The organism is Streptomyces sp. NPDC058880, assembly GCF_042742535.1.
Lineage (GTDB): Bacteria > Actinomycetota > Actinomycetes > Streptomycetales > Streptomycetaceae > Streptomyces.
The window spans coordinates 1-55,897 of the sequence record NZ_JBHYMC010000025.1 but is presented as its reverse complement, the minus strand read 5'-3'; the positions used below and the strand labels follow the sequence as shown (position 1 = coordinate 55,897).

General features: G+C 70.9%; 55 protein-coding genes and 3 pseudogenes (1 of these 58 cut by a window edge). 21 read left to right on the top strand and 37 right to left on the bottom strand.

What is annotated here, in order from left to right:
• The 15 genes and pseudogenes from ACFW2G_RS16920 to ACFW2G_RS16850 all read right to left on the bottom strand — a co-directional run.
• A protein-coding gene (locus ACFW2G_RS16920) for a DUF2690 domain-containing protein (protein ID WP_384454336.1) crosses the window boundary here: on the bottom strand, positions 1-675 show its 5' portion. 294 nt of this gene lie to the left of the window's left edge; 675 of the gene's 969 nt are visible here — the first part of the coding sequence; its start codon is at positions 673-675; the stop codon falls past the left edge of the window.
• Positions 676-811: 136 nt separating this feature from the next.
• Positions 812-1,477, bottom strand: coding sequence for a peptidoglycan-binding protein (locus tag ACFW2G_RS16915; RefSeq protein ID WP_384583052.1), 666 nt, complete (start codon positions 1,475-1,477; stop codon positions 812-814).
• Positions 1,451-1,714: pseudogene (locus ACFW2G_RS16910) on the bottom strand (peptidoglycan-binding protein); the annotation flags it as partial. The gene ACFW2G_RS16915 and the pseudogene ACFW2G_RS16910, both read right to left, overlap by 27 nt.
• Positions 1,715-1,827: 113 nt before the next feature.
• Positions 1,828-2,838, bottom strand: coding sequence for a penicillin-insensitive murein endopeptidase (locus ACFW2G_RS16905; RefSeq protein ID WP_384454330.1), 1,011 nt, complete (start codon positions 2,836-2,838; stop codon positions 1,828-1,830).
• Between the two features lie 52 nt (positions 2,839-2,890).
• Entirely contained in the window at positions 2,891-3,964 is a 1,074-nt protein-coding gene (locus ACFW2G_RS16900) for an N-acetylmuramoyl-L-alanine amidase (protein WP_384583016.1), read from the bottom strand.
• Between the two features lie 17 nt (positions 3,965-3,981).
• Positions 3,982-4,395, bottom strand: a complete 414-nt coding sequence (locus ACFW2G_RS16895; RefSeq protein WP_384454324.1) for a DUF2690 domain-containing protein — start codon at positions 4,393-4,395, stop codon at positions 3,982-3,984.
• Between the two features lie 3 nt (positions 4,396-4,398).
• A complete protein-coding gene (locus ACFW2G_RS16890) occupies positions 4,399-4,824 on the bottom strand; it encodes a DUF2690 domain-containing protein (RefSeq protein ID WP_384454321.1) in 426 nt (141 codons plus the stop codon).
• Between the two features lie 87 nt (positions 4,825-4,911).
• Positions 4,912-5,331 carry a DUF2690 domain-containing protein gene (locus ACFW2G_RS16885; RefSeq protein ID WP_384454318.1) on the bottom strand — a complete coding sequence of 140 codons (420 nt, stop codon included), beginning with the start codon at positions 5,329-5,331 and terminating at the stop codon, positions 4,912-4,914.
• Positions 5,332-5,671: 340 nt separating this feature from the next.
• Positions 5,672-6,724 carry an ABC transporter ATP-binding protein gene (locus ACFW2G_RS16880; protein WP_037919501.1) on the bottom strand — a complete coding sequence of 351 codons (1,053 nt, stop codon included), beginning with the start codon at positions 6,722-6,724 and terminating at the stop codon, positions 5,672-5,674.
• Complete coding sequence (locus ACFW2G_RS16875; RefSeq protein WP_078556152.1) at positions 6,717-7,808, bottom strand: ABC transporter ATP-binding protein; 1,092 nt, start codon at positions 7,806-7,808, stop codon at positions 6,717-6,719. Before ACFW2G_RS16875 ends, ACFW2G_RS16880 begins: the two co-directional genes overlap by 8 nt.
• Before the next feature lie 9 nt (positions 7,809-7,817).
• Positions 7,818-8,741: an ABC transporter permease gene (locus tag ACFW2G_RS16870; RefSeq protein WP_384452955.1), complete on the bottom strand. Its 924-nt coding sequence runs from the start codon at positions 8,739-8,741 to the stop codon at positions 7,818-7,820.
• Between the two features lie 23 nt (positions 8,742-8,764).
• Positions 8,765-9,691, bottom strand: coding sequence for an ABC transporter permease (locus tag ACFW2G_RS16865; protein WP_037919497.1), 927 nt, complete (start codon positions 9,689-9,691; stop codon positions 8,765-8,767).
• A 198-nt stretch (positions 9,692-9,889) separates the two neighbouring features.
• On the bottom strand, positions 9,890-11,545 hold the full coding sequence (locus ACFW2G_RS16860; protein WP_384583013.1) for an ABC transporter substrate-binding protein: 1,656 nt from the start codon (positions 11,543-11,545) through the stop codon (positions 9,890-9,892).
• 473 nt (positions 11,546-12,018) lie between these two features.
• The gene (gene typA / locus ACFW2G_RS16855) at positions 12,019-13,923 is read right to left on the bottom strand and encodes a translational GTPase TypA (RefSeq protein ID WP_037919495.1); all 1,905 of its coding nucleotides are present in this window, start codon (positions 13,921-13,923) and stop codon (positions 12,019-12,021) included.
• A gap of 334 nt (positions 13,924-14,257) precedes the next feature.
• Positions 14,258-16,549 (bottom strand): ABC transporter family substrate-binding protein, encoded by a 2,292-nt coding sequence (locus ACFW2G_RS16850; RefSeq protein ID WP_384583010.1) that lies wholly within the window; start codon positions 16,547-16,549, stop codon positions 14,258-14,260.
• A gap of 349 nt (positions 16,550-16,898) precedes the next feature.
• Between ACFW2G_RS16850 and ACFW2G_RS16845 the strand changes: the two genes are divergently transcribed.
• The 4 genes from ACFW2G_RS16845 to ACFW2G_RS16830 all read left to right on the top strand — a co-directional run bounded on the left by ACFW2G_RS16845 (position 16,899) and on the right by ACFW2G_RS16830 (position 20,727).
• Positions 16,899-17,123 (top strand): hypothetical protein, encoded by a 225-nt coding sequence (locus tag ACFW2G_RS16845; RefSeq protein WP_037919491.1) that lies wholly within the window; start codon positions 16,899-16,901, stop codon positions 17,121-17,123.
• Positions 17,124-17,234: 111 nt separating this feature from the next.
• Entirely contained in the window at positions 17,235-18,059 is an 825-nt protein-coding gene (locus ACFW2G_RS16840; RefSeq protein ID WP_384583007.1) for a hypothetical protein, read from the top strand.
• On the top strand, positions 18,059-19,960 hold the full coding sequence (locus tag ACFW2G_RS16835; RefSeq protein WP_037919487.1) for a fumarate reductase/succinate dehydrogenase flavoprotein subunit: 1,902 nt from the start codon (positions 18,059-18,061) through the stop codon (positions 19,958-19,960). Before ACFW2G_RS16840 ends, ACFW2G_RS16835 begins: the two co-directional genes overlap by 1 nt.
• Entirely contained in the window at positions 19,957-20,727 is a 771-nt protein-coding gene (locus ACFW2G_RS16830) for a succinate dehydrogenase/fumarate reductase iron-sulfur subunit (RefSeq protein ID WP_384583004.1), read from the top strand. Before ACFW2G_RS16835 ends, ACFW2G_RS16830 begins: the two co-directional genes overlap by 4 nt.
• Positions 20,728-20,772: 45 nt before the next feature.
• Here the strand turns inward: ACFW2G_RS16830 and ACFW2G_RS16825 are convergent, their stop codons facing one another.
• Entirely contained in the window at positions 20,773-21,012 is a 240-nt protein-coding gene (locus ACFW2G_RS16825) for a hypothetical protein (protein ID WP_384453039.1), read from the bottom strand.
• Between the two features lie 84 nt (positions 21,013-21,096).
• Between ACFW2G_RS16825 and ACFW2G_RS16820 the strand changes: the two genes are divergently transcribed.
• Both ACFW2G_RS16820 and ACFW2G_RS16815 read left to right on the top strand, forming a co-directional pair.
• The gene (locus ACFW2G_RS16820; RefSeq protein WP_384583001.1) at positions 21,097-23,208 is read left to right on the top strand and encodes a TPM domain-containing protein; all 2,112 of its coding nucleotides are present in this window, start codon (positions 21,097-21,099) and stop codon (positions 23,206-23,208) included.
• A 58-nt stretch (positions 23,209-23,266) separates the two neighbouring features.
• The gene (locus ACFW2G_RS16815) at positions 23,267-23,983 is read left to right on the top strand and encodes a PspA/IM30 family protein (RefSeq protein ID WP_384582998.1); all 717 of its coding nucleotides are present in this window, start codon (positions 23,267-23,269) and stop codon (positions 23,981-23,983) included.
• A gap of 69 nt (positions 23,984-24,052) precedes the next feature.
• Here ACFW2G_RS16815 and ACFW2G_RS16810 read toward each other — a convergent pair whose 3' ends face one another.
• The 7 genes from ACFW2G_RS16810 to ACFW2G_RS16780 form a co-directional block, all read right to left on the bottom strand.
• The gene (locus tag ACFW2G_RS16810; protein WP_370466474.1) at positions 24,053-26,683 is read right to left on the bottom strand and encodes a SpoIIE family protein phosphatase; all 2,631 of its coding nucleotides are present in this window, start codon (positions 26,681-26,683) and stop codon (positions 24,053-24,055) included.
• A gap of 196 nt (positions 26,684-26,879) precedes the next feature.
• On the bottom strand, positions 26,880-27,320 hold the full coding sequence (locus ACFW2G_RS16805) for an ATP-binding protein (protein WP_384452973.1): 441 nt from the start codon (positions 27,318-27,320) through the stop codon (positions 26,880-26,882).
• A 153-nt stretch (positions 27,321-27,473) separates the two neighbouring features.
• A complete protein-coding gene (locus tag ACFW2G_RS16800; protein WP_037919477.1) occupies positions 27,474-27,896 on the bottom strand; it encodes a (deoxy)nucleoside triphosphate pyrophosphohydrolase in 423 nt (140 codons plus the stop codon).
• Between the two features lie 39 nt (positions 27,897-27,935).
• Positions 27,936-28,121: an SPOR domain-containing protein gene (locus tag ACFW2G_RS16795; protein WP_384452977.1), complete on the bottom strand. Its 186-nt coding sequence runs from the start codon at positions 28,119-28,121 to the stop codon at positions 27,936-27,938.
• Positions 28,122-28,806: 685 nt separating this feature from the next.
• Positions 28,807-29,559, bottom strand: coding sequence for a GntR family transcriptional regulator (locus tag ACFW2G_RS16790; protein ID WP_037919476.1), 753 nt, complete (start codon positions 29,557-29,559; stop codon positions 28,807-28,809).
• 136 nt (positions 29,560-29,695) lie between these two features.
• Positions 29,696-30,871 (bottom strand): DUF4190 domain-containing protein, encoded by a 1,176-nt coding sequence (locus ACFW2G_RS16785; RefSeq protein ID WP_384452980.1) that lies wholly within the window; start codon positions 30,869-30,871, stop codon positions 29,696-29,698.
• Positions 30,872-31,029: 158 nt separating this feature from the next.
• On the bottom strand, positions 31,030-32,592 hold the full coding sequence (locus ACFW2G_RS16780; protein ID WP_037919472.1) for a S8 family peptidase: 1,563 nt from the start codon (positions 32,590-32,592) through the stop codon (positions 31,030-31,032).
• Between the two features lie 197 nt (positions 32,593-32,789).
• Here ACFW2G_RS16780 and ACFW2G_RS16775 point away from each other — a divergent pair, with 197 nt between their 5' ends.
• The gene (locus tag ACFW2G_RS16775; protein ID WP_037919471.1) at positions 32,790-33,902 is read left to right on the top strand and encodes a threonine synthase; all 1,113 of its coding nucleotides are present in this window, start codon (positions 32,790-32,792) and stop codon (positions 33,900-33,902) included.
• Between the two features lie 195 nt (positions 33,903-34,097).
• On the top strand, positions 34,098-34,916 hold the full coding sequence (locus ACFW2G_RS16770; RefSeq protein WP_384452986.1) for an isocitrate lyase/phosphoenolpyruvate mutase family protein: 819 nt from the start codon (positions 34,098-34,100) through the stop codon (positions 34,914-34,916).
• A 55-nt stretch (positions 34,917-34,971) separates the two neighbouring features.
• On the opposite strand, the gene ACFW2G_RS16765 is transcribed toward ACFW2G_RS16770, so the two are convergent.
• From ACFW2G_RS16765 to ACFW2G_RS16750, 4 genes are all read right to left on the bottom strand, one after another.
• On the bottom strand, positions 34,972-35,766 hold the full coding sequence (locus ACFW2G_RS16765) for a trypsin-like serine peptidase (protein ID WP_384582995.1): 795 nt from the start codon (positions 35,764-35,766) through the stop codon (positions 34,972-34,974).
• Complete coding sequence (locus tag ACFW2G_RS16760; protein WP_384452989.1) at positions 35,763-36,842, bottom strand: alpha/beta hydrolase; 1,080 nt, start codon at positions 36,840-36,842, stop codon at positions 35,763-35,765. Before ACFW2G_RS16760 ends, ACFW2G_RS16765 begins: the two co-directional genes overlap by 4 nt.
• A 377-nt stretch (positions 36,843-37,219) precedes the next feature.
• Complete coding sequence (locus ACFW2G_RS16755; RefSeq protein WP_384582992.1) at positions 37,220-38,404, bottom strand: alpha/beta hydrolase; 1,185 nt, start codon at positions 38,402-38,404, stop codon at positions 37,220-37,222.
• A 135-nt stretch (positions 38,405-38,539) separates the two neighbouring features.
• The gene (locus tag ACFW2G_RS16750; protein WP_172671286.1) at positions 38,540-38,977 is read right to left on the bottom strand and encodes a MarR family winged helix-turn-helix transcriptional regulator; all 438 of its coding nucleotides are present in this window, start codon (positions 38,975-38,977) and stop codon (positions 38,540-38,542) included.
• Between the two features lie 104 nt (positions 38,978-39,081).
• On the opposite strand from ACFW2G_RS16750, the gene ACFW2G_RS16745 reads away from it, so the two are divergent.
• Positions 39,082-40,152, top strand: a complete 1,071-nt coding sequence (locus ACFW2G_RS16745) for an SMP-30/gluconolactonase/LRE family protein (protein WP_384680955.1) — start codon at positions 39,082-39,084, stop codon at positions 40,150-40,152.
• 64 nt (positions 40,153-40,216) lie between these two features.
• Here ACFW2G_RS16745 and ACFW2G_RS16740 read toward each other — a convergent pair whose 3' ends face one another.
• The 3 genes from ACFW2G_RS16740 to ACFW2G_RS16730 form a co-directional block, all read right to left on the bottom strand.
• On the bottom strand, positions 40,217-40,780 hold the full coding sequence (locus ACFW2G_RS16740; RefSeq protein WP_384582986.1) for a hypothetical protein: 564 nt from the start codon (positions 40,778-40,780) through the stop codon (positions 40,217-40,219).
• Entirely contained in the window at positions 40,777-41,157 is a 381-nt protein-coding gene (locus tag ACFW2G_RS16735) for a PadR family transcriptional regulator (RefSeq protein WP_037919463.1), read from the bottom strand. The genes ACFW2G_RS16740 and ACFW2G_RS16735 overlap by 4 nt, the downstream gene beginning before the upstream one ends.
• Before the next feature lie 101 nt (positions 41,158-41,258).
• Complete coding sequence (locus tag ACFW2G_RS16730; protein ID WP_037919461.1) at positions 41,259-41,867, bottom strand: HdeD family acid-resistance protein; 609 nt, start codon at positions 41,865-41,867, stop codon at positions 41,259-41,261.
• 636 nt (positions 41,868-42,503) lie between these two features.
• On the opposite strand from ACFW2G_RS16730, the gene ACFW2G_RS16725 reads away from it, so the two are divergent.
• Complete coding sequence (locus tag ACFW2G_RS16725) at positions 42,504-42,803, top strand: hypothetical protein (RefSeq protein ID WP_384582983.1); 300 nt, start codon at positions 42,504-42,506, stop codon at positions 42,801-42,803.
• A 79-nt stretch (positions 42,804-42,882) separates the two neighbouring features.
• The gene (locus tag ACFW2G_RS16720) at positions 42,883-43,512 is read left to right on the top strand and encodes a DUF6000 family protein (RefSeq protein ID WP_384453005.1); all 630 of its coding nucleotides are present in this window, start codon (positions 42,883-42,885) and stop codon (positions 43,510-43,512) included.
• Positions 43,513-43,741: 229 nt separating this feature from the next.
• On the opposite strand, the pseudogene ACFW2G_RS16715 reads toward ACFW2G_RS16720, so the two are convergent.
• Positions 43,742-44,436: pseudogene (locus ACFW2G_RS16715) on the bottom strand (ATP-dependent helicase); the annotation flags it as partial.
• 195 nt (positions 44,437-44,631) lie between these two features.
• Here ACFW2G_RS16715 and ACFW2G_RS16710 point away from each other — a divergent pair.
• The 5 genes and pseudogenes from ACFW2G_RS16710 to ACFW2G_RS16690 all read left to right on the top strand — a co-directional run.
• The gene (locus ACFW2G_RS16710) at positions 44,632-44,898 is read left to right on the top strand and encodes a hypothetical protein (protein ID WP_384453008.1); all 267 of its coding nucleotides are present in this window, start codon (positions 44,632-44,634) and stop codon (positions 44,896-44,898) included.
• Entirely contained in the window at positions 44,895-45,287 is a 393-nt protein-coding gene (locus ACFW2G_RS16705; protein ID WP_384582980.1) for a twitching motility protein PilT, read from the top strand. Before ACFW2G_RS16710 ends, ACFW2G_RS16705 begins: the two co-directional genes overlap by 4 nt.
• Positions 45,288-46,121: 834 nt before the next feature.
• Positions 46,122-46,391, top strand: coding sequence for a type II toxin-antitoxin system Phd/YefM family antitoxin (locus ACFW2G_RS16700; protein WP_030774626.1), 270 nt, complete (start codon positions 46,122-46,124; stop codon positions 46,389-46,391).
• Positions 46,384-46,647 carry a type II toxin-antitoxin system RelE/ParE family toxin gene (locus tag ACFW2G_RS16695; RefSeq protein WP_030207783.1) on the top strand — a complete coding sequence of 88 codons (264 nt, stop codon included), beginning with the start codon at positions 46,384-46,386 and terminating at the stop codon, positions 46,645-46,647. The genes ACFW2G_RS16700 and ACFW2G_RS16695 overlap by 8 nt, the downstream gene beginning before the upstream one ends.
• A 254-nt stretch (positions 46,648-46,901) precedes the next feature.
• A pseudogene (locus tag ACFW2G_RS16690) lies at positions 46,902-47,042 on the top strand (CPCC family cysteine-rich protein); the annotation flags it as partial.
• Between the two features lie 103 nt (positions 47,043-47,145).
• Here ACFW2G_RS16690 and ACFW2G_RS16685 read toward each other — a convergent pair.
• The 4 genes from ACFW2G_RS16685 to ychF form a co-directional block, all read right to left on the bottom strand.
• Positions 47,146-47,562 (bottom strand): hypothetical protein, encoded by a 417-nt coding sequence (locus tag ACFW2G_RS16685; protein WP_384583058.1) that lies wholly within the window; start codon positions 47,560-47,562, stop codon positions 47,146-47,148.
• A gap of 188 nt (positions 47,563-47,750) precedes the next feature.
• The gene (locus ACFW2G_RS16680; protein ID WP_384453016.1) at positions 47,751-48,005 is read right to left on the bottom strand and encodes a Txe/YoeB family addiction module toxin; all 255 of its coding nucleotides are present in this window, start codon (positions 48,003-48,005) and stop codon (positions 47,751-47,753) included.
• The gene (locus ACFW2G_RS16675; protein ID WP_037919441.1) at positions 48,002-48,283 is read right to left on the bottom strand and encodes a type II toxin-antitoxin system Phd/YefM family antitoxin; all 282 of its coding nucleotides are present in this window, start codon (positions 48,281-48,283) and stop codon (positions 48,002-48,004) included. Before ACFW2G_RS16675 ends, ACFW2G_RS16680 begins: the two co-directional genes overlap by 4 nt.
• Before the next feature lie 198 nt (positions 48,284-48,481).
• Positions 48,482-49,570 (bottom strand): redox-regulated ATPase YchF, encoded by a 1,089-nt coding sequence (gene ychF, locus ACFW2G_RS16670; RefSeq protein WP_037919440.1) that lies wholly within the window; start codon positions 49,568-49,570, stop codon positions 48,482-48,484.
• Between the two features lie 135 nt (positions 49,571-49,705).
• Between ychF and ACFW2G_RS16665 the strand changes: the two genes are divergently transcribed.
• The gene (locus ACFW2G_RS16665; RefSeq protein ID WP_037919439.1) at positions 49,706-50,221 is read left to right on the top strand and encodes a DUF6542 domain-containing protein; all 516 of its coding nucleotides are present in this window, start codon (positions 49,706-49,708) and stop codon (positions 50,219-50,221) included.
• A gap of 60 nt (positions 50,222-50,281) precedes the next feature.
• Here the strand turns inward: ACFW2G_RS16665 and ppgK are convergent, their stop codons facing one another.
• A complete protein-coding gene (gene ppgK, locus ACFW2G_RS16660; protein ID WP_384582977.1) occupies positions 50,282-51,037 on the bottom strand; it encodes a polyphosphate--glucose phosphotransferase in 756 nt (251 codons plus the stop codon).
• Between the two features lie 21 nt (positions 51,038-51,058).
• Complete coding sequence (locus ACFW2G_RS16655; protein ID WP_037919436.1) at positions 51,059-52,063, bottom strand: 4-hydroxy-3-methylbut-2-enyl diphosphate reductase; 1,005 nt, start codon at positions 52,061-52,063, stop codon at positions 51,059-51,061.
• A 97-nt stretch (positions 52,064-52,160) separates the two neighbouring features.
• On the opposite strand from ACFW2G_RS16655, the gene ACFW2G_RS16650 reads away from it, so the two are divergent.
• The 4 genes from ACFW2G_RS16650 (at position 52,161) to ACFW2G_RS16635 (ending at position 55,842) form a co-directional block, all read left to right on the top strand.
• A complete protein-coding gene (locus tag ACFW2G_RS16650) occupies positions 52,161-53,552 on the top strand; it encodes an APC family permease (RefSeq protein WP_384582974.1) in 1,392 nt (463 codons plus the stop codon).
• A gap of 33 nt (positions 53,553-53,585) precedes the next feature.
• Positions 53,586-54,848, top strand: a complete 1,263-nt coding sequence (gene xseA, locus ACFW2G_RS16645; RefSeq protein WP_384453032.1) for an exodeoxyribonuclease VII large subunit — start codon at positions 53,586-53,588, stop codon at positions 54,846-54,848.
• An 86-nt stretch (positions 54,849-54,934) separates the two neighbouring features.
• A complete protein-coding gene (locus tag ACFW2G_RS16640; protein ID WP_037919431.1) occupies positions 54,935-55,153 on the top strand; it encodes an exodeoxyribonuclease VII small subunit in 219 nt (72 codons plus the stop codon).
• Positions 55,154-55,251: 98 nt separating this feature from the next.
• Positions 55,252-55,842, top strand: coding sequence for a malonic semialdehyde reductase (locus ACFW2G_RS16635; protein ID WP_384453036.1), 591 nt, complete (start codon positions 55,252-55,254; stop codon positions 55,840-55,842).
• The last annotated feature ends 55 nt before the right edge of the window (positions 55,843-55,897 follow it).

Sequence of the window (55,897 nt, the reverse complement as noted above, 5' to 3'; positions counted from 1 at the left end):
CCAGTGGCAGTCCATCGCCTGGGGCTCGCGCCGCAGACAGGTGTCCGCGGAGCAGGCAGGAGGCCTCGGCGACGACGCCTGTGCTCCGGCCGCGGATCCGGAGGGCTGGGCGCCGGCCCGGCTGGAGTCGGCGGCCGCGCCGCCGCCGGGACCACCGCCGATGACAACGGTGGCGATGCTGCCCACCAGGGCCCCGGCGACGACGAGCGCCGCCGTCCGGGCATGGCTCCTCCACTCCCGTAGCCGCGGGGGGCGGGCCGAGGAGGCCTGCGGCGCCTGGGCGGTCGCGGGCACGTTCGCCGGCCCGGTCGTGGTCGCCGGCACCGAGGACCTGGGCGTGGACGCGGGCCGCGCGGCGTGTTCCGGCGCCGGGTGCGGGGCCGCCGCCTGCTGCTGCCGGGCCGCGCGGAACTCCTCGTACGCGGTGGCCTTCGCCAGCAGCGCGAGCAGGACGTCGGCGTCGGCTCCCGTGGCGGCCGCGAACTCCTCGACGGCGACCGTGGTCGGCAGCTGTTTGCCGTTGAGGAACCTCTCCCAGGAGGAACGGCTGTAGTGGGTCTTTTCGGCCAGCTTGCCGTAACTGAACCTGGCTTCCTCCTTCATCCCGCGCATTGCCTCCGCGAGCTGGTCTCTGAACGGCGGCGAGCCGCCGTCGCCCCCCTTGTCGACCACCATCTGGCGTACCTCGGTCCCCTGCTGATCCAATACTGCGTACTGAACGGGGAGGGTACATCGCCTCTGGAAACGACGGCCGGGGCACCCGAGTCGGACTCGGATGCCCCATAAATCCGTGCACTATTCAGCCAGTTGCTCAGTTGAGGAAGGTCACGTCCCAGTGGCTGCTCTCGCGGGCGTAGATGTTGCCCGAGGGCGCCGTGTAGAGCGCCGCGCCGTCCCCGCGGGTGCCGGTGCGCGGGAAGGTGGCGGTGATGTAGTTGCTCAGGCAGCCGGTGGGGCTGAAGTCGAGCTTGTAACCGTTCCAGTGGCTGTACGTGCCACCCGCGTGGCCGGTCTCCGAGCCGCCGGTGATGGTCAGCGCGCAGTTGGAGGCACGGCGCAGGGCGACCGCACCGTCGGCCGAGGCGCGGCGCAGACCGTCGAAGGAGGTGCAGCTGGTGCTGTTGCGGTTGGAGCAGTTGCCCGACGAGGTCCAGCCGATGCCCGCACCGTTGAAGATCGCGGCAGCCTGGGAGTGGGTCAGCACGGTGCTGGTACCACCGCCGCTGCTGCCGGAGGAGCCGGTGACCAGAGCCTGCCAGGTATCGGGGCCGATGATGCCGTCGGCGTCCAGGCCCTTGGAGGACTGGAAGCTCTTCACCTTGGCGTCGGTGCCGTCACCGAAGGCGCCGTCCACGGCCAGTCCGTATCCATAGCGGTTGAGCTGGACCTGGGCCGCCTTGACGGCCGGGCCGTTCGCTCCCTTGCCGACCGTGACGATCAGCCTGGACCAGGTGTCGCCACCGACGATGCCGTCCACCGGCGACAGGCCGTTCGCGCTCTGGAACGCCTTCACCTTGGCCTCGGTGCCGTCGCCGAAGTCACCGTCGGCGCCGGTGCTGTGGCCGCGGGCGGTCAGCAGGTGCTGGATCGTCGTGACCTGGGCACCGGTGGCGCCCTTGCGGACCAGGGGCCAGTCGGCGGCCTGCGCGACGGGGGCGGTGAGCAGGCCTGCCACGAGGGCGGCCAGCAGGGTGGCGAATAGTGCGGCTGCCATGCCCGGGAGTCTTCTCATTGCGTGTTCCTCTTCCTCTTCCTCTGCTTCTGCTTCTGCTTCTGCTTCTGCTTCTGCTTCTGCTTCTGCTTCTGTGGGGATCTCGGACTGCGGCTTCAGCACTGGTAGTTGCTGTTCGGGTGGACCGGTTCGCAGTAGCGGATGTGCACGTGGTTGTCGTGGTTCGGGTACTGGACCGTCAGTCCCTCGGCGATCAGCTGGGGGTCGTTGAAGTAGACGAACTTGACGTGTCCGGGGGCGGCCGCACGCAGCGCCTTGACCAGCTCGCGCGTCGCGGCGCGGTCGTAGGAGGCGGACTCCCAGGTGATGCGGGAACCGGTGCACTGCGCCGAGTCCGTACGGGCCGGCCAGAGGTCGGCGTCGAGGCCCACCTGGTGGCTGGCGTGACCGTTGATGGACCCGCCGTGCTCGAAGGCGATGTCACCGACCGGCAGCTTCCCGTTGCCGGTGGCTGCGAACGTCCGGGCCGCTGCTTCGAGCTGGGCTACGGCGGCGGCCGTGCCCCAATCAGCGGAGGTGTTGCCGTCGGGGCTCTGGTTGCACAGGGTGCCCGCGGTGTAGTCGGCGTACTCGTAATGCCAGAGCAGGTTGGTCCACGTGCCCTGACCGACGATGCCGTCGGCGCCGAGGCCGGCGTGGCCCTGGAAGGTGCGGACGGCCGCGGCGGTGCCGGGGCCGAAGGCGCCGTCGACCGTCAGGCCGGCGCCGCGCTTGGCGTTGAGCAGGTACTGGACGGCCTTGACCGCCTCCCCGCTGTCGCCCTCGCGAACGGTGACGGCCAGGGCCTGCCAGGTGCTGGGGCCGACGACGCCGTCGACGTCCAGGCCTTTCGCCCTCTGGAACTCCCGTACGGCGGTGTCGGTGCCGACACCGAACACCCCGTCCGCCGTGAGGTTCTTGCCCTGCGCGCCCAGGAGGTACTGGAGAGCGACGACGTCCGAGCCGCGATTGCCCTTGCTCTGTGTCGGGACGAAGGCGCCGGGCAGCGCGTGGGCGGGTGCCCCCAGGCCGATCAGCAGCGATACGACGGCGGCGAGGAGGACCGCCCAGCGGGTGGCGGGCGTCCGGGAGCGTGGGGAGGCCGGTGGCCGGGTGGTCGACGGCATGACGGTGCACTTCTCCTGTCGGTGGGGGGTGAGGGGGCCGGGCTTACGGGGGTCAGCCGAGCAGCCGGCTGAAGGTGCGGGCGTCCGCGACGCCGTCCGCGGGAAGGCCGGCGGTGTTCTGGAAGACGGTCACCGCTGCCCCCGTCCCGGGCCCGAAGGCGCCGTCGACGCCGGTCGGGACGCCGCGCGCGGTGAGGAGGAGCTGTACGGCCTTCACCGCCTCGCCTCCGTCGCCCCGGCGGACGGGGGCGACGAGCTGGTGCCAGGTCTGGTTGCCCGCGTACCCGTCGGCGGTCGCGGTCACAAGGGTCTGGAAGTCGCGCACGGCCTTCTCGGTGGCCGGCCCGAACGCCCCGTCAGGGGTGATCGCCGCGCCCCGACCGACGAGCAGGTGCTGCAGCGCCCGCACCCGGTCGCCCGACTCGCCGATCCGCAGCAGCGGCCACACGGGGGCGGTGGCGTCGCCTCCGATGCGGGCTGCGACGTCGCGGCGCAGCCTGGGCAGCATCGCGTACAGCCGGTCCCCCGGGCAGGCGGTGGCGTTGAAGTCCCGGTGCCCGTAGATCTGGTAGGCCCGCAGTCCGTACTGGCGGCAGATGTGCGCGCACAGTTCGACCAGCGCCGCGTACTGGCTGCTGCCGGGCTCGACGGTGGTGTAGGTGCCCTCGTTCTCGATGCCGATGGCCACGGTGTTCTGGCCGGCGCAGTGGGCCGCCTCGACGGTGTGGGCGCCGTCTTGGAGCGCGGCCAGGCTGTTGTGTCGGCCCTCCATGACGTGGGCGCCGCGGCTGATGGTGAAGTGCTGGCCGGTGTCGATCCAGTGGTTCGTGTCCATGGCCCAGTTCTGCATGGACCGGGCGAGGGCGAACGCCTGGGCCTGTCCTGGGTCGGTGACGTTCGGCGTCGCCGTGTGGTGCACGATGATCTTCTGCGGCGGTACGGCGAGGATCTTGACGGGGCCGGCCGACGGGCGGGCGCCCCAGGCGGAACAGCCGGCGATCGCCGGCCCGGCGGCGGCCCGGGCCAGGCCGGCACCGCCGAGGGGGAACGCCGCGGCCGCACCGAGGGCGAGACCGCCCTTGAGCAGGGCACGGCGGTGGGGACGCGGTCCTGCGACCGGGTTCATGTGGAGTTCCTTCGCTGTCAGTACCAGTCGGTGCAGGAGTAGCCGAACGCGCGCTGCTCGCAGGCTTGGGCGGTGATGTCCAGGTCGTCGACCATCCGGGTGAACACCGTGCCGTTGCCGCCGTAGTACGTCGTGTACGAGGCGCCCCGAGAGTTGGCGACCTTGATGTCGGTGTCGAAGGAGGCGCCGGATGTCTTGCGGGCCCAGGCGGCCCTGCAGGAGGGGCTGTAGCGCAGTTCCACGCCCCAGCTCGCGGTCTTCACCGTGCGGGCGTCGTTCTGGCAGGTGGTGGTGGAGGGGTCCTTGCCGGTGCAGGTGCTGCCGAGGCAGGACGTCGCGGCGGACGCCGGGGTCGAGGCCATCAGCAGGCCCGACGCGGCGAGGGCGCATGCGGACGCGGTGGTGGCGAGCCTGCGCAGGAGGGGATTCACGGCCTAGTACCAGGCGGTGTAGGAGTACTGGGAGCCGCCGTTCTTGAAGCCGGCAGCGCGGGCCAGGACATCCTTGTCGTTCACCATGCGGGTGTAGACAGAGGCGCCGGTCGTGGAGACGGAGTAGGTGGCGCCCTGGTTGTTCTCGATCTGGATCTTCAGGGGCTCCGTCGTACCCCCGGCGCCCTGCCAACGGGCCCATGCGGCACGGCAGCTGGGGCTGTAGCGCAGTTCCACGTTGAGCCAGCCGTCCCAGTACACGGTCTTGGCGTCGTTCTGGCAGGTGGTGGTGGCCGGGTCCTTGCCGGTGCAGGTGCTACCGAGGCAGGACGTCGCGGCGGACGCCGGCGTGGAGGCGAACAGCAGACCGGAGGCGGCCAGGGCCAGGACCGAGCCGGTGGTGGCGAGTTTGCGGACGATGATGCTCAAGGAGAACTCCGTGGGCGGGTGTTGGGGTGGGGCGGGCGAGGGCGGGACGCCCTAGGGGGTGTCCGACGGATCAGGGTCGGACAGCCTCTAGTACCAGCTGGAGCAGGCGTAGCCGCCATCGTCGGTGGCGCAGGCGCGGGCGACGATGTCCTTGTCGTTCACCATGCGCGTCCAGACCGCGCCACCGCCGCCGCCGTTGAAGCGGGCACTGTAGGCGTTGCCCTGGGAGTTCTCGACCTTGATGGTGTGCACCCAGTTGGTGCCGCCCGGGTAACGCGCCCACGCGGCCCGGCAGGACGGGCTGTAGCGCAGCTCGGTGCCGAGGATGGAGCTCGCGACGGTCTTGGCGTCGTTCTGGCAGGTGGTGGTGGCCGGGTCCTTGCCGGTGCAGGTGCTACCCAGGCAGGACGTCGCGGCGGACGCCGGGGTCGAGGCCATGAACAGGCCCGACGCGGCCAGCACCAGCGCCGAACCAGCGGTGGCGAATCTGCGGGCGTACGTCTTCAAAGCGGCTCCCGTGTCGAGTGGGGGGGGTGGCGGACGGTGTCCCGCCGTGGCAAACACTCCCAGGCCAGCGGCCCCGTCCCGCCCGTCCCGCCCGCCCCGGGACGGGCCCGCAGCGGCAATGGGACGGGCCGCCGGGACGTGGGACCCCCGCGCCGCACGCGGAAGGCACCCGTCCCGCGAGGTGGGCGCCTTCCCTGCGTACGGCCCGGCCCCCGCCCAGGGACGGGCGGGTGTCCCGCGCCCCGTTCCCCGGGACGGCAGCGCCCCGCGGCGCACGCAAAAGGGCCGACCCCCGGCGCCGTGAGGCGCCGGGGGCCGGCCGTGGGGTCGAGCGGGTGCGTCAGACGGCCAGAATGGCCTTCTCCTCGGCGAAGTGGCACGCGGACTCGTGCGCCGCCAGGCTGTCGACGCCCTTGAAGCGCTCCGGGATCGCCAGCAGCGGCTCCTCGGTGGAGCACTTGTCCTGGGCCTTCCAGCAGCGGGTGCGGAAGCGGCAGCCCGACGGCGGGTTGGCCGGGGACGGGACGTCACCGGTGAGGATGATGCGCTCGCGGGACTCGCGGACCTCCGGGTCCGGGACCGGGACCGCCGACAGCAGCGCCTGGGTGTAGGGGTGCGTCGGGTGGTCGTAGATCTGCGCGTCGGTGCCGATCTCGGCCATCTTGCCGAGGTACATGACGCCGACCCGGTCGGAGATGTGCCGGACGATCGAGAGGTCGTGCGCGATGAAGATGTAGGACAGGTTGAACTCGTCCTGGAGCTTCTCCATCAGGTTGATGACCTGCGCCTGCACCGACACGTCGAGCGCGGACACCGGCTCGTCGCAGATGATGATCTCCGGGTTGAGCGCGAGGCCGCGGGCGATGCCGATGCGCTGGCGCTGACCGCCGGAGAACTGGTGCGGGTACCGGTTGATGTACTCCGGGTTCAGGCCCACGACGTCCAGGAGCTCCTGGACCTTGCGGCGCCGGTCGCCCTTCGGGGCCACCTCCGGGTGGATCTCGAAGGTCTCCCCGATGATGTCGCCGACCGTCATGCGCGGGTTCAGCGAGGTGTACGGGTCCTGGAACACCATCTGGATGTTGCGGCGGACGGCCTTCAGCGCGCGCCCGGACAGCTTGGTGATGTCCTGGCCCTTGTAGAAGACCTCGCCCGCGGTGGCGCGCTCCAGGTTCATCAGGAGCTTGGCGACCGTGGACTTGCCGCAGCCGGACTCGCCCACGATGCCCAGGGTCTCGCCCTGGTACAGGTCGAAGGACACGCCGTCGACGGCCTTGACCGCGCCGACCTGCTTCTTGAACAGGATGCCCTGGGTGAGCGGGAAGTGCTTGACCAGGTTGCGGACCTGGAGGATCGGCTCGCGCTCGGTGTTCGTCTTGCTGAGCTCAGCCATGGATCTGGTCCTTCCAGAAGTGGCACGCGCTCCCGCGGCCGGGCAGTTCGGTGCCGTCCTGCTCGGTGACCGGGTGCAGGACCGGGATCTCCGTACGGCAGATGTCCTGCGCCTTGGGGCACCGGGGGCTGAAGGCACAGCCCGTCGGGATGCGGAGCAGGTTGGGCGGCAGGCCCTTGATCGCGTACAGCTCCTGGCCCTTCTGGTCCAGGCGCGGGATCGAGTCCAGCAGACCCCGGGTGTACGGGTGCGAGGGGCGCTTGTAGATCTCGTGGACCGGAGCGGTCTCGACGATCCGGCCGGCGTACATGACCGCGATCTTGTCCGCGACGTCGGCGACCACGCCGAGGTCGTGGGTGATCAGGATCAGACCCATGTTCATCTCGCGCTGGAGCTCCGCGAGCAGGTCCATGACCTGGGCCTGGACGGTCACGTCGAGAGCCGTGGTGGGCTCGTCGGCGATGATCAGGTCCGGCTCCAGGGCCAGCGCCATGGCGATCATGATGCGCTGGCGCATACCGCCGGAGAACTGGTGCGGGTAGTCGCCCACGCGCGCCTTCGCGGCGGGGATCTTCACGCGGTCCATGAGCTCGATGGCCTTGGCCTTCGAGTCCTTCTTGGACATGCCGCGGTGGACCCGGAACATCTCGCCGAGCTGGTCGCCCACCGAGTAGACCGGGTTCAGGGAGGACAGCGCGTCCTGGAAGATCATCGCCATCTTGTCGCCGCGGAGCTTGCGGCGCTCCTCGTCGGACATCTTGAGGATGTCCCTGCCGTGGAAGCGCACCTCACCGCCCGCGACGCGCCCGGGCGGGCTGTCGAGGATGCCCATGATCGCCTGCGCGGTGACGGACTTGCCGGAGCCCGACTCGCCGAGCACGGCGAGGGTCTCGCCGGCGCTGACGCTGTAGCTCACGCCGTTGACGGCCTTGGCGACCCCGTCACGGGTCTTGAACTCGACCTGGAGGTTGTCCACCTCCAGCAGCGGCGTTGCGGACCCGCCGCCCGTCTCCGCAACGCTGAGAATCTCCGACGTCGTCACGCCGCCACCTTCGTCCTGCTTGCTGATGTTGTCTCGGAGCATCGGGCGGCCCTACCGCAGCTTCGGGTCGAGCGCGTCACGCAGGCCGTCGCCGACGAAGGCGAAGCCGAGCACGGTGACGACGACGAAGAGGCTCGGGTACAGCCACAGGTAGTCGTGGACCCCGATGAAGGCCTGCCCGGCCGCCAGCATGTTGCCCCACTCCGGCACGTCGACCGGGACACCGGCGCCGAGGAACGAGAGCGCCGCGACACCGATGATCGTGGTACCGACGTTGAACGTCGCGTAGACCAGGACCGGGGTCAGCGAGTTGGGCAGGATGTGGGTGCGGACGATCCGGCCGCCGCTGGCGCCGAGCGCCTTGGCCGCGTGGACGTAGTCCATCTCGCGCACCGACAGGATCGAGCTGCGCAGCAGTCGGGAGACGGTCGCCCACGAGAAGACCGCGAGCGAGATGATCACCGGGGTGATGCCGCGACCGGTGACGAGGATGATGACGACGGCGCCGATCATCAGCGGGAACGCGAGGAAGACGTCCGCGACGCGCATGACGAGGGTGTCGGCGAAGCCGGCGAAGTAGCCGGCGATGGCGCCGAGGGTGACACCGATCAGCACGGCGAAGAAGATCGAGGCGAGGCCGACGAACATGGCCACGCGGGTACCGGCGATGAGGCGCGAGAACATGTCGCGGCCCAGGGCGTCGGTGCCCATCCAGTGCGTGCCGTTGGGCGACGCGAGGGTGTTCTCCAGGTCCTGCGCACCGGGGTCGAACGGCGTGAACATGTTGCCGAAGATCGCGGTGATGAACAGCAGGCAGATGATCACGAGACCGACGACGGCCAGCTTGTTCTGGACGAAGCGGTGGCGGATCTCGCCCCACTGGGTGAGCTGCTTGGGGGTTGCTTCGGGGGCGGCCGGGGTGGCCGGCACGGGGCTCTCGTCCCCGATCGCCGGGCTCTTGACGAGCTCAGACATGAGGAAATCCTCCTTGGGGGCGGTCAGCTGAGGCGGATACGCGGGTCGAGGGCCGCGTACAGCAGGTCCACGATGAGGCTGAGGACGACGAAGATGGCGACGCTGTAGGTCACCACACCGATCACGATCGGGTTGTTCTGCTGCTGGATCGCCTGGACCAGTGCCAGACCGACACCGTCCCAGTTGAAGATCGCCTCGGTGATGAGCGCGCCACCGAGAAGTGCGCCGAACGAGATGCCCAGGTAGGTGACGACCGGGATGGAGGAATTGCGGAGCACGTGCTTGAAGAGCACGCGGCGGCGCGGAAGTCCCTTGGCCACGGCGGTCTTCACGTAGTCGGCGCGCAGCACCTCGAGCATCGTGCCGCGGGTGAGGCGGGCGACGAACGCGACGTCGGTGATGGCGAGGGTGATCGCGGGGAGGATCATGCCTTCGAGCTTGTCTCCACCGAGCTGCGGGAACCACTGGAGTTCGACCGCGAACCACTTCATGAGCAGCATGCCGATCACGAACGTGGGGAAGCCCACCGCCATGGTCGTAAAGAATGTCGTGGCCATGTCCAAGATGCTGTATCTATACAGGGCGGCAATGATGCCGACGCCCATACCGAACACCGTCACGAGGGCGATGGCCAGGAAGGCCAGCTTCGCGGTGTTCGCCAGCTTGGGGCCGAGGATCTCGGACACCTCGCGGCGCTGGATGAAGTCCTCGCCGAGGTCTCCGGTCGCGACCTTCGACACGTAGTTCACATACTGCTCGGGCAGCGACTTGTCGAGCCCGTACCGCGCCTTGAGCTCCGCGACCACCGCTGGGTCGCGTGCCTTGTCGCTGCCTGCGATCGAGCCCACGGGGTCACCGGGGAGAACGAACAGACAAGCGAACAGAACCATGGTCGCGCCTATGAGGACCACGACCATCTGCCCGAGGCGACGGGCGACGTACCTTCCCATGTTTGTGCCTCTCTACCTGGCCGCTTCTGGGAGCAGCGGCCTCCGGCCCGGTATACGGGCCGGCTCTCGGCCGGCGGGGATTGCCCGCGGATGTGAGGGGTGCCGAAGTAAAAACGGCCTGCCGAGCGGGGCCGCGGCCCACCGGTCACCCGGGGGCCGCGGCACGTTCGCTCCTGACGGATATACCGTCCGAACCGATTACTTCTTGAGCGAGATCTTCTCGAGGATCGGGTCCTCGTTGAAGTTGATGTCGTCCAGACCGTTGAACTTGTCGGTCGCCATCAGGCGGAACTGGGAACGGTTGAAGGTCGGGATGAGGGCCATGTCGTCCATGGCCATCTTCTCGGCCTGCTTGTACATCGCGATGCGCGCGGCCTCGTCCTTGGTGGCGCGGGCCGTGTCGATCAGCTTGTCGAACTCGGGGTTGTTGTAACGGACGCGGTTGTCACCGGTCACGTTGCCGTCCGCGTCCTTCGACATCGAGGACGAGTGCAGCAGCGGGAACAGGAAGTTCTCCGGGGTCGGGTAGTCCGCGCCCCACGCGAAGCGGTAGACGCCGGTGGCGCCGGAACCCTGCTGCTCCTTGAGCATGCCCGGGAAGTCCTTGCCGTCCAGCTTGACCTTCACGCCGAGGACGTCCTCGAGCTGACGCGCGATGGCCTGGACCCACTCTTCGTGGCCCGCACCGGTGTTGAAGGAGAACTTGATCTCCGTACCCGGCTTCAGGCCGCCCTTCTCGGCGTGCTCCTTGGCCTTGGCCACGTCCTGCTTGAGGCAGGAGGTGCACAGGTCCTTCTGGTACGCCTTCGGGAACGACGGCGGCACGATGGTCGTCGACGGGGTCTGGAAGCCCTGGAAGACACCCTTGGCGATGGCCTGACGGTCGATCGCGTAGGAGATCGCCAGACGGGCGTCCTTGTTGTTGGTCGGGCCGTTGTCACCGATCGGCAGAACGAAGTTCATGCCGCTGGTGTCCTTGGCGAACCACTTGTTCTGCGGCTTGAACTTCGCCTCGGCCGTCTTCAGCATCGGCGTCGGGATGTGCGCGTAGTCGAACGTGCCGGCCTGGAAGCCGTCGTACTCGAGCTGCTGCGCGGTCTTGTCGTTGAGGAGGGTGACCTGGACCTTGTCCAGCTTCGCCTTCTCCAGGCCGTAGTCGTCGTTGCGGACGAGGTTGATGGCCTTGTTGTGCTCCCAGCTGCCGTCCATCTTGAACGGACCGTTGCCGATGGGGGCCTCGCCGAACGCCTTGTCCTCTTCGCCGACCTTGGCGGCCTTCGGGACCGGGCTGTAGGCGGTGTGGGCCGTCTTCAGGACGAACTCACAGTCCGCCTTCTCCAGGTCCACCTTGAGGGTGTGCGGGTCCGGGGTGGTCACACCGGAGAAGGTCTTGGCCGAGCCGTCCTGCAGCTCCGCGTAGCCCTTGATGCCGGCGAAGTGGTACGCCACGTCGGACGCGGCGGCCTTGTGCGCGGAACGCGCCCAACCGCGGGCGAACGCCTCGGCGTCCACGACCTCGCCGTTGGAGAACTTGGTGTCCGGCTTGATCTTGAAGGTCCACGAGGTGCAAGCCTCGTCCGAGGTCGCCGACTCGGCGAGCAGCGGCTCGGCCAGACCGTCGGGGGTGTTCCCGTACAGGCCGGTGAACAGGGCGTTCGACAGCAGGATGCCCGTGGACTCGTGGGCGCGCCCCGGGTCGATGGTGTCCGGCTCCGTGCTGCCCAGGCGGAACGTACCGCCGCCGGTAGCGCTGCCCTTGTCCTTGCTGTCACCGTCACCGCCGCCACAGGCGGTAGCGGCCAGGGCGACGACAACCGCGCCCACGACCCACTTGGCGCTCTTCGCACCGCGCATGGGTTTCCTCCTCATGAGTCCACTGATCGACTTGAGGGGCATGAAAACCTCGCCGACACCCCTGACGGCGAGTGGTTTCCTGCCCATAGTGTGCTCGTGAGTCGGCGCGATCCCCACATCGCGTGACCCATTGACCCGAGCTCAATGGAGCCATCCTCAAGTACGGCCAGGCCGTAAACCACACTTAAGTGGTCTCGTTTTCACAACATCGATCCGCGGCAGAAACCCGAAATCCGGACAAACGGATAGGAGACAGACACGTGCGAAACGGACGGTTGGCTCATCATCCGGAGTGTCACGGTCGGTATGCGGACACGTGAACACAAAAATCCGCTTGACGTAAGCGAACAGCCCCTCCCCTCACGGAGTCCGTGAGAGGAGGGGCTGCTGCTTGTCCCGGCCCTGGCGGCCGGCCGCGGCAGGCGCGGCCGGTGCCCGGGCAAACCCCGGGACCGGCCGCCTGAACGCGGTTGTTACTTGGCGGACTTGGCCCGCGACGCGGTGCGCGAGCGCTCCTTCTGGTCCAGCACGACCTTGCGGATGCGCACGGCCTCCGGGGTCACCTCGACGCACTCGTCGTCGCGGCAGAACTCCAGGGACTGCTCCAGGGAGAGCTTGCGCGGCGGGACGATCGCCTCGAAGGTGTCGGCGGAGGAGGAGCGCATGTTGGTGAGCTTCTTCTCCTTGGTGATGTTCACGTCCATGTCGTCGGAGCGCGAGTTCTCGCCGACGATCATGCCCTCGTACACCTCGGTGCCGGGGTCGGTGAACAGCACGCCGCGCTCCTGGAGGTTGGTCATCGCGAACGCGGTGACCGCACCGGCGCGGTCGGCGACCAGGGAGCCGTTGTTACGGGTGACCAGCTGGCCGAACCACGGCTCGTGACCCTCGTGGATGGAGTGGCCGATGCCGGTGCCGCGGGTCTGCGTCAGGAACTCCGTACGGAAGCCGATGAGGCCACGGGACGGAACGACGAACTCCATGCGGACCCAGCCGGAGCCGTGGTTCGACATGTTGTCCATGCGGCCCTTGCGGACACCCATGAGCTGCGTGACGGCGCCCATGTGCTCCTCGGGCACGTCGATCGTCATGCGCTCGACCGGCTCGTGCACCTTGCCGTCGATCTCGCGGGTGACGACCTGCGGCTTGCCGATGGTCAGCTCGAAGCCCTCGCGGCGCATCTGCTCGACGAGGATCGCCAGCGCGAGCTCACCGCGGCCCTGGACCTCCCAGGCGTCCGGGCGGTCGGTGTCGAGCACGCGCAGCGAGACGTTGCCGATCAGCTCGCGGTCCAGGCGGTCCTTGACCTGGCGGGCGGTGACCTTGCGGTCCTTGACGGCGGACTTGGCGTCCGCGCCCTTGCCCGTGCCGCCGCGGCCGACCAGCGGGGAGGTGTTGGTGCCGATGACCATGGAGATGGCCGGCTCGTCCACCGTGATCAGCGGCAGCGCGATCGGGTTCTCCGGGTCGGCCAGGGTCTCGCCGATCATGATGTCGGGGATACCGGCGACGGCGCAGATGTCACCGGGACCGGCGACCTCGGCCGGCTTGCGGGTCAGCGCCTCGGTCATCATCAGCTCGGTGATGCGGACGTTGGAGATGGTGCCGTCGCGCTTGATCCACGCGACCGTCTGGCCCTTGCGCAGCTCGCCCTGCTCGACGCGCAGCAGCGCGATGCGGCCGAGGAAGTTGTCGGCGTCGAGGTTGGTGACGTGCGCCTGGAGCGGGGCTTCCTCGTCGTACGTCGGGGCCGGGACGTGCTCCAGGATCGTGGAGAAGAACGGCTCCAGGTTCTCGCTGTCGGCGGGGACGGTGCCGTCCTCCGGCTTGGTCAGCGAGGCGATGCCGTCACGGCCGCAGGCGTAGACGATCGGGAACTCGATCTGGTCCTCGTCGGCGTCCAGGTCCAGGAACAGGTCGTAGGTCTCGTTGACGACCTCGTCGATCCGGGAGTCCGGGCGGTCCGTCTTGTTGATGCAGAGGATGACGGGCATCCGGGCCTGGAGGGCCTTGCGCAGGACGAAGCGGGTCTGCGGCAGCGGACCCTCCGAGGCGTCCACCAGGAGGACGACGGCGTCGACCATCGACAGACCGCGCTCGACCTCGCCACCGAAGTCGGCGTGGCCGGGGGTGTCGATGATGTTGATCGTGATCGGGGCCCCGCCGTCCTTGGGGTGATACTTCACCGCCGTGTTCTTGGCGAGGATCGTGATGCCCTTCTCACGCTCCAGGTCGTTCGAGTCCATCATGCGGTCGTCGAGCTGCTGGTGGGCGGCGAAGGCACCGGCCTGCTTGAGCATGGCGTCGACGATGGTCGTCTTGCCATGGTCGACGTGGGCGACGATGGCGACGTTACGGATGTCGTGGCGCGTGGGCACTTCGGCGCTTCTCCCGGGATCGTGGATGGCGTCACGTACGGCCTGGCACGCGCGCCTCGACCGGGCGAAAACCTGCCACGGCCTTACCCCATGGTACGTCGAATGGCGGGAACCGCCTGCCGGGGGGTCTGTCAAGAGGCCGGAGGAATGAGCACGGCCGAGCGCGAGGTGGGGTGCCCGGACCGCCGTTCCTGCCGGAAATCATGCGGGTCAACGGGTATCCACGACCTTGCCCGCCGGAGTTCCGGCGGGCAAGGGACTTGAGTCACATCTGAGGTTGCGCCCCGCGGGTCAACCTGACAGGAACCGCTTTGTCACCACATCTTCGCCAGGGCTACTTCTTCTTGTCCTTGGCGGTCGGCGCCTTCTTCCAGCCGATGTCCTGGTAGCGGGGGGCTCCGAGGCCGAAGGCGCCGGCGTTGACGAGGCCGGGCCTGACGGCCACCAGCTCCGGGCGCTGGAAGAGCGGGATGGATCCGGCCGCCGCCCAGATCCGGGCGTCGGCCTTGCGCACCAGCTCGCGGGACCGCGCCTCGTCCAGCTCCCCGAGAGCCTGGTCGAACAACTGGTCGATGTGGTCGGTGCCGACCCTCGTGTAGTTCTGCTCGACGAGGAGCGAGCCGTCCGCCGCCGGCTCCGGCTTGGCGAAGATCGGCCGGGCGTCGGTGGCGGGGAAGGCCGTGGCCGGCCAGGAGTACAAGGCCAGGTCGTACTGGCCCGATGCGATGTGGTCCTTGAAGAAGCTGTCGTCGGCCACCTTGGTCGTCTCGGTGTTCACCCCGAGCTTGCGGAGCGTCTCGGAGATCCGCTCGCCGACCGTGCGCAGGGACTCCGAGCCGGGGCCGGCCGGGAGGACGAAGCGCAGGGTGAGCGCCTTGCCGTCCTTGGCGAGCATGTTGCCCGAGGTGCGGGTGGCCTGCTTGGCCGGGGCCGGCGAGCCCTTGGCCGGGTCGGCCGCGTCGCCGTCCCGGGCCGGGCTGCGCTTGCCGTCGTCGGCCACGGAGCGGGCGTGGGCCGCCTGGGCCAGGAGGGAGGCCTGCTGCTGGGCGCCGAAGGGGGCGGGGGCCAGCACCGGCGAGACACGGTCCCGGTCGTCTCCGGCCGCGGTGGTGTCGGCGCCGGCGGCCTGCGGCCGGTCTCCGTTGGCCCCGTCGTCCTGGCCCACGATGTAGAGGCCGTCGTTCCCGGTGCCCGGGCCCGCGGGCGTCTTGCCGTCGTCCTGCGGGGCGCTCTCCGGGCCCGCCTTGGCACCGGCCGGCTCGGTGATCTTGCCGCCGCGGCGCCAGCCGGCGTCGGCGAGGAGGGCCTGGGCCGCCTTGGCGTCCTGGCCGCCGAGGGCGGCGCTGTTGTCGGCGTACGCCTGCTGCCCGGCCAGGGCCACGTGGCTGCCGACCGGCTTCGCGGGCAGGCCGAGCGGTCCCAGCACGAGGTCGGCCAGCGCCTGGCGGTCCAGGGCGCGGGCCACCGCCCGGCGCACCCGTTCGTCCGCCAGCGGGCCGGACGCCCCGTTCATCGCCAGCTGCGTGTAGGCCGGCTCCAGGGACTTGCGGACCGTGAAGCCTCGCAGGCCCTTCTGCTCGTCCGCGTACCGCTTCACCGACTCGGCGTGCTTGGCGCGGTTCTCCTGCTCCTGCTCCGCCTTCTCCTCGTCCGTACCGAAGGCGGTCGCCCAGGACAGCGTGGCCTGCGCCGGGGTCATCGCCGCGCCCGGACCGTGCGCCGGGGCCCCGCCCGCACCAGCGCCGCCCTTGCCGGAGGCGTCCCGGTGGGCCAGGGCGATGCGGTCGGCCCCCGAACGGTCGATCTCCGCCAGATCGAGCTTCCCGGCAGCCAGCGCCGCGGGGCGGCCGGCCCGGGGCACCGCCGTCAGGACCAGCGTGTCCAGCTTGGCCTGCTTCCCCCACCAGCGTGGGTTGCGGGTCAGGGCGACGGTCCCGGTCTTCTTGTCGATCGCCCCGAGCCCGAAGGGGCCGGCGGTGGCCTTGAGCGCGCCGCGGGCACCCTCGTTGAAAGCGTCCGGGGTGCCCATGACCTGCTTGGGGTAGAGCGGCGAGAACAGCGAGCGCCAGTCGGCGTACGGCTTGCCGAAGGTGACCCTGACCTCCAGGTCGGTCTTGCCCCTCTCGATCTTCTCGATGCGTTCGTAGCCGGCGTTGCGCGCCGTCCAGTAGGCCGAGTCCTTGCCGTTCAGGGCGCGCCACTGGGCCACGAAGTCGGGTGCGCCGATCTCCCGCCCGTCGCTCCACACGGCCTGCTGGTTCAGCTTGTACAGGACGACCTGCTTGGGCTCCCGCTCGATGACCTCGGCCTTCTCCAGGTAGTCGGGATTGGCCACCGGTCGCCCCTTGGCGTCCAGCACGAAAAGGTGCGGCAGCACGGCACCCGCGATCCTGCTCGTGGCGGCGTCCGCGTCGGCCTGGAAGGCGTTGAGGGTGTCCGGGAGGGCGTCCACCGCCCACCGCAGCACGCCCCCGTCGGCGACCTTGTCGCGGGTGGTCGTCGCGATGTCCTGCCCTGCGGCGGCCGGGCCGCCCTCGTCGTCACCCGCGCCGCAGCCCGTGAGCAGCGGCAGTGCGAGGACTCCCGAGGTCAGGAGCGCCAAGGACCTGCGCCTTCTCTGGGACATGGGTGGTACCTCCGGGGCGGGGCTTGGGGGAAGCGTGATCACGTTCGGCGGTATATGGAGCTGATCACACCGGTTGCCGGAATCCACTGAAATCGACGGCACTGCGCGCCCTCCGCAGCCGCCTCTCGCCACGCCGCGAACCCCACCCGTGCGGACCAATCCCGTCGGCACGGCATGGGGGGCGTTCCCCCGGACGGGGGAAGAGAATGGGTGGCAGGGAGGGGCGCACAGTTCACGCCTGCGCGCCCGCAATCGCTGCACGTCCCTTCACAAGGGGGGACGCGAAGCGCGACACTCGCAGGCGCACATGAGCGTTGCCACCGCACCCTGGCGGAAATGAGGGCAAATCATGTCCCTGCACGACGACCTGACCGCTGTACGACGCAACCTGGACGAGCTGACGCGCAAGGTCGAGCGGCTGGAGCAGCAGGCCGCGGCCGCCCGGCGGAAGCCCGCACCGGCTCCGCCGGAACCGTCCCGGATGGTGACGGTCCCGGACACCCCCTACGACAGCACCCTGTGGACGGACTCCGACGACGAGGGCCTCGGCGCCCGCGACCGCCGCGCGCCCTGACGCCGCCCCGCCGCGTTCCGCACACCGTCCGCCCGCTCCCCTGTCCGGTCCGGCCGCCCCGAGGCGGGACCGGACAGGGGCGTCCCCTCATCACTCGTACCGGAGCCCTCCTTGGCCACAGGCACGGAACGACCCCAGCAGCGGCCCGGCGGCGTCCACGACGCCTCACGGGCCGCGATCACGGCCCGGCACCTGCGGACCGACCGGTGGTGGCTCGCCCCCGCCGGCACCGCGGCCGGGCTGCTCGCCTTCATCGTCTACTCGACCTGGCGGGCCTTCGCCAACACCGACTACTACGCGGCCCCCTACGTCTCCCCCTTCTACTCCCCGTGCCTGGCGGAGAACTGCGTGGAGATGCGCGGCGGCCCCAACTGGGACCTGCTCGGCAGCTGGTGGGGCCTGTCCCCCGCGCTGCTGATCCTGGTCTTCCCGCTCGGCTTCCGGCTGACCTGCTACTACTACCGCAAGGCCTACTACCGGGGCTTCTGGGCCTCCCCGCCCGCCTGCGCCGTGGCCGAGCCGCACACGCGGTACACCGGTGAGACCCGCTTCCCGCTGATCCTCCAGAACGCCCACCGGTACTTCTTCTACGCGGCGGTACCGGTGGCGGGCATCCTCACCTACGACACCGCGCTGACCTTCCGCGACGAGCACTACCAGTGGGGCCACATGGGCCTCGGGACCCTGCTGTTCCTGGTCAACATCGGGCTGATCTGGGCCTACACGCTGTCCTGCCACTCCTGCCGGCACATCATGGGCGGCCGGCTCAGGCACTTCTCGAAGCACCCGGTGCGCTACCGCCTCTGGGGCTGGATCAGCCGGCTCAACTCCCGCCACATGCAGCTGGCCTGGGCCTCCCTGATCAGCGTGGCCCTGTGCGACGTCTACGTGTACCTGCTGGCCAGCGGCGCCTTCACCGACCCGAGGATCTTCTGATGGCTCAAGTGGAACGGCAGCAGTGGGACGTGGTCGTGGTCGGCGCCGGCGGTGCCGGGCTGCGGGCCGCGATCGAGGCCCGCGAGCGCGGCGCCCGGACGGCCGTGATCTGCAAGTCCCTCTTCGGCAAGGCCCACACGGTGATGGCCGAGGGCGGGATCGCCGCCTCGATGGGCAACGTCAACGAGGGCGACAACTGGCAGGTGCACTTCCGCGACACCATGCGCGGGGGCAAGTTCCTCAACCAGTGGCGGATGGCGGAACTGCACGCGAAGGAGGCCCCGGACCGGGTCTGGGAGCTGGAGACCTGGGGCGCGCTCTTCGACCGCACACCCGACGGGAGGATCTCCCAGCGCAACTTCGGCGGCCACGAGTACCCGCGTCTCGCGCACGTCGGCGACCGCACGGGCCTGGAGCTGATCCGCACCCTCCAGCAGAAGACCGTCGCCCTCCAGCAGCAGGACTTCAAGGAGTACGGGGACCACGAGGCCCGGCTCAAGGTCTTCCAGGAGTGCACGGTCACCAGGGTCCTCAAGGACGGGCCGAGGGTCTCGGGGGCCTTCTGCTACGAGCGCGAGTCCGGACGCTTCTTCGTGCTGGAGGCCCCGGCCGTGGTCCTGGCCACGGGCGGCATCGGAAAGTCCTTCAAGACGACCTCCAACTCCTGGGAGTACACCGGCGACGGCCACGCGCTGGCCCTGCTGGCGGGTGCGCCCCTGCTGAACATGGAGTTCGTGCAGTTCCACCCGACGGGCATGGTCTGGCCGCCCTCCGTGAAGGGCATCCTCGTCACCGAATCGGTCCGCGGAGACGGCGGGGTGCTGCGCAACTCCGAGGGCCGGCGGTTCATGTTCGACTACGTCCCCGACGTCTTCAAGGAGAAGTACGCCGAGTCCGAGGAGGAGGGCGACCGCTGGTACGACGACCCGGACCACCACCGGCGTCCGCCCGAGCTGCTGCCCCGCGACGAGGTGGCGCGGGCCATCAACGCGGAGGTGAAGGCCGGCCGGGGCTCCCCGCACGGCGGGGTGTTCCTCGACGTGTCCACGCGCATGCCGGCCGAACGGATCAGGCGGCGGCTGCCGTCCATGTACCACCAGTTCAAGGAGCTGGCGGACGTGGACATCACCGCCGAGCCGATGGAGGTCGGCCCCACCTGCCACTACGTGATGGGCGGCATCGCGGTCGACTCCGAGACCGCGGCCACCGTCGGGGTGCCCGGGCTGTTCGCAGCCGGTGAGGTCGCGGGCGGGATGCACGGCTCGAACCGGCTCGGCGGGAACTCCCTGTCCGACCTGCTGGTCTTCGGGCGGCGGGCCGGGCTGCACGCCGCCGGGTACGCGGCCTCGCGCCCGGGGCGCCCGGCCGTCTCCCCAACCGCGATCGACGCGGCGGCCGCGGAGGCGCTGGCTCCCTTCCACGCCGCCGAGGACGCGGAGAACCCGTACAGCCTGCACCAGGAACTCCAGACGACCATGAACGACCTGGTCGGCATCATCCGCCGGGAGGGCGAGATGGCCGAGGCCCTGGAGCGGCTCGCGGCCCTGCGCGTGCGGGCCTCGCGGGCCGGCGTCGAGGGCCATCGGCAGTTCAACCCCGGCTGGCACCTCGCCCTGGACCTGCGGAACATGCTGCTGGTCAGCGAGTGCGTGGCCCGCGCGGCCCTGGAGCGCACCGAGAGCCGGGGCGGGCACACCCGCGAGGACTGCCCGGCGATGGAGCGGGCCTGGCGCCCGGTGAACCTGCTGTGCCGGCCGGTGGACCCCGTACCGGCGGACCCGGCGGCCGACCGGATCGAGCTGGTCCGGACCCGCACCGAGGCCATCCGCCCCGATCTGCTCGCCCTGTTCGACAAGGAAGAGCTGGCCAAGTACCTCGCCGAAGAGGAGCTGTACGGATGAGCACGTACGACGCGAGCTTCCGGATCTGGCGGGGCGACGCGGAGGGCGGATCCCTCAGGGACTTCATGGTCGAGGTGCACGACGGGGAGGTGGTCTTGGACATCGTGCACCGGCTCCAGGCCACCCAGGCGGCCGACCTGGCGGTGCGCTGGAACTGCAAGGCGGGCAAGTGCGGCTCGTGCAGCGCGGAGGTCAACGGCCGGCCGCGGCTGATGTGCATGACGCGCATGTCGACCTTCGAGCGGACCGAGACGATCACGATCACCCCGCTGCGCGCCTTCCCGATCGTCCGCGACCTGGTCACCGACGTGTCCTTCAACTACCGCAAGGCCCGGGAGGTACCGGCCTTCATGCCGCCGGAGGGGGTCGCCCCGGGTGCGTACCGGATGCAGCAGATCGACGTGGAGCGCTCACAGGAGTTCCGCAAGTGCATCGAGTGCTTCCTGTGCCAGGACACCTGTCACGTGGTCCGTGACCACGAGGAGAACAAGCCCGCCTTCGCCGGTCCGCGCTTCCTGATGCGGGTGGCGGAGCTGGACATGCACCCCCTGGACGCGGCCTCGGACGCGGGACTCGACCGCAGGCGGACCGCCCAGGAGGAGCACGGGCTCGGTCTGTGCAACATCACCAAGTGCTGTACCGAGGTCTGCCCCGAGGGCATCAGGATCACCGACAACGCGCTGATCCCGCTGAAGGAGCGGGCGGTGGACCGCACGTACGATCCGCTGGTCTGGCTCGGCAGCAGGATCGGACGCCGGAAGGGCTGAGAGCGGCCGGGATCCTCTCGCGGGAGGATCCCGGACACCGCCCGGTCAGCGGCCGGAGTGGTCGGTGACGTTGCCGTTGGAGCAGTGGTTGGCGTGGTCGCCCACCCAGTCGCCCATGACCGGGACCACGGCCACCTCCTGGAGGCAGACCGCGGCCGCGGTGAAGTTCCAGTTGTTGGCCGCGTTCACCCCGCCCCCGAAGTTGGAGTCGTTGTCGGCGTGGGCGGGCGCGGCGAGGCCGAGGGCGGCTGCGGCGAGCAGGGTCGCCGTCATGATCTTCTTCATGGCCTGCCAACGACGGCTCCTGCGCCGGGTCACTGCCCCTTGCTCCGGATGCGGGCCCGGTGGCCCGCTCATACCCTCCCAAATGTGATCCTGCCGAGAAGCGCCCCGCGCAGCAGAGCCGTCGCACGGGCCGGGCTCGCCCTGGCCGCCGGGCTGCTGGCGCTCGGCGGCTGGGGCATCGCGCAGGCTCCCGCCGTACGTGCCGAGGACCCCGTCGCCCTGGAACGGCAGGGGCAGACCACCGACCGCGTCGGCGCGCTCGGCGACCGCAAGCCCGCCGTCACCGCCGCCCTCGACGAGCTCTACGCCGACCGGAGGATCCAGCTCTTCGTGGTGTACGTGCGGGACTTCTCCGGACGCTCCGCGCAGAGCTGGGCGGACGCCACCGCGCAGCGCAACGGCCTCGGCCGGGACGACGTCCTGCTGGCGGTGGCCACCGGGGACCGCCAGTACGCCTATTCGGCCGATGTCGACTCCGGATTCACCGAGCGGCAGCTGGCGGAGGTGGCACGGACCGCGATCGAGCCGGCCCTGCGGCAGAACGACTGGGCGGGCGCGGCGATCGGCGCGGCGAACGGCTACGACGCGGTCCTCGGCGGGCAGCCCGTACCGGCGCCGACCATCACCCCCGGCCCGCCCGACCCCGGCGGCGGGGCCGGCGGCGGGAGCGGCGCCGGGGACTATGTGCTCCCGGTGGTCGCGGTCGGTGCGGCCGGGGCGCTCGGCGTGTACGCGTACACCCGCCGCAGGCGCAAGGACGCCGCGGCCGGCGGCCGCGGTACGACGACCGGTCCGGGCTGGCCCGAGGGCGCGCCGGACCGCCTCCCACTGCCGGAGCTGGACGGCCGGGCGAAGTCCCTGCTGGTGGAGACGGACGACGCGGTCCGCACCAGCACCGAAGAACTCGGCTTCGCCACGGCGCAGTTCGGCGAGGAGGCGGCCGCCCCGTTCACCGCGGCCGTGGAGTACGCCAAGGGGGAGCTGACGCACGCCTTCCGGCTGCGCCAGCAGCTCGACGACGCCTATCCGGAGGACGACGCGACCCGGCGCCGGATGCTGGACGAGATCCTCGCCCGCTGCACCGAGGCGAACCGGCGGCTCGATGCCCAGGCGGCGGACTTCGACCGGCTGCGGGACCTGGAGAAGAACGCCCCGCGGGCCCTGGCGGCCGTGGAGGAGCGCTACCTGGAGCTGACCGGGCGCACCACCACCGCCGAGGCGACCCTGACCGCGCTGGCCCGGCGGTACGCGGACTCCGCTTCCGCGCCCGTCGCCTCCAACCCCGAGCAGGCCAGGGACCGGCTGCTGTTCGCGGCGACCAACCTGGGCCTGGCGCACGCGGCCGTCGACGCGGGCGAGAACGGCACGGCGGCCGTGCACGTACGGTCCGCCGAAGGTGCGGTGGGCCAGGCGGCGACCCTGATGGACGCGGTCGAACGGCGGGCGCAGGAGCTGGCGGAGGCGGCCGGGAAGCTGCCGGGTGCACTGACCGAAACGGAGACCGACCTCGCGGACGCCCGGGGGCTGCTGACCGGCACCGCGGAGGGCACCCCGACGGCGGACCTGCGCGGGCGCATCGGCCGGGCCGAAGCCGTGGTGGCCGACGTGCGGCAGGAGGAGGCGGCCGGCCGCTACGACCCGATCGACGCCCTGCGCCGGGTGGAGGAGGCCGACGAGGCCCTGGACGAGGCGCTCGCCGGGGCCCGGGAGCGGGAGTCGGGCCGGCGGCGGGCCGCGGCCCTGCTCGACCAGGCCATGCTCGCGGCGCGCAGCGCGATCGGCGCGGCGACGGACTACCTCACCACCAGCCGGGGCGCGGTGGGCAGCCAGGCCCGCACGCGGCTGGCGGAGGCGGGCCGGCACCTGGAGCGGGCCGCAGCGCTGGAGGCGGGCGACCCGTCGGAGGCGCTGGCGGAGGCCCGGCAGGCGGACGCGCTCGCACGGCAGGCGCAGCGGTTGGCGGAGCAGGACGTGCAGGCGTACCGGGACCCGTACGCGGGCCGGCGCGGCGGCGGGCAGGGCGGCGCCGTACTGGGCGGGATCATCCTCGGCGAGATCCTGCGGGGCGGCCGCGGGGGTGGCGGATTCGGCGGATTCGGAGGCGGCGGCGGGGGCTCCGGCGGTTTCGGCGGCGGCCCGGGCTCCTTCGGCGGCGGCGGCACCCGGGGCCGCATGGGCGGTGGCGGCCGCTTCTGAACCGCCCGCGCGCGGGTCCCGTACCGGACAGACCATCCCCCACCAGGAAAGGCCCCTCATGACCAAGCAGACGATCCTCGGCCGGGTCACCCAGCTCGCCAAGGCCAACATCAACGCGCTGCTGGACCAGGCGGAGGACCCGCAGAAGATGCTGGACCAGCTGATCCGGGACTACGGCAACAACATCTCGGAGGCGGACCAGGCGGTCGCGACGACGATCGGCAACCTGCGGATGCTGGAGGCGGACCACAGGGAGGACGTGGACGCGGCCGCGGAGTGGGGCTCCAAGGCCCTGGCCGCGAGCCGGAAGGCGGACGAGCTCAGAGCGTCGGGGGCCGCGGCCGAGGCCGACCGGTTCGACAACCTGGCGAAGGTGGCGCTGGGGCGGCAGTTGCAGTCGGAGAAGGAGGCGCAGACGGCCGAGCCGACGATCGCCGCGCAGACGGAGGTGGTCGACCAGCTCAAGTCTGGCCTGGAGTCGATGCGGAACAAGTTGACGGAGCTCCAGGCGAAGCGGGACGAGCTGGTGGCCCGGGCCCGCACCGCCGAGGCGCAGAACACGATGCTGGACGCGGTGAAGAGCATCGACGTGATGGACCCCACGAGCGACCTGGGCCGCTTCGAGGAGAAGGTGCGACGGGAGGAGGCGCTGGCCCTGGGCCGGCAGGAGCTGGCCGCGTCCTCCCTGGACGCACAGTTCGAATCGCTGGACGACCTGGGCCGACGGAGCGAGATCGAGGCCCGTCTGGCCGCCCTCAAGCAGGGCGCCGCCTAGGCCGTACCGGATCCGCACCCGGCCGGGGGCTGCCGCGGTGCGGCGTCCCCCGGCCGGCCTGTCGGTGGGTCAGCCGTACAGGTCGAGGAGCTGTTCTGCCGAGAGCTCCCCGGCGGCCTCCTCCGCCGCTCCCGGCAGCGGCAGCTCGAACCACACGGTCTTGCCGCGGTGGGTCCGCCGGGTGCCCCACCCGGCGGACAGCATGCCCACCAGTTGCAGGCCCCGGCCCCCCTCGTCAGTGTCGCGGGCGCGCCGGCGCCTCGGCTGGACCAGGTTCGCGTCCCACACCTCGCACACCAGCGTCCGGTCGAGCAGCAGCCTGAGCCGGATCTCGCCCTCGCCGTAGCGCAGGGCGTTGGTGACGAGTTCGCTGACCAGCAGCTCGGTGGTGTCCAGCAGGTCCTCCAGACCCCACGCCGGCAGCTTGGCCCGGGCCAGTTCCCGCGCCCGGCCCACCGAACGCGCCTCGCGCGGCAGCTGCCAGTCCCCGACGGCGTCCACAGGCAGTCCCTGCACCCGGGCCATCAGCAGGGCGATGTCGTCCTCGCCGTGCCGGGTGTCGAGGGTGTTGAGCACGTGGTCGCAGACGTCCTCCAGGGGGCGGACCGGGTCGGCGAGCGCGGCGCGCAGGCCGCGCAGACCCTCCTCCAGGGGATGGTCCCTGGACTCCACGAGCCCGTCGGTGTAGAGGGCGAGCAGGGCGCCCTCGGGGAGATCGACCTCGACCTCCTCAAACGGCTCGCCGCCCACCCCGAGCGGCAGCCCGGGCGGCACCTCCAGCAGCAGGGCCGGCATGGGCTCGCGCTCCTCGTACGGGCCGGGCCGGTTCGGCGACACCAGGACCGGCGGCATGTGGCCGGCGTTGGCGATGGTGCAGCGCCGCGTCACCGGGTCGTAGACCGCGTACACGCAGGTGGCGAGGTACACCTCCGAGCGGTCGGAGTCGCGGGAGTGCAGGGCCGCGCGGGAGGCCTGCTGGGAGCCGCCGGGTGCGCCGAGCCCGCGCGCGATCTCGTCGAGGGCGGTCAGCACCTCCGCCGGTTCGAGGTCGAGCAGTGCCAGGGTCCGCACGGCGGTGCGCAGTTCGCCCATGGCCACGGCGGCCCGCAGTCCCCGGCCCATGACGTCGCCGACGACCAGCGCCGTGCGGTGGCCGGGCAGTTCGATGACGTCGAACCAGTCGCCGCCGACCTCGGTGGCCGCGTTGCCCGGCAGGTAGCGGCAGGCAATGTCCAGGCCTGCCGCCGCCGGGTCGCCGGGGGGCAGCAGGCTGCGCTGCAGGATCAGCGCCCGCTCGTGCTCACGCCGGTACAGCCGCGCGTTGTCGATGCACACCGCGGCCCGGGCGGCCAGTTCCACGGCCACCGCCCGGTCCCGTTCGCCGAAGGGCTCGCTGCCCTTCGTACGGGAGAACTGGGCGAGTCCGACCACCGTGTCGTGGGCGACCATCGGCACCACCAGGGTGGACTGCACGAGGTCTTCCGGCCCGCCGCCCTCGATCAGCCGCGGCCTCGCCGTGCGCAGGGCGAGCGCCCCCGGCGAGGCGGCCGGATAGCGGTGGATGTCGCCGACGGCGACCAGGGCGCCGGGACCGGACAGCGGTGCGTCCGACACGGCGGAGGCGAAGGCCACCCGGCGCAGCGCGGCGGACGGCGTGCGGGCCGGTCCCTGGCCGGGCAGGCTGGGCACGCCCGGCCCCTGGGGGCGAGCGGGACGGTCGTCGTCGCCGAGCAGGAGCCCCTGGTAGAGGTCGACGGCGGCCAGGTCGCAGAAGCCCGGGACGGTGACGTCGAGGAGTTCCCGGGCGGTGGTCTCCAGGTCCAGGGAGTTGCCGATGCGGTGCCCGGCCTCGTTGAGGAGGGCGAGATTGCGCCGGACCCCGGCGGCCTCGCGGGCGGCGAGGTGGCGGCGGGTGACGTCGGTGCCGATGCCGGCGACACCGATGGGGCGGCCACTGCCGCCGTGCACGCGGTAGAGGTTGATGGACCAGTGGCGGTTCTCCCGGCTGCGCGGGGTGGATCCGGTGATCCGCAGGTCGGTGACCGCGTCGCCGGTGTCCAGCACCCTGCGCAGGGCCTCCGCCATCCGGTCCGCCTCGTGCGCGGGCAGGTAGTCGTGCACGGTGCGGCCGCGGTGCGTCTCGGCGGTGCCGCCGAAAACGGTGGCGAAGCGCCGGTTGGCCCGCTGCACGGTGAGGTCCGTACCGAAGAGCAGGAAACCGAAAGGAGATTGGCCGAATATGGCCTGTGACGCGGCGAGGTCGGATTCGATCCGGCGCAGCGCGCGTACGTCGACGACGACGCACAGTGCGGCCCGTTCCGCGGTTTCGGTCTGGGTGGGCATCACATAGATCTCGGCCACGCCGTGCGCGCCGTTCCCGCCCGGGATCCGGAAGGGGATCAGGCCGGTCCACTCCTTGCCGTCGAGGATCTCGGCGACCTTGCGGTGGGCGTCCGGGCGCAACTCGGCGGGCATGAAGGCGTCGACCGGGTCGCGCCCCACGGTCTGGGCGGCCGTCAGGCCGAAGAGCTCCTCGGCGCGCAGGCTCCACTGGTCGATGAACCCGTCGGGCCCGATCGAGAACGACGCGACCTTTATGTAGTCATATATCGAGCCAGGCGGACTGCTGTGCCACAGGGCGTCGTGCCATGTCTCGCGCGGCACGTTGGCCTGATGTGCCTGCGCAGGTATTTCGCTCACGCGACCGTCCCCTCCAGCTCACCGCAACCGGACCGGCCATGACGGCAGTATTCAGCACCACGCCCCCGGACGGCACGGCGTTCACGATCACAGCACGGTCTCGATGATTTCAAGCCATGTCGCGCGATCTCCCCCGACCCCTTCCCGGCCACCGCCGGAAGATGCCGCGAGGGGTCTCCCGCCACCGCTCACCTTGTTACTCACCAGGAAGAGCCAACTCGAACCACACGGTCTTCCCCGTTTTGCCGTGACGCGTCCCCCAGCGCTGGGAGGAGACGGCCACGAGGTGCAGTCCGCGCCCCCCCTCGTCCTCCGAGTCCGCCACCCGCTCGCGGGGCGGATCCGGAAGCGGATCGGAGATCTCCACCAGCAGCGCGGGACCGCCCGACGGCGTGTCCGCGGCATCTCCGGCGGCCGGATTCCGCCATACCAGCCGGACGCCGATGGGGCCGGAGGCGTAGCGCAGGGAGTTGGTCACCAGCTCGCTGACCAGCAGGACGGTCACGTCACCGACCGCTTCGAGACCCCACTCGTGCAGGGTGCCGCGCACGGCGTGGCGGGCGGTGCGGACGGCGCCGGGCTCGGCGGGGAAGGCCCACTCGGCACACTCACCGTCTGTGTCGATCACGCCGATCACTTCCCGGGCCAGCAGCGACCCCAGTCCGGTTCGTCGGGAACGAAAGGAGGACGAGATAGGGATTAATAGCGACATACCCGATATTCGGGGCGTCGTACCACTCGATCCCGAACCCACCGGCGCACTGTGGCGCATACGGCCCAGCCGTGAGCCTCAGACGCCCCCGCCACCGGCCCCGGCGCCGCCCGCGCGCAGCCGGCGGCCGGCCTCGGCGACCGCCGGACGGTCCTGGTCCAGCCAGTCCACCGACTCCAGCTCCTCCGGTCCCAGCCAGCGCAGTTCGTCGTGGTCCTCCAGCGGCGCCGGTACCCCCGAGAGCAGCCGGGCCGTCCACACGTGCAGGACCAGCCCGGGTTTCAGCGGCCACTCCCCCGGGATACGCTCCAGCGGCTCGGTCTCCACGCCGAGCTCCTCACGCAGTTCGCGCACCAGCGCCTCGGGGACGGTCTCACCCGCTTCGGCCTTCCCGCCCGGCAGCTCCCAGCGTCCGGCGAGCTCCGGCGGTGCGCTGCGACGGGCGGCGAGCAGGCGCCCGTCATGACAAAGGGCTCCGCCCACGACCACGCGTACAGTCATGGGCGGAGCCTATGCCAGCGCCGCGAGGCGCCGCCCAGCTCAGTTCATCGTGGCGGTCTGACCGATCCGCTCGACCCAGTAGAGCTGCTTGTGTCCTCGGTCGTCGAGACTGTCGGCGACCTTCTGGGCCTCGGCCCGGGTGGCGTACTGCCCCACCCGGTAGCGGTTGCCGTTGTCGTCCTGACGTATGACCAGCCACGGAAGCAGTGCACCGCTGTCGTTCATCGCGTTTCACCTTCCGTCGACGTATCTGCCCGGGAAACCGCATTGCGCATATGCCCGACCTTACGCCCGACCTTTACGGAGCGGATACGGTTTTTCACGAAGAGATACCTTGCAGGCGTACGCATCCGGCCACGCGTACGAGTGCGCCCCGTACGCCGGCCCGAACGGGCGCACGCGCGGCACCGGGGCGCGCGACCGCGCGCCCCGACCTTCCTACGGACCGGTATACCCGCAGGTAGCTTCGGGGGGACGGGGTGCCCGGGCGGCCTGGAGGCCCGGGAAGCGGCCCGGTTCCGGCCGCCGCAGGAGTGCCGCCGGGAACGCCGCGGCCGCCCCACAGGCCCGCGGAAGGCACAGTTCGGGGCGGCCGGGGGCGATCATCATCGCGCCGAAACCCGCCGCCTCGCCGGCTCCGGCGAGGCGGCCGCGGGGCCCGGCGGGCCCGGATCAGGAGCGGCTCAGCGCCACAGGGGACACAAGGGCTCTCCGGCCCGACCCGCGCGGCGCCCCGGGGCCCGCCCCGCCACCCCCGGGCGGATCGGCGCACGGCCCGGGCGGCATCGGGCAAGTGGGTGCGTGGCGGGGCGGAGCGGCACGCCCCTACGGGGCGGATGCGGGCGGCCCGACAGCGGGGCGAGGAGCCGCAACCGCCGCCGCGCGGGCCAGGGGGACCACGGGAGCGCCCTCAGCGCACCGGCAGGTGGTAGGAGAGGCGGTAGCGGTCCGCCGGGACGACCACGTCAGCCGTCTCCACGGCACGGCCGGAGGCGAAGTAGGTGCGGCCGATCACCAGCACCACGTGCCCCGGCACCCCGCCGAGCAGGCTGAGCTCCTCGGCCAGCCCCGGCCGCGCACCGACGTCCTCCACCACGTTGTCGACGACGACATCGATCGCGGCCATCCGATCGACCACCCCGGAGCCGCCCAACGGTCCCTCCTCAGGCAGCATCACCGGGGTCCGTCCGGTCACCGCGAGGGGCTCCCAGGAGGTCGAGAGCATCATCACCTCGCCCGCGTCCCGGAAGACGTACCGCGTCCGCATCACCCGCTCGCCGGGCTCGATGCCGAGCCGCTTCGCGATCTCCGCGGGCGCGTCCGCCTGTTCGCTGCTCGACTCCCACGTCCCCCGCGCGCCGGAGTCGGCCTGCTCCTGGCGGAACGGCGTCGAGGCACCGCCCGCGCGGTAGCCGGAGCGGGCCACCCGCCGCGGCACCGGCTGCTCGCGCACGTACGTACCAGACCCGGACCGGCCCTCGACGAGCCCCTCCGCCATGAGGACCTTGCGCGCCTCCAGGGCCACGGTGTCGGAGACCCCGTACTCCTCGCGGATGCGGGCCTGGGAGGGAAGCCGGGCGTGCGGGGGCAGAGAGCCGTCGACGATCTGCCGCCGAAGATCCCCGGCCACGCGCAGATAGGCCGGCTGCTCACCGAAAGTCACTGGCACTCCCATCAGGTTGACAGACAGCAACAGCCTGGCAACCGATGGTTGTGGACCGCAAGCAAGGGCCAGGGTTTCACCCGAAGTGATGAAGCCAGGTCACTCAAACCCGTTACCGCGCGTTACCCCGGCAGCGTCACACCGCCTCCGACGAGGGCGCCCGGCCGGGCCCGCCCTCCGGGTCCTGTGTGCTCTGCTGGTCCTCCTCCAGCCACCGCGGGATCTGGGTCGACAGTCCGTACGCACCGCGCAGCGCCCGCTCCGTCTCCAGGGACATCGCGGCCATCGCCCGGTCCCACAGCCGGTCGAACTCCGCCGCCGTCTTCGCCCGGGAGGCGCCCTGCCAGGCCGCGCGGGCCACTTCGATCTCCTTGAGCTGCACCGGCACGATCTTCTCCAGCCCCGGCCGGGTCGCGTCCTGCTGGAGGACCTTCGCCTCCTCGCCCAGCACCGCATCCATCTCGCGGGCCCACGCCCCGTAGCGGTGGAGCGCGTCCTCGACGTCCTCTTCGGGCGGCCTGCTCATGACGAACTCCACGCCGTTGGCCGCCCGCAGGAAGGCCGCCTGCTCCGGCCGGAGCATGCCCGCGTCCCGCCGCAGGCTGCCGCTCCACTCCTCCTCCGCCGTACCGATCACACAGATCAGGCGCCGGTCCCCCTGGCGCCACGACGCACGCGACGGCGCGAAGTAGAACATCTCCGCGAACTCGGGCAGCGCCCAGGTGTCCATCGCGTACTGGTCCTGGGCCTTCCAGCAGGCGTCCTCCGACGCCCGGTCGGCCCCCGCCGAGCCGGGTGCGTCCGCGGTGCCCACCGTCATCGACGCGGTGACCTCGCCGTGGTGCACGCGGGAGCAGTCGACCGCGTACGTGAGGGGCCGCTCGTCGAACAGGTCCCCGCCGGGGACGTTGAAGCAGTCGCCCGCCTTCAGGTCGTCGATGTCCCTCAGTTCGCCCTCGACCTCGTCGTAGCCGGTCGGCCTGTCCAGCCGGCCGGGGACCGTCTCCACCAGCCGGCCGAGGGCGAACACCATCACACCGGTCATCACGACGGAGACCACGAGCCCCGTGATCGCCAGGGCCCTGCCCGTGTCCCCCTTCCTCGCGATCTGCACCAGCGCCGCGATGCCGAAGGCGATGCCGAGCGGCGGAAAGCACAGCAGTCCGGCGAGCAGCGAGGCGAGCGCGAACCCGTTGAGCGACGGCGGCTGCTGCCCCTGGCCGAGCGGCGGCCCCCATCCCCACCCCTGCTGCGGCGACGGCGGGGGCCAGGAGTGGCCCGATCCGGGAGGAGGACTCGGCGGGATGCTCAAGGGGTCGGACTCCATCGCAGGTGGCAGAGGGCATCGCGGGGTGCCAGGAGGCACCGCGGCGGGCGCGAACGGATGCGCGAATAGTACGCAGCGGGGGCGACCGTCCATCGGTCGCCCCCGCTGTTCCCCTACGGCTCACGCACCGCCGACCGGGCTCCTCAGAACTGGAGGGCCCAGGAGTCGATCTTCCCGGTGTCGCCGGTGGCGTTGTCGTTCACCCGGAGCTTCCACGTGCCGTTCGGCGCCGTCTCGGAGGAGGCGTTCACGGTGAAGGTCCTGATGATGTTGACGGCGCCCCCGTTGGTGCGGTTGTGCAGGGTGTAGACGGTGCCGTCCGGCGCGACCAGATCCACCTTCAGGTCGCCGATGTACGTGTGCTTGATGTCGATCGGGACCTTCAGCGTCGTCGGGGCGCTGCCGACGACACCGCTGACGGTGATCGGGGACTCGACGGTGGCGTTGTCGTTGATCGCGTGGTCGGCGGTGTTCTCGAACCGCTTGCCCGGCGGGACGGGGCCCAGGGCGGTGACGTGGAGCAGGCGGTTCGGCGAACCGGTGCCGGGCCCGCTCACCGTGTTCGAGGTGGCGGAGCCGATCAGCGCCGTGGCCACCTGCGCCGGGGTGCTGGCCGGGTTCTGCGAGAGGTAGACGGCGGCCGCACCCGCGACGTGCGGCGTGGCCATCGAAGTCCCGTTGATGGTGTTGGTCGCGTAGTCGCTCGTGCTCCACGCGGAGGTGATGGCGGAGCCCGGCGCGAAGAGGTCCAGGGCAGGACCGTAGTTGGAGTAGCTCGCCCTGGCGTCGGAGCTGGTGGTGGCGCCGACGGTGATGGCCTCGGCGACGCGTGCCGGTGACTTGGTGGAGGCGTTGGCGGACTCGTTGCCCGCGGCCACGGCGTAGGTGATGCCGGAGGCTATGGAGTTGCGGACGGCCGTGTCCAGCGCGGTGTCCGCGCCGCCGCCGAGCGACATGTTGGCGACGGCGGGCTTGACGGCGTTGCGGGTCACCCAGTCGATGCCCGCGACGACCTGGGCGGTCGTGCCGAAGCCGTTGTTGTCGAGGACGCGGACGCCGACGATCTTGGCCTTCTTGGCCACGCCGTGGGCCGATCCGGCGACGGTGCCGGCGACGTGCGTGCCGTGGCCGTGGCCGTCCTGGGCGGTGTTGTCGTTGTCGATGGCGTCGTAGCCGTAGGAGGCGCGACCGCCGAAGTCCTGGTGGGTGATGCGGACTCCGGTGTCGATGACGTACGCGGTGACGCCCTCGCCCGCGGCGTCCGGGTAGCCGTAGCTCCGGTTCAGCGGGAGGGCCCGCTGGTCGACGCGGTCCAGGCCCCAGGACGGCGGGCTCGGCTGCGTGCTGCTGACGCTGAAGGTGCGGTTCTGCACGACCGACTGGACGGCCGGGTCGGCGGCGAGCTTCTCGGCCTGCGCCTGGGAGACCTTGACGGAGTAGCCGTTGAGGGCCGCGCTGTAGGTCCGGTCGATCTTCGCGCCGTACTTCTTGGCGACGAGTTTGCCCCGGACACTGGTCGAGCGGGGCGCGGTGTCCTTCAGGGTCACGATGTAGCTGTTGGGCACGGTCCCGGGAGCCCCCGCGTTCTGGACCACGCCCCGCGCGCCGCCGACGGCCGAAGCGGGCAGTGCGGCGGCGCCCAGCGCCAGGACCGCGACCGTGGTGATACCGGCGATCTTCCGGCGCCTGTGACGCATCACTGGCATGTGACGGGTTCTCCTCTGAGGTGGTGCGTTGCGGGGATGACGGGAACCCCGCAAACGTGGCCATGACAAAGCAGATGGCCCAACGGGCTGCCGCCTCCGAAAGGTTGACCCACCCCCGGCGCGACCCGACACGAGGACAACGAACGCGTAACATCCGTGCCATACACCGGCCATGACCGACCAAAGGCGCTCAGCACATGACGCACGCACCCCCCGGTTACGTCTGCTCCGAGGACGGTACACGCGCCGATGTCCGGACCGCTCCTTGGGGGTGCCCTCTGTGCGGCGGCCCCTGGGACCTCGATTTCACGCCGGATCCGGACGCGGCCCTCGAACCCTCCGCCGGACCGAATTCGCTGTGGCGGTACGGGCCGGTGCTGCCCCTGCCCGGCGCTTTCTCCGTCTCCCTGGCGGAAGGGCACACTCCGCTGATCCCGCTCGGGGAACGGATTCACGCCAAGCTCGACTTCCTCATGCCGACGCTGTCCTTCAAGGACCGGGGCGCCGTGATGCTCGTGGAGCTCGCCCGGCGGCTGGCGCCGCAGCGCGTCGTGGCGGACAGCAGCGGCAACGCGGGGACATCGGTAGCGGCGTACTGCGCCCGGGCCGGACTCGACTGCGAGATCTTCGTGCCCGAAGGGACGTCGGAGAAGAAGACCGAGCAGATGCGGGCCCACGGGGCGGTGGTCCGCGTGATCCCCGGCGGCCGCGAGGCCGCCGCGCTGGCGGCGCGCAAGGAGGCGGACGCCCCCGGCGTCTTCTACGCCAGCCACGTGTTCAACCCCTACTTCTTGCACGGGACCAAGACCTACGTGTACGAGGTGTGGGAGGAGATGGGCCGGCGGCTGCCCGAGGCGCTGGTGGTGCCGGTGGGCAACGGCACACTGCTGCTCGGGGCCGCGTTGGCCACGCAGGAGCTGGCCCGACGCGGTGTCAGGCCGCCGGCCCTGATCGCGGTCCAGTCCGAGGCGGTGTCCCCGCTCGCCGACGCGTTCGCGGCGGGTGCGGAGGATGCCGCTCCGGTGGCACAGCGGCCGACGCTGGCCGAAGGGATCGCGATCCCGGCGCCGCCGCGCGCCCGCCAGATCCTGGCCGCGGTCCGAGCCTCCGGCGGCACCTTCGTCACCGTCCCGGACGACCGCCTGCGCGAGGCCCAGCTGGACCTGGCCCGACGCGGCCTCTTCGTGGAGCCGACGGCCGCCGCCTGCTGGGCGGCCGTGGGCCCGGCGGCCGCGACCGACCCCTTGCAGGGCCGTACGGCGGTCCTCCCCCTCTGCGGCGCGGGCGCCAAGACGGGCCTGGCCCGGTAAGCACCCGCACCCCGGGCCCGCCCCGCCACACCCCGCGGGGTGGGCCTTCGCGGGGGCCCGGGTGCGGCGCCCCCGCGAGGGGGCCGCACCCGGCGACGCACCGGCGGGACCCCGGATCCGCCGAGCCCCTCACCGGCCGAGGTCGATGTCGGAAATCCGCGCGCCGCGGCCCCGCCGGTCTGATCAACTGACCCCATGAACACCCACGTTGGCCTCGCCGCCAAAGCCACCGCGTTCACCGCACTGCACACCCCCACCGCCCCCCTCGCCCTGGCGAACGCCTGGGACGTCGCAAGCGCCCGGATCGTGGAGGCCACCGGGGCCGCCGCCGTCGCCACCACCAGCGCCGGCGTCGCCTGGTCCCTCGGCTCCCCGGACGGCGACGCGCTCGCCCGCGACCGCGCCCTCGACCTGATCGCCCGTGTGAGCGCGGCCGTGTCCCTGCCCGTCACCGCCGACATCGAGGGCGGCTTCGGCGCCGACCCGGCCGCGGTCGGCGAGACCGTCACCGGCGTCATCGCCGCCGGCGCGGTCGGGATCAACATCGAGGACGGCACCCGCGCCCCCGCCGAGTACGCCGAGCGCCTGGCGGCCGCCCGCGCCGCGGCCGACGCCGCCGGGGTCCCGCTCTATATCAACGCCCGGATCGACACCTACCTCAAGGGCCTGGGCGATCCCGCCTCCCGCCTCGACGAGACCCTCGCCCGCGCCGCCTCCTACCTCCGGGCGGGAGCCACCGGCATCTTCGTGCCCGGCGTCCTCGACCCGGCCGTCGTGGCCGAGCTGGCCAAGGGCATCGACGCTCCCCTCAACGTCCTCCTCGGCCCCGATGCCCCGCCCGTCGCCGCTCTCGGCGCCCTCGGGGTCGCCCGCGTCAGCCTCGGCTCCTGGGTGGCCGAAGCCGCGTACGCGGTGGTCCGCCGCGCCGCCGAGGAACTGATCACCGACGGCACCTACGGCTCGCTCGCGCGCCCGCTCCCGTACGGCGAACTGAACGACCTGCTCAAGGGCTGAGACGCCCGGACGCCCGCGCCGACCGAACGGACGGCGGCGCTGTCCCGGGAAGGGCTCACGGCCCCGCGGCCCGCTCGTACAGCGCCTTCGCACGCTCGTCGAACAGCGCGGCTGTGGAGTCCACGTCGGTGTCCCCGCCGCTGAGCACCCCGATGAGGTGCCCGGCGGGGTCCGCCCCGCCCCGGTCGGCGATCCAGGGGCTGCCGCTGGTACCCGTCCAGAAACCCGCGCAGCTCATGTACAGCATGTCGGGGTCCTCGTCGTCGTGACGGGTCTGCGTGGTGCAGGAGACGGGCCTGTTCTCCGGGTTGTGCCCGGAGTCCGGGTAGCCGACGACGGTGACGTCCCGCTCGTAGCCGGAGGTCCATTCGGGCCTGGGCGCCTCGGCGCGGCCGCCGACGGCCTCCTGGACGCTGCGCCCGTCCTCGTCGGGCTCGATGGTGAGGAACGCGAAGTCGGCGGTGTCCTCGCCCCACTTGGTCCAGCGGTCATCGACGTGGATCGCCTCGACCTTCCACACCCCCAGGGGCCGGGTGCCGTCGCCCTCGCCGGAGAAGGCCGGGGCGAAGGAGAGCTCGCCGATGGCCAGGCCGTCGTGCGCCACCTCACCCGGCTGTCCGTCCTCGCCCGCGGGGGCGACGCAGTGCGCGGCGGTGGCGACGACATTGCCCTTGGGGCTGTCGACGACGCTCGCGGTGCACCAGTGCTCGCCGCCGGCCATGAGTACGCCGACGGTGGGGAAGGCGAGCACCGGCCGCTCGCCGGGCGCCTTCATGAAGGCCATGGCGCACACCGCCGCGACGCCCGCGGCGGCGGCCACCGATGCCCCCTTCACCACCGTGCTCGTCACACGCCGGGATCGGGTGTCGGTCCCTTCATCACCTTGCTGATCCACTCCAGGGAGCCCTCCCTCATGCCGCGCACATAGGACTTTCCGTTGTGCTCTCCATCCTGGATCACCTGGAGCGAAGTGTGCACGGGGCCCTTGCCGTACTCCCTCATGAACTTCTCGGCCTGCTCGCGACCGGTCTCCTTGGTACCGATCTGGAAGTTGATGTAGACGTCGGGACCCTTGGTGTCGATCAGCTTGGCGGCGAGCTTCTCCGGATTGTTCGCGTCCATGGCCTGCGTGTTCCCCTTCCAGAGCGGGGAGTCGGGCACGATGTCGGTCCCGCTCGCGATGGCCGCCTTGAACCGGTCGGGGTACTTCAGGAGCTGCTTGAAGCCGTTGAATCCGCCGGCCGAGGAGCCCATGAAGGCCCATCCGTCGCGGGAGGTGAAGGTACGGAAATTGGCCTTCGCGAAATCGGGGACGTCATCGGCCATCCAGGTGCCCATCTTGGGCTGGCCGGGGATGTCCGATCCGTCGAAGTGGTGCTTGGTGTCGGCGTTGGTCACCGGCATGATCAGGATGAAGGGCAGGCTCCTGCCCGCCTTGGCCCCGTCGGCGACCGCCTGCTGGAGGCCGAGGCCGGGGCCCGTGCCCCAGTAGTTCGTCGGATAGCCCCGGCCGCCGGGCAGCGAGATCAGAACCGGGAAGCCGCTCCTCGCGTACTTCGGATCGTCGTACTCCTTCGGCACCCACACCCACACGTCACCTGTGAAGCCGGACTTCTTGCCCGTGAGGGTGGTCCTGCCGATCTGGGTGCCGTCGGGCAGCCTGCTGGTGCGGACGAAGGAGGCTGCCGGGCCGGTGGGCATGAGCACCTCCGGCAGAGCCTCGGAGGCGGTGGCCGTGTTCTCCTGGACCTTGCCGAAGGAGACCGGATCTCCTATGTCCGAGAAGAGGCCGAACTTGTACGCTGCCGCGCCGCCCCCGGCGAGGGTGAGCGCGAGACCGCCGCTGATCAGAAGCAGGCGCAAGCGGTGGGGGCGACGGCTGCCCGTGGTCGTGGGGCGGCCGTCGCCTTGCTGGTCATGCTGCACGGTTGTTGTCCCGTTCCTTCTCCGGCGCTCGCCTCGGAGCGCGGGCCGGACCGATCGGTCCCCCTTACACCCTTTACAGAGGTACCAACGAAGGCGCGGGTTGCCTGGGACGGGGGTGACGTGGCGAGCACCACCCGCCGGGAAGCGGCACACGGGGATGGAGGCAGGGCGGGGTGCGGGGCACGGTCTGTGCGGGCGGGAGCGGAATGCGCGGGCAGGGCTCCGGAGAGCGGCGGCTGACCTGGACGGCGTCAGAGCTGTCCCGGGGGGTTCCCGTCAGTCCCCCGTCCGTCCGGTTCGCGCCGCCCGGCGAAACACCGCCCAGCGAAGCCCCCGCCCCGCCATCCGCCCCTCACCCGCCGGCCGAGATCTCCGGCTCAGCCCGCTGCCGGCTCGGGTGCCTTCAGCACCTTGCTGATCCACTCCAAGGAGCCTTCCTTCATGCCCCGGACGTAGTGCCAGCCGTTGTGCTCGCCGTTCTGGATGTCCCGGATGGTCGTCTTGACCGGCCCCTTGCCGTACTGCTGCTGGAACTTCACCATCCGCTCCTTCCCGGACTCCTTGGTGCCGACCTGGAAGTTGATGTAGACCTCGGGTCCCTGCGTGTCGATCAGCTTCTGGGCGAGCTTCTCCGGGTTGTTCGCGTCCATCTCCGCCTGGTGCCCCTTCCACAGCGGGGAGTCGGGGACGATCTCGCCGCCACTGGCGATGACGGCCTTGAACTTCTCCGGATGCTGCAGGACCGTCTTCATGCCGACGAACGCGCCCGAGGAGGAGCCCATGAAGGCCCAGCCGTCACGGGACTTGTAGGTACGGAAGTTGGCCTTGGCGAAGGCCGGGACGTCCTCGGCGATCCACGTACCCATCTTGGCCTGGCCGGGGATGTCGGAGCCGTCGTAGTAGTACTTCGCGTCCGGGTTGAGCACCGGCATGATCACGATGAACGGCAGGCTGGTGCCGGCGCGGACGCCGTCGCTGATGGCCTTCTGCAGGCCGAGGCTGCGGTCGGACCAGTAGTTGGCCGGGAAGCCGTTGCCGCCGGGCAGGGCGATGAGCACCGGGAAGCCGCTCTTCGCGTACTTCGGGTCGTCGTACTCCTTGGGAGCCCACACCCACACGTCGCCTTCGAACCCGGACTTCGCGCCCGCGAGGCGGGTCTTCGCGATGATCGTGCCGTCGTCGAGCTTGGTGGTCTGCTTGAAGTCCGACTTCGGACCCGTCGGCATGAGCACGTCGGGGTCGCCGGAGGGCTTGACCTCGGCGGCCGGCGCGCCCGGTTCCGGCTTGTCCGCGGCCGGGGACGGGTTCTTGCCGAAGGTCACGGCCTCGCCGTTGCCCGAGAACCAGTCGAGCTTCCAGGCGGCGAACCCGCCGCCACCGAGGAGCAGCGCGAGGGCGACCACGGCACTGATCCCTATGCGGCGCCGGGACCGTCCGGCCTGCGGCGTCTCGTACGACGGATACTGGTGCTGGTGCTGCTGGTGTCCGCCGTGCCCCTGGGCCGGGTACTCCTGGTAGGACGGCTGGTCGTCAGGCCGCGGGCGCTGCGGGTACTGGTGCACGAACTTCGCTCCGAACGGTCTTGACTGCCCCCGAGGGCAGAACGGCTTGTCTCCCCTAAGTCCTGATGAGCAAACCACCCGCACAGTTCCAAATTCGAGCAAAAAAAGGACGCGGCGGTGCACGCGAGCGCGTTCTCACCGCTGGGCGTCGAGCACCTCCGCGCACCGCCCGAGCAGCTCGATGAGCAACTCCCTTTCCTCCTCGGTGAATGCGGCGGCGAGCGCCCGTTCCACCCGGACCGCACCCGCGTCCGCGAGCTCCATGACGGCGCGCCCCTCGCCGGTGAGCCGGGTCTCCAGCACGTTGCGGTGCCACTCGTGCGGGGTCCGCTCGATGAGCCCGCGCTCCTGGAGGTTCTTCAGCACGGTGTTCATGGTCGGCGGCGTCACCCCGCACAGGCGGGCGAGCGCGGCGGCGGAGATGCCGGGTTTCTCGGCCAGCCAGAGCAGCGCGGCGTACTGCGGAACCGTTACGGCGGCCGGCTTGCAGGCCGCGTTCTTCGCCGCGAGAAGCGCCTGCTCGGCGCGCTTCACATGAGAGCCGATGCGCTCCTCGGGGGCCATGGAGGTCATGACGGCATCCTATGACCCTTGCATTCATTAGAGCTCTAACATAGATTCGCATTCGTTCAGCCACTAGAGGACATCCATCGGGGGATGCGATGACGCGACAGACCATGCCGAAGGCACCGGCGGCACCGGCGGCACCGGCGGCGAAGAATCAGCAGGAGAGGCGGAGGCGGAAGCAGCAGGCCGCGAGGTCATTCCTGGTCGCGGCAGCGGCCGGGGTGTTCGCCCTCGGAGCAGCGGCGCCGACTCCGGCAGCAGCCGGGACGGCGGGCCCGGAGGGCGGCGACGCCCGGATTTCCACCGCCTTCTCCCTACCCGGGGCGAAGGTCTACCCGGAGGGCATTGCCGCAGACCCCCGCACGCGCACGGTCTACGTCGGCTCGTACGCGGACGGCACCATCTACCGCGCCCGGCCCGGCCGGGCGGCGGCCGAGGTGTTCCTGCCCTCCGGCACCGACGGCCGCCGCACGGCCAACGGCCTGCGGGTCGACGCCCGAGGCCGGCTGTGGGTCACGGACTCCACCACGGGCGTGGCCGTCTACGACACCGCGACCGGGACCCGGCTGGCCCACTTCGAGGTGGCCGCGGGATCCACCGCCCGCTTCGTGAACGACCTGACCCTGACACCGGACGGCACCGCGTACCTGACCGACAGCATCCGCGGCGTGATCTATCGCGTGACCCCGCGTCAGCTGGCCGCCGGCAGCGGCGTCCTGACCGAGGCCTACGACCTCACCCCGGCCCTGCGCCCCCGCCCGGCCGGCACCTTCAGCCTCAACGGCATCACCTCCGACAGGACCGGCCGCTACCTCCTCGCCGTCGACATGACGGCGGGCGACCTCTACCGTGTCGACCTGCGGACCGGCGCCGTCCGCCGCGTCACCCTCACCGGTGGGGACCTGAAGGCCGCCGACGGCCTCGACCTCTCCCCCGACGGCACGCTGCGGGTGGCGCACAACACCACCAACACCCTGACCCGGTGGCGGCTCGGCGCGGACGGCACCCGCGCCAGGCTGACCCGTACGATCACGGACCCGTCCCTGCAGATCCCCACGACCCTGGCGCGCGTCCCGGGACGCGTCCTGGTGGTCCGCTCGCAGTTCGACCGGGGCGGCCCGATGAACCCCGGCTCGGGCACCCCGACCACCTTCACGGTGGCCTCGGTACGCGGCCTCTGACCGCGGAGCGGAAACCCGGGCCCCGAGTCCCGCAGCTCGGGACCCGGGGCCCGGGTTTCTGCCGTCAGGCCTCGACGGCGGCGTTCCTACGGGCCCGTACGTCGGCGACGGCGTACGGCAGCCCGGGAAGCAGCAGGAGCGGGGGCCCCCACAGGGGCAGTGTGAACAGTGTGGCGTCGCCGGCGATCCGACTGATGAGGATGGCCGCGGGCAGCGCGACGCAGATACCGAGCAGCCAGCTCGGCAGCAGGCCCAGACTGCCCCGGCGCAGCTCCCAGGCGACGGTGACCGTGCCGAGAACCGCCCAGAAGGCGACGTTGCCGGCGGTCACATCCAGCTGCGTGGTCCATCGGGTCAGGAACGGCATGAGGAGGACCCAGCCGGCGATGAAGCAGCCGAGGGAGGCCGCGCGCAGCAGCCGGCGCGGGAACGGTGCGCGCGCCCGGGCCCAGGCCGCGGCGAAGGTGCGTACGTCGGGGCCGACGACGTCCCGCGCGGTGCGACCCGCGGCCTCCGCGTCCTCCAGGTGTGCGGAGAGCTCGTCGAGCATCTCCCGCACGGACGCGTCGTCGATCCCGCGGTACTCCCAGTTGCTGCGGCAGGCGGCGATTATCTGCGCGTTCGTCATGACGTGTTCTCCCCCGTGAAGGGCGTGGCGGTGGTCAGGATCCGGCCTACCGGTCCGGCGAAGGCGTGCCAATCGGCCCGGCCGCGGCCGAGTTCGGCCCGCCCTGCCTCGGTCAGCCGGTAGTACTTGCGCGGGGCGCCGCCGGTCGGGGACGGCGCGCGGTACGAGGAGATGAGCCCCGCCCGCTCCATCCGGGCGAGCAGCGGATAGATGCTGCCGTCACTGACCAGCTCCAGCCCGTGGGCGGCGAGCGCCTCGGCGAACTCGAATCCGTACCTGGGCCGTTCGGCGATGAGCGACAGCAGGCAGAGGTCGAGCACTCCGCGCAGGAGCTGGCTGCGCCGCTGGTCATCGGTCGCCGACCGCTCCTTTGTCATGCGACACAAGATAGTGGGCGACTATCTTGCATCGCAAGGTAGCGGGATCCGGGGCCGGACGGCGGCGGGAGGGCGGCGGGCACCCGGGGAAGCCTGGGGGCCTACCTGGGCGCGGCGACCTTGCGGGTGGCGGAACGCATCACCAGGGCCATCACCACTTCGAACACGCCGAGCAGGACGAGCCACAACCCCAGCAGGCGCGTCAGGGCGACCGCGGAGTCCACCGGGAAGCAGAGCACGACGATTCCGGCCACGGTGCCGAGGGCACCCAGACCGAAGAGCAGGCCCCGGTGGACGAGGAGGCGGTCGGCGATCGAGACGTAGGCCGTGAGCAGCCCGGTGATCAGCCAGAACACGCCGACGATCAGGGAGAGCGCGCCGATCGTCTGCATCGGATGACGCAGGACGAGGACGCCGGCGAGGAAGGCCAGGACCGCGATCAGCACGCTCGCCAGCCTGCTGCCTCCGGCGTCGTTGCTGTGCGAGAAGGCTCCGACGAAGCGGAACCCGCCCGCCACCAGGAGCTGCAATCCGATGATCACGGCCAGGATGTGCAGCGTCTCGTCCGGCCAGACGAGCACGAGGATGCCCGGGATCAGGGTGGCGAGGGCGACACCGAGCGCCCAGTGCCAGGAGCTCCCGAGTTGGTTGAGCGTGTCCTCGGGATCGTGCTGCGCGCGCTGCGGTGCCGCGTCGGGATGTACGGACATCACGCCTCCCGGACCCACCTGGAGTACCTTTACGCCCATTTTATTCCGGAACTTCCCATCCCGCGGCTGCACCGTCGGCGCACCAGCCTCCCGGGACACACGCAGGTGGCTAGGGTGACGGCGTGAGCGGACCGGACAGCATGTTGTTCGAGGGCAGGGGCGGCCTTCGCCTCGACGGCGACACGGTGAGCGTGAATCGGGGCGGCACCACGGTCGTGGCGTCCTTGCGCGCCGTGCACCACGTGGACGTCGAGGAGAGCCGCGGTTGGGCCCAGGTGCACCTTCACCTCAGCGAGGAAGGTGACGACGGGTCCCGGAGCACCACCGTGCACACGGTGCGCCACCGCAACGCCTCGGCCGCGCGCGCCTTCCGGCGCCTGGTCACCACGGCCGTCGAGTACGCGCGCCGCGACCCGGAGACCCGGTCGGAAGTCCAACGCGTCGAGACACCCGGCCGGTCCCCGCGAAAGCGCCGGTGGGCGACGGCGGCCGCGTGGTACGGGTGCCCGGCGGTCGGAGCGGCCGCCGCGGCCGACGGCTCCACCCAGGTGTCCCTGCTCGTCCTCCACCTCGGCCTGACGTTCCTGGGACTTGCCGGCTTCCTCCTTCGGCCGCTCGTGGTGCTCAGCCGCCGCGGTGTCGAGGTGGTCCGCTTATCACCACCTGAGCCAGACCGTCCGCCCCCGCTACCGCTACACCACCGTCGACGGCGCCGTCGTCACGGCCGATTCGGCCGTCCAGCTCTTCTCCACCCACGCAGGCGACCGCGTCGACGTCACCTACGATCCGAGCAGACCCGATTTCGTGGCCTGCCGGTCCGAACTGCACGGCCACCGGCGCGTGATGGAGTTCCTCTTCGCGACGCTGGGGCTGTGGTGGACCCTGGCCGCGGCGGAGGAGCCGGTCTCCCCGGCCGCGGCGGCCCTCACACGCTGACCCCTCACGCCCGTCGCCCCACGTCTTCGTCGTTCCCACCCGGATCGACCGTATCGACCTGTACCCGGAAAGGTGGCCCATGCCGTCCCAGCGCCCCGAGCAGATCGGCTACGGCCATGTGGTCGAGAGCTACGTGACGAGGACGTACGGGGGCCTCCCGCGCTACCTCGTACTGAACGGCGGGCGGTTCCTGGGCCCCCGGTGGTGGCACACCACACGCTTTACCCGACACCTGATCGCTGACGCCGCCGCGATCACCGACGAGGAACTGACAGCCCTCCTCGGCTACGAATGGCGCTCGCGCCTCACCGCCGCCTGGCTGATCGGCGTCGACCGCCGCGAACGGTTCCGAGCACGCATCGGCAACCTGCTCCTGTCCAGCGAGGTCTGCTACTCCGGCAGCGCCTACTGCTTCACCCTAGCCCGCTTCGGCACACACGCCGACGCCGAGATCCTCACCACCTACCTCGACCACTACCTCCCCCGCACCGACCTCCACTACGACCAGCCCGCCGCCCTGGGCGCCCTCCTCCGCCTCGACTCCCGCCTCGGCACCCACCACGCCGACCGCTTCACGGAGCCCGACGGCCTCTGGGACCACTGGGTCAGAGGCGTGGGACGCCTCGGCCACCCCAGCCACACCCCCGCCGAGCTGCGCCGCTGGACGGACCTCCAATGCGACTTCGCCAACGGCTGGACCCGGACGTAGCAGCAGCTGCGCGACATCCCCTGCCCCCTGTACCGGCGACAGGTACGACAGCGGGCGTGGGCCGCACTGCCAAGCGCAACGGCCTGACCAGAATTTCCCCACGTCAGGCCGCCCTTGCTGATGCGATCAGACGTTGAAGCGGGCGGAACGTTCAGCACAGCGCTCCGACCTGCGCAAACGCGATTCTTGAGGTGGGCGTCCCGCGCCCGTCCAGCACGCGGCAGACCTAGTCCACCCAGGCCGCGACGTCGGACGAGGACCCGCGCAACAGGTCCACCGATGCCTGGGCGAGCAGCTCAGGCAGGCCCGCCTGTTCCGCCTCCTCCACCAGCAAGCGGATCTCGTTGACCGCCGCCAGGGCGCGCGCCCTTTTCTCCTGACCGGCCAGAAGCGTTCTGAACGGCCCGGCGGCGAGCCTCGCGTCGACCAACAGCGCGCCGAGTCGTTCCGACAAGGCTGCGGCTCGGTCCACCGCGCGCCGGGTGTCCGGTCCCGCTTCCACCAGAACATGCAGGGCCATGACGAGTGCGGTAGTGCTCGGCTCCAGCCGATCCACGTCAATGGGGACGGCCACCGTCTCGTGCACGGCCTCGGAAAGCCGACGAACTGCGGCAAGCATCTGGTCGACAGTGCGCTGTCCCCCGCCGGGAATCTGGCGCAACCGGCAGGGGCCCGCTTCGAGAACACGGCCCACTGTGCGCGGGGCACTCTTCTCTACGTTCCCCAGCCGTAGGCGTCCTTCGGTGACGTCCTGCAGCCGGGCGACGGGGATGGCGTCGAGCTCCCGCGTAACCGCCGCGTCGTGAATCGGCTTGAGCACCGCCCGCCCGCCTCGACCGCCCTGGCGTGGTCACCGGCCACTGCCTGCGCCGCCTCGTGGAGTCGCGCTCCCCTCGCGACCGTGTCCCGTTCACCACGCGCCACGCGTCCCGCCCCTCTCTCGCAGTCCCCGCATCCTCCCACCACCCCCGCCGGCAGTGGCGCGCTGACCCGTACGGCCTTGGAGCGCTGAAACAAGGGCGAGCTCCACGACGCGGCAGTTCCTCGGCCGGACCCACGAGGGCACCCCACCGCCCGAAACCCGCCCCAACTTCCGCCATACCGCGCTATGGTGTCAGTATGGCTACCAAGAAGGTGACGATCACTCTCGACGAATCCCTGGTGGACGCCCTGGCCGGCGCAGCCGAGGAGGAGGGCATCCCGCTCTCCCGGCTCGTCGCCGGAGCAGCCGAACGAGAGCTGCGACTGCGGGCCGGGCGGGCGGTGATCCAGGAGTGGCAGGCGGAGCACGGCGCCTTCACCCCGGAGGAGCTCGCCAACGCACGCGCCGAGATGGCCGACGCCGATGCCGAGTACCTCAGCGGCACGCGGGCATCGGCCGCGTGAACATCCCCTACCTGTACGACGCCGGTACGCTGATCGCCATCGACAACGACGACCGGCGCATGTGGGCTCGCCACAGCCTGGCTCTCGAAGACGGCAGGGACATCCACGTGCCTTCCGTGGTCGTCAGCCAGGCATGGCGGGACTCCCGGCGGCAGGTCAGGCTCGGCAAGTTCCTCGCGGGGTGCCATGTCGCACCCGTGGGCTTCGAAACCGCCAAGGCCGCGGGCACTCTCTGCGGCAAGGCCGGCACCGCAGACATCGTCGACGCCACCGTCGTCGTCATGGCTGCCAGTCTCGGGGCGATCATCTGGACCTCCGACCCGTACGACATCCGCGCCCTCATCGACGCCCAGGACGTCAAGCCCGCTCCCGTCATCCGCGCTGTCTGACCTCCGAAGGTCTGCGGACTCCTGCGGACAACAGGGCGACCTGACCGGCGTTCTCGCAGGTCAGGCCGCCTCTGGCGATACGGTCACACGTTGAAGCGGAACGCCTGCGGCCCGACCCTGACCTGCGGCGGAGCCCCGCGCAGGGCCCTGAACAGGCATTTCTCCATTGGCGTGTGTTGGGGCCCGACGGTGCCTTACGGGTGTCCTGCGGACTGTCTGCGGACGGGCCTACGGGGTCCCGACGGAGTCGAGGTGCCCGCACAGCTCCGCGGCGATGTCTTCGTCGCGCCCCCTCGGCAGGCAGCGGCCACCAGTGCTGCTCGCCGTTCGCCACAGCGAGGCTGCTCGCGAACCAGACGAGGTGGGGTGCAGGCACGAAGGAGCCCCGGAGCCACCGCGCGAAGACAGCGGCTCCGCCAGCCTTCACATCGGTCAGGGTGATATAGGCATAGTCGGGCTGAGGCATCGACGCCATCCCGTCGATCCATACGCCGGGTGCCGGCTCGATCTCAAAATCGAGGACGGGAACGCTGTGGATGGCCGAGATCCGGTACTCCACGATGGGCTCAGGGAATGCCTCCCGCAGAGCCCTCTCCGGGCACTCGGCAGTGGCACGCCATGCTCCGCCGTCGCCCTGAGGCGGGTAGAAGGCGAAACCGGTGCGGATGTTCCGTTCAGTGGGCACGGTCTCCCTCTGCCCCACGACACGTATCGCGTCGAGCCGCGCGTACCCGACATCACCCAGCCCGCCGTCGTAGCCGTTGGCTCCGTACATAGGCGACGAGTGCATGCGATCGCGTTGTGTACACATGGCACACTCGGTACCCTTGAGGCATGACTCAGCCGCTGCCCATAGAGTCCATCCGCGACGTACGCGCCCACTTGGCCGAAGTCGTCGAACGGGCGGACCGCGACGACGTGCCCACTGTCATCACCCGTCGCGGAAAGCAGGTCGCCGCCGTGGTCTCGATCGAGGTGCTGCGCAAGTACCAGGAGTGGGAAGAGCGTGAGATCAACCGCATCATCGACGAGCGCATGGCGAGCCCGGCCGTCGGCGTCCCGATCGAGGACGTGATGAGGGAGACGCTGGCACGCAGTGAGTGACTATCGCACGGTGTTCCGGCCCGAGGCCCAGGCCGAGCTGCGCAAGATCCCGCGTGACATGGCGCTTCGCATCCTGGCCAAACTGACAGAGCTGGAGAGCGACCCCTTCGGCTTCAACACCACGGCACTCGTATCCCAGCCCGAGCGCCGCCGCCTACGGGTCGGCGACTACCGCGTCGTCTACACGATCGACAACGGGGAGCTGGTGGTGTGGGTCGTACACGTCGGACACCGCTCCACGGTCTACGACACGTAGCTGCTCCCAGTTCTGCGGACTGTCGCGGACAGCAGAAGGGCCTGACCTGCATCCTCGCAGGTCAGGCCGCGTCTGGATACGCGATGAGACGTTGAAGCGGAATGCCTAAAGCCCGATCCTGACCTGCGGCGGAGCCCCGCGCAGGGGCCTGACCTGGGATTTCGTGGTTTGCGTACGTTGGCTCCCGACGGCCGTTTGCGGGTGTCCTGCGGACTGGCTGCGGACTGGCCGGGCGGGCGGAGGCCGAGAAATCCATGACGCACCGGCGGGACGGCAAGGAGACTGCCCAGGTGGGCGACCGCTACCCCTGCCCATGCTGCGGACACCCCGCGCTGAGCACGATGCCCGGCTCGTACGAGATCTGCCCCATCTACTCCTGGGACGGGGTCCAGCTCCGCCGGCCATGGGTAGCGGAGCGAGCAACAAGTTGCACGTGCCCTGAGCGCGCCTGTTCCGCACCACCCATCGTGACTGATTCGACAGTTTCGCGAGTTGCTCTCAGTGCGTGTACGGATCAGCCAGCGCCAACGGCGTCCGGGCCGCTTCCAGAGCCGACCCCGGAAAGGCGGGGCCGGCGGTGTAGAAGCGGGCACGGGTGCGGCCGACCGGTGTCAGGACCTCGCCCGCGACCAGGTCCCGCAGGTCGCGTTGGGCCCGCTGCAGGCTCAGGTCCTCCGTTCGTTCGTAGCGTGTACGACGCACCCGTCCGGACATCGCCACATCGTGCAAGGCGGAAACCACCCTCTCGTCCAGCCCCCGGCCCTCCGCGAACTCACCCAGCAGGAGCCACACCCGACTCGAACGATCCAGGCGATTGCGTACGGCCTGCGCTTGCTGGTGGTAAGCGGTGAGGTTGAAACGGATCCAATCGGAGACGTCCTGGTCGGGGCGGTAGATGGCCCCCCGACGCTGCAACTCGCGGTAGTACTCCCAGGTATTGCCGGGGCGCCCCAGCCAAGCCTCGATCGAGGAGACTCATGGCGCCCATGAGCGCCACGCGCCATGCGAACGCCGAGGCGACCGGATCCCCCCTGCGAAAACCGAGGCTAAAGTAGGCCATCCCCGCATGGGAGAGACGTCCCAGCACACCGGACACTCACCGATCAGTAGTGATACCGGGCAGCGAGAATGACGATCTCCTTTTCCGTCACCAGATAGACGAGGCGGTGCTCTTCGTCGATCCGTCGTGACCAGGCCCCAGGCAGGTGATACTTCAGCGGCTCCGGCTTGCCGATGCCAGTGAACGGATCACGCCTGAGATCTTCGATGAGCTTGTTGATCCGGGCGAGCATCTTGCGGTCGTTCTTGAGCCAGGGCGTGTAGTCCTCCCAGCCCTGATCCTCGAAGACGAGCCTCACGCGGCACCCGCACCTGCGTCCGGTGACTCGGGATCGATCAGCTCACGCTCCGACACGTTGATGTGCGACAGGGCGTTCTCGTACGCCTTGAGCAGCCGCCGGGCGTTCGCTGGCGAGCGCAGCAGATAGGACCCCTCGCGCAGCGCCGTGTAGTCCTCGGCCGAGACAAGCACCGCGTTGCCGTGCTTGGAGACGATCTCGATGGCCTCATGGTTCTCGTTGACCTTTTTGATCAACGGAAACAGTTCCTTGCGGGCTTCACTCGCGGTGATGGACATGACTTCAACCCTCCCATCAAGTGGTACTCAATAACGTACCACTCTTGGTGTCATCCGAGAGGGGAAATGACTGATGGTCGCTCAGCTGATCCAGCACCCATCCAGCACGGGGAAAGGCTAGGGGCCCACATCCGGAGAGGTGGACCCCATCTGACCTGCATGTTTGCCACATCAGCGACGTGATGTTTCCTCATCCGCTCACACGTTGAAGCGGAATTCCACCACGTCGCCGTCCTGCATGACGTAGTCCTTGCCCTCCATGCGGGCCTTGCCCTTGGCGCGGGCCTCGGCCACCGAGCCGCAGTCGACCAGGTCCGCGAAGGAGATGACCTCGGCCTTGATGAAGCCGCGCTGGAAGTCGGTGTGGATCACGCCGGCCGCCTCCGGGGCCGTCGCGCCCTGCTTGATGGTCCAGGCGCGGGTTTCCTTCGGGCCGGCCGTCAGGTAGGTCTGCAGGCCCAGCGTGGCGAAGCCGACGCGGCCCAGGGTGGCCAGGCCCGGCTCGTCCTGGCCGACCGACTGGAGGAGTTCGAGGGCCTCCTCGTCGTCCAGCTCGGCGAGATCAGCCTCCAGCTTGGCGTTGAGGAAGATGGCCTCGGCCGGGGCGACCAGCGCCGACTGCTCCGCCTTGAAGGCGTCGTCCGTCAGCTCGTCCTCGTCGACGTTGAAGACGTAGAGGAAGGGCTTCGTCGTGAGCAGGTGCAGCTCGTGCAGCAGGTCGCCCTGCTCGGTGCCCTTGGTGATGCCCTTCGAGAAGAGGGTCTCGCCGCCCTCCAGGATCTTCTGGGCGGACTCGACCGCGGCGAGGACCGCCACCTTGTCCTTCTGGAGGCGGGACTCCTTCGTCAGGCGCGGGATCGCCTTCTCGATGGACTGGAGGTCGGCGAGGATCAGCTCGGTGTTGATCGTCTCGATGTCGTCCTTCGGCGAGACCTTGCCGTCGACGTGCACGACGTTCTCGTCCTTGAAGGCCCGGATGACCTGGCAGATGGCGTCCGACTCGCGGATGTTCGCCAGGAACTTGTTGCCCAGGCCCTCGCCCTCCGAGGCACCGCGCACGATGCCCGCGATGTCGACGAAGTCGACGGTCGCCGGGAGGACCCGCTGCGAGCCGAAGATGCCCGCGAGGACGGCCAGGCGCGGGTCCGGGACGCCGACGACGCCGACGTTCGGCTCGATGGTGGCGAACGGGTAGTTGGCCGCCAGCACGTCGTTCTTGGTCAGGGCGTTGAACAGGGTCGACTTGCCGACATTCGGCAGGCCGACGATTCCGATCGTGAGCGACACGTTGGCGACTTCCCGTAGCTGGAGGGGGCGGCGGCCCGGGAGTGGGCCAGCGGACAGTTTACTTTCCGATGAGTGGCGGTCGATGTACGCGTGTCCGGGCCCGGATCCGGCCGCCCTCCCGCCTAGTTTGGTGGGGTGGAGCAACACAGGACGCGACCGGCCCCTCACCCGCAGCGACCCCCGGCCCAGCGCCGAGGCCCGCGGCCCACGGGCGTGCCCGCCCAGGGTGGCGGCGCCCCGCGTCCGGCGCCCGCGCGCCGGATGCCCCGCCCCCGGCTGACCGGCCTGGGCGGCGGGCTCTTCGCGTGCGCCTCCATGGTGCTCGTCGGCGGGATCTGCTGGCTGCTCTTCGACTCCTCGCTGTTCGTCTACGGGCTGCTCTTCCCACCGGTGGCGGCCGCGACCGCGCTCTGGGTGCGGCCGGCCGACCTGATCACCGCGCCGATCGGCGTACCCATCGCCTTCGCCGCCGGAGTGTGGCCCATCTCGGGCGGCTCCGGCGGCTTCGGCGGCCAGCTGATGGGGCTGGTCTCCGCCCTGTCCCTGCACGCCGGCTGGCTGTACGCAGGGACGCTCGTCGCCGCCCTCATCGCGCTGGTGCGCAAGGCCGTGCTCATCGGCCGGCGCCGCCTCCCCCGTCGCGTCGCCTGACCGAGGGCGGCTCCCCCAGGGCCTCCCCCGGCTCCTCGTGCGCCGCCTTGCGTGTACCTCCTACGCGCTCGCAGCCTTCGCCGCCTTCGCCGCCATCGCCGCTCCGACGATGCCCGCGTTGTTCTGCAGCCTGGCCGGGACGATCTCGGCGCGGACGCCCTCGATCAGGGGCAGGAACTTGTCCGGCTTGCGGCTGACGCCCCCGCCGAGGATGAAGAGGTCCGGGGAGAAGAGCATCTCCACGTGCTGCATGTACTTGCTCAGCCGGTGCGCCCAGCGCTCCCAGGTGAGGTCCCCGTCCTCCTTGGCCTTCACCGACGCCCGGGTCTCCGCGTCGTGGCCCTTCAGCTCCAGATGGCCCAGTTCGGTGTTGGGCACCAGCCGCCCGTCCGTGAAGAGCGCGCTCCCGATGCCCGTGCCCAGGGTGAGCAGGATGACCGTGCCGCTCCGCCCGCGCCCGGCGCCGTACGTCATCTCCGCGACGCCCGCCGCGTCCGCGTCGTTCAGCACCGTGACGGGCCGGCCGCCGAGTTCGCCCGAGAGCAGCGCCGCCGTGTCGACACCGATCCAGGACTTGTCCATGTTGGCCGCCGTGCGGGTGACGCCGCCCGTGACCACGCCGGGGAAGGTCACCCCGACCGGCCCGTCCCAGCCGAAGTGGCGCACCACCTCGACGACGCAGCCGGCCACCCCGTCGGGGGTGGCCGGCTGCGGTGTCAGCACTTTGTGGCGCTCCTGCGCCAGGGCGCCCTGCTCCAGGTCCACGGGAGCGCCCTTGATCCCGGATCCGCCGATGTCCACGCCGAAGATCTGCATGGACATACCGTACGAAACGAGCTACTTGTCGGCGACCAGTTCCGCGGCCTCGGCCCGCAGATCACGCCGGAGTTCCTTGGGCAGGGAGAAGGTGATGTGCTCCTCCGCCGTCTTGACGATCTCCACGTCCGCGTAGCCGCGCGCGGCGAGCCACTCCAGGACCTCCTCGACCAGGACCTCCGGCACCGAGGCGCCCGAGGTGAGGCCGACGGTGCTGACGCCCTCCAGCCAGGCCTCGTCGATCTCGCTCGCGAAGTCGACGAGGTGCGCGGCCTTGGCACCCGCGTCCTTGGCGACCTCGACCAGCCGGATCGAGTTCGAGGAGTTCTTCGAGCCGACGACGATGACCAGGTCGGAGTCGGCGCCCATCACCTTGACGGCGGCCTGCCGGTTCGAGGTGGCGTAGCAGATGTCGTCACTGGGCGGCGAAACGAGCAGCGGGAACTTCGTCTTCAGCGCGTCGACGGTCTCCATGGTCTCGTCGACGGACAGCGTGGTCTGGGAGAGCCAGACGACCTTCGACTCGTCGCGGACGGTGACCTTGTCCACGTCGTGCGGGCCGTCGACGATGGTGATGTGGTCGGGGGCCTCGCCGGAGGTGCCGATGACCTCCTCGTGGCCCTCGTGGCCGATGAGGAGGATGTCGAAGTCCTCGTTCGCGTACCGGATGGCTTCCTTGTGCACCTTGGTGACCAGCGGGCAGGTCGCGTCGATCGTCGCGAGCCTGCCGCGCGCCGCCTCCTCGTGCACGACCGGGGCGACGCCATGGGCGGAGAACATCACGATGTTGCCCTCGGGCACCTCCTCCGTCCGCTCGACGAAGATGGCGCCCTTCCGCTCCAAGGTCTGGACGACGTACTTGTTGTGCACGATCTCGTGGCGGACGTACACCGGCGCCCCGTACTGCTCAAGGGCTTTCTCGACGGCGATCACGGCTCGGTCCACGCCCGCGCAGTAGCCGCGGGGCGCGGCGAGCAGGACACGGCGGGATGCGGGCGCAGGGGCGGGAGCAGTCATAGCCTCCATCGTACGGGGGTCTCCCGGAGGCCGAACGTCGCCCGTTCGGCACCGGCCGGCCGGAGGGGGTCCCGCAAGAACGTCCCACCCCTCACCCGGAGGACTGATGGCGTCCGCGACGGATTCCGGCGGGGCCCCGGCGCCCGCGGCCCCCTCGACCCTGCGGCGGAGTCTCGGCTTCCGGGACCTGGTCGTCTACGGGCTGCTGTTCATCGCCCCGATGGCCCCGGTCGGGGTCTTCGGCGCGCTCGACGCCAGGTCGCACGGCGCCGTCGGGCTGGTCTACCTCGTGGCGACCGTGGCGATGGCCCTCACCGCCTTCTCCTACGCCCAGATGGTGCGGGTGGCCCCGCAGGCCGGTTCGGTCTTCACCTACGCCCGCAAGGGCCTGGGCGCGGGTCCGGGGCTGATCGCCGGGTGGATGGCGATGCTGGACTACCTGCTGATCCCCGCGGTCGCGTACCTCTTCTCGGGGATCGCGATGAACGCCCTGGTGCCGGAGGTCTCCCGGTGGGTGTGGACGGCCCTGGCGGTCGCGGTGACCACCGCGCTGAACCTGTGGGGCGTGCGGGCTGCCGCACGGGTCGGGTTCGCCGTGCTGGTCATGGAGGTGCTGGTGCTGCTGGTCTTCGTGGTGGCCGCGGTGGCCGTGCTGGTCCAGGACGGACCCCGGCGCGGCTGGCTCTCACCGCTGACCGGTGACGGCTCGCTGGGCTTCAGCACGGCCGCGGTGCTGGGCGCGGTGTCGGTCGCGGTCCTGTCCTACCTGGGCTTCGACGCCGTCGCCTCGTTCGCCGAGGAGGTGACGGGCGGATCGGAGCGGGTGGCGCGGGCGCTGCTGTTCTGCCTGGTGCTGGCCGGGGCGTTGTTCGTCGTCCAGGGCTGGCTGGCGGCGCTGCTGATGCCGGTGTCCGCGGCGGAGCTGGCGGCGGATCCGGCGCGGCAGGGCCCGGCCTTCTACACCGCGGCGGAGTCCTCGGTCGGCTTCTGGCTGCACGACCTGGTGGCGATCAGCAAGGCGGTCGGGGCGGCCTTCGCCGCCCTGGCGGGGCAGGCGGCGGCCGGGCGGCTGGTGTTCGCAATGGCCCGGGAGCGGCGGCTGCCGCGGGTGCTGGCGCGGACCTCGGACGGCACCCCGCGGGCCGCCCTGCTGGTGGCGGCGGCCGTGACGCTGGTGGCCGCGGTGTGGGCGGCCCGGCGCGATGACGGGCTCGGCCATCTGGTGTCCGTGGTCGACGTCGGGGCGCTGGTGGCGTTCACTCTGCTGCACGCGTCGGTGGTGGGGTGGTTCGTGGTCCGGCGGCGGGAGGGCCCGCCGCACTGGTGGAAGCACCTCGTCCTGCCGGTGCTCGGGGCGGCGGTGACCGTCGCGGTGATCGTCGAGGCGTCCCGGACGGCGCAGCTGGTGGGGGCGGTGTGGCTGGCGGCGGGCCTGGCGGTGCTCGTCGTCCAGCGGGGGCGGCGGGACCTGCCGGGCGACACCGGCGCCGGGGCCTGACGCACTGTCGGCGGCGCCGGATAGCCTGCGCACATGGGTCTGAATACGTCCGCGGAGGCGCCGCTGCCGGTGGGCCAGGTGTCCCGGCTCATCGGGGGCTGGATCGAGCGGCTCGGCCAGGTGTGGGTGGAGGGGCAGATCACGCAGCTCTCGCGGCGGCCGGGGGCGGGGGTGGTCTTCCTGACGTTGCGCGATCCGTCGCACGACATCTCGGTGAGCGTGACCTGCTTCCGCCAGGTCTTCGACGAGGTCGCGGACGTCGTCTCCGAGGGCGCGCGGGTCGTCCTGCTGGCGAAGCCCGAGTGGTACGCCCCGCGCGGGCAGCTGTCCCTGCGGGCGACGGAGATACGGCCCGTCGGCATCGGGGAGCTGCTGGCGCGGCTGGAGCGGCTGAAGCGGTCCCTGGCTGCCGAGGGCCTGTTCGCACCGGAGCGCAAGAAGCCGCTGCCCTTCCTGCCGCAGCTGATCGGGCTGGTGGTCGGGCGGGCCTCGGCGGCCGAGCGCGACGTCCTGGAGAACGCCCGGCGCCGCTGGCCGGCGGTCCGCTTCGAGGTGCGCAACGTCGCCGTGCAGGGCGTGCACGCCGTGCCGCAGGTGGTCCGGGCGGTCGAGGAGCTCGACGCGCTGGACGAGGTCGACGTGATCATCGTGGCGCGCGGTGGCGGCAGCGTGGAGGACCTGCTGCCGTTCTCCGACGAGGAGGTCGTCCGCACCGTCGCCGCGGCCCGTACCCCGGTGGTGTCGGCGATCGGCCACGAGCCGGACTCCCCACTGCTCGACCTGGTCGCCGACCTGCGGGCGTCCACGCCCACGGACGCCGCGAAGAAGGTGGTCCCGGATGTCGGCGAGGAGCTGGAGCGCGTACGCCAGTTGCAGGGCCGCGGGCTGCGCGCGGTGAACTCCCTGCTCGACCGGGAGGAGCGGGGGCTCGCGCACGCCCTGGCCCGGCCGGTCTTCGTCCACCCGCAGCGCATGGTGGAGATGCGGGAGGAGGAGCTGGACGCGCTGCTGGCGCGCGGCAGGCGCACGCTGGGGCACCTGCTGGACCGGGCCGACTCGGAGCTCGCCCACACCCTGGCGCGGGTGGTGGCGCTGTCGCCGGCCGCGACGCTGGAGCGCGGGTACGCCGTGCTGCAGCGGGCCGACGGCCACGTGGTGCGCTCGCCGCAGGAGGTGTCGGCGGGTGAGGTGCTGCGCGCCAGGGTCGCGGAGGGCACCTTCCGGGTGGAGGTCTCCTCCGAGGCGGCCGCCGCGGCCGCGGGACGGGAAACGGACGGGGCGGCCGCCGCGGAGTAGCGGACCGTTGCCGCGCTCATGTGGTCGCGGTCGCGGTCGCACCACACTTTCGTCGTCGTCACTACACACACAGGGTGGAACAGGGAATGGCTGAGGCCGAAACGGCGCTGGGGTACGAGCAGGCCCGCGACGAGCTCATCGAGGTGGTCCGCAAGCTGGAGGCCGGGGGGACCTCGCTGGAGGAGTCCCTCGCGCTCTGGGAGCGCGGTGAGGAACTGGCGAAGGTGTGCCGGCACTGGCTGGAGGGGGCCCGGGCCCGGCTGGACTCGGCGCTGGCGGCGCGCGAGGCGGCGGAGGAGGGGTGATCCCGGTCACGGCGAGAGCCATTTAGTTGAAAGTTAATCTATCTCCGCCGTAAAGTCATAGACATCGCTTCACCTCCGCTCGGAAGAAGGCTTTCCCGATGTCTCTCGTACTTGACTCCGCCGCGCAGGACCTGCTGTTCCGCGAGGCCCGCACCGCCAACTCGTTCTCCGACGAGCCGGTGACCGAGGAGCAGGTCCAGGCGATCTACGACCTGGTGAAGTACGGCCCCACGGCTTTCAACGGCACGCCGCTGCGCATCACGCTGGTCCGCTCCGCCGAGGCCCGCGAGCGCCTCGTTCAGCACATGGCCGAGGGCAATCAGGCCAAGACGCTGGCCGCGCCGCTGGTCGCGATCCTCTCCGCGGACAACGAGTTCCACGAGGAGCTGCCCCAGCTGCTGCCGCACTTCCCGCAGGCCAAGGACCTCTTCTTCGCCGAACGCCCGGCCCGCGAGCAGTCCTCGCTGGTCAACGCCTCGCTGCAGGCCGCGTACTTCATCATGGGCGTCCGCGCCGCCGGCCTGGCCGCGGGCCCGATGACCGGCGCCGACTTCGCCGGCATCCAGAAGGAGTTCCTGGACGACGACCACACGCCGATCATGGTCGTCAACATCGGCAGGCCGGGTGAGGACGCGTGGTTCCCGCGCTCCCCGCGCCTGGCGTTCGACGAGGTCGTCACCACCATCTGAGCGCGCGCACGAACACGCACGGAGGAGGGCCGTGTGTCCCGGGGCCCCGGGACAC

Coding starts and splice junctions, on each gene's coding strand:
- ACFW2G_RS16900 (WP_384583016.1), bottom strand. CDS start 3,964: ATGAACCCGGTCGCAGGACCGCGTCCCCACCGCCGTGCCCTGCTCAAG.
- ACFW2G_RS16825 (WP_384453039.1), bottom strand. CDS start 21,012: ATGAAGAAGATCATGACGGCGACCCTGCTCGCCGCAGCCGCCCTCGGC.
- ACFW2G_RS16795 (WP_384452977.1), bottom strand. CDS start 28,121: ATGAACGACAGCGGTGCACTGCTTCCGTGGCTGGTCATACGTCAGGAC.
- ACFW2G_RS16865 (WP_037919497.1), bottom strand. CDS start 9,691: ATGGGAAGGTACGTCGCCCGTCGCCTCGGGCAGATGGTCGTGGTCCTC.
- ACFW2G_RS16800 (WP_037919477.1), bottom strand. CDS start 27,896: ATGACTGTACGCGTGGTCGTGGGCGGAGCCCTTTGTCATGACGGGCGC.
- ACFW2G_RS16700 (WP_030774626.1), top strand. CDS start 46,122: ATGACTCAGCCGCTGCCCATAGAGTCCATCCGCGACGTACGCGCCCAC.
- ACFW2G_RS16675 (WP_037919441.1), bottom strand. CDS start 48,283: ATGTCCATCACCGCGAGTGAAGCCCGCAAGGAACTGTTTCCGTTGATC.
- ACFW2G_RS16655 (WP_037919436.1), bottom strand. CDS start 52,063: ATGGAGGCTATGACTGCTCCCGCCCCTGCGCCCGCATCCCGCCGTGTC.
- ACFW2G_RS16710 (WP_384453008.1), top strand. CDS start 44,632: ATGGCTACCAAGAAGGTGACGATCACTCTCGACGAATCCCTGGTGGAC.
- ACFW2G_RS16640 (WP_037919431.1), top strand. CDS start 54,935: ATGGCTGAGGCCGAAACGGCGCTGGGGTACGAGCAGGCCCGCGACGAG.
- ACFW2G_RS16860 (WP_384583013.1), bottom strand. CDS start 11,545: ATGCGCGGTGCGAAGAGCGCCAAGTGGGTCGTGGGCGCGGTTGTCGTC.
- ACFW2G_RS16830 (WP_384583004.1), top strand. CDS start 19,957: ATGAGCACGTACGACGCGAGCTTCCGGATCTGGCGGGGCGACGCGGAG.
- ACFW2G_RS16780 (WP_037919472.1), bottom strand. CDS start 32,592: ATGCCAGTGATGCGTCACAGGCGCCGGAAGATCGCCGGTATCACCACG.
- ppgK (WP_384582977.1), bottom strand. CDS start 51,037: ATGCAGATCTTCGGCGTGGACATCGGCGGATCCGGGATCAAGGGCGCT.
- ACFW2G_RS16845 (WP_037919491.1), top strand. CDS start 16,899: ATGTCCCTGCACGACGACCTGACCGCTGTACGACGCAACCTGGACGAG.
- xseA (WP_384453032.1), top strand. CDS start 53,586: ATGGGTCTGAATACGTCCGCGGAGGCGCCGCTGCCGGTGGGCCAGGTG.
- ACFW2G_RS16730 (WP_037919461.1), bottom strand. CDS start 41,867: ATGTCCGTACATCCCGACGCGGCACCGCAGCGCGCGCAGCACGATCCC.
- ACFW2G_RS16815 (WP_384582998.1), top strand. CDS start 23,267: ATGACCAAGCAGACGATCCTCGGCCGGGTCACCCAGCTCGCCAAGGCC.
- ACFW2G_RS16905 (WP_384454330.1), bottom strand. CDS start 2,838: ATGCCGTCGACCACCCGGCCACCGGCCTCCCCACGCTCCCGGACGCCC.
- ACFW2G_RS16750 (WP_172671286.1), bottom strand. CDS start 38,977: ATGACCTCCATGGCCCCCGAGGAGCGCATCGGCTCTCATGTGAAGCGC.
- ACFW2G_RS16735 (WP_037919463.1), bottom strand. CDS start 41,157: ATGACAAAGGAGCGGTCGGCGACCGATGACCAGCGGCGCAGCCAGCTC.
- ACFW2G_RS16880 (WP_037919501.1), bottom strand. CDS start 6,724: ATGGCTGAGCTCAGCAAGACGAACACCGAGCGCGAGCCGATCCTCCAG.
- ACFW2G_RS16720 (WP_384453005.1), top strand. CDS start 42,883: ATGCCGTCCCAGCGCCCCGAGCAGATCGGCTACGGCCATGTGGTCGAG.
- ACFW2G_RS16870 (WP_384452955.1), bottom strand. CDS start 8,741: ATGTCTGAGCTCGTCAAGAGCCCGGCGATCGGGGACGAGAGCCCCGTG.
- ACFW2G_RS16745 (WP_384680955.1), top strand. CDS start 39,082: ATGCCGAAGGCACCGGCGGCACCGGCGGCACCGGCGGCGAAGAATCAG.
- ACFW2G_RS16740 (WP_384582986.1), bottom strand. CDS start 40,780: ATGACGAACGCGCAGATAATCGCCGCCTGCCGCAGCAACTGGGAGTAC.
- ACFW2G_RS16835 (WP_037919487.1), top strand. CDS start 18,059: ATGGCTCAAGTGGAACGGCAGCAGTGGGACGTGGTCGTGGTCGGCGCC.
- ACFW2G_RS16875 (WP_078556152.1), bottom strand. CDS start 7,808: ATGCTCCGAGACAACATCAGCAAGCAGGACGAAGGTGGCGGCGTGACG.
- ACFW2G_RS16650 (WP_384582974.1), top strand. CDS start 52,161: ATGGCGTCCGCGACGGATTCCGGCGGGGCCCCGGCGCCCGCGGCCCCC.
- ACFW2G_RS16775 (WP_037919471.1), top strand. CDS start 32,790: ATGACGCACGCACCCCCCGGTTACGTCTGCTCCGAGGACGGTACACGC.
- ACFW2G_RS16850 (WP_384583010.1), bottom strand. CDS start 16,549: ATGTCCCAGAGAAGGCGCAGGTCCTTGGCGCTCCTGACCTCGGGAGTC.
- ACFW2G_RS16635 (WP_384453036.1), top strand. CDS start 55,252: ATGTCTCTCGTACTTGACTCCGCCGCGCAGGACCTGCTGTTCCGCGAG.
- ACFW2G_RS16770 (WP_384452986.1), top strand. CDS start 34,098: ATGAACACCCACGTTGGCCTCGCCGCCAAAGCCACCGCGTTCACCGCA.